Source organism: Nocardiopsis metallicus (assembly GCF_014201115.1).
Taxonomy (GTDB): domain Bacteria; phylum Actinomycetota; class Actinomycetes; order Streptosporangiales; family Streptosporangiaceae; genus Nocardiopsis; species Nocardiopsis metallicus.
The window spans coordinates 3,900,117-3,955,418 of sequence record NZ_JACHDO010000001.1 but is presented as its reverse complement, the minus strand read 5'-3'; the positions used below and the strand labels follow the sequence as shown (position 1 = coordinate 3,955,418).

Annotated in this window: 55 protein-coding genes and 3 pseudogenes (1 of these 58 cut by a window edge); 27 read left to right on the top strand and 31 right to left on the bottom strand. The window is 71.1% G+C overall.

Features of this window, described 5'->3' with window-relative positions:
- The 4 genes from HNR07_RS17240 to HNR07_RS17225 form a co-directional block, all read left to right on the top strand.
- Positions 1-87: the final stretch of a BCCT family transporter gene (locus HNR07_RS17240; protein ID WP_184365867.1), read on the top strand. The gene continues 1,557 nt to the left of window position 1, outside the view; only the last 87 of its 1,644 coding nucleotides appear in the window; the start codon falls outside the window, past its left edge; the stop codon is at positions 85-87.
- 183 nt (positions 88-270) lie between these two features.
- Positions 271-1,041, top strand: coding sequence for a nucleotidyltransferase domain-containing protein (locus HNR07_RS17235; protein ID WP_184365866.1), 771 nt, complete (start codon positions 271-273; stop codon positions 1,039-1,041).
- A 191-nt stretch (positions 1,042-1,232) separates the two neighbouring features.
- Positions 1,233-1,829: a hypothetical protein gene (locus HNR07_RS17230; RefSeq protein ID WP_184365865.1), complete on the top strand. Its 597-nt coding sequence runs from the start codon at positions 1,233-1,235 to the stop codon at positions 1,827-1,829.
- A gap of 7 nt (positions 1,830-1,836) precedes the next feature.
- The gene (locus tag HNR07_RS17225; RefSeq protein ID WP_184365864.1) at positions 1,837-2,508 is read left to right on the top strand and encodes a TetR/AcrR family transcriptional regulator; all 672 of its coding nucleotides are present in this window, start codon (positions 1,837-1,839) and stop codon (positions 2,506-2,508) included.
- A gap of 95 nt (positions 2,509-2,603) precedes the next feature.
- Here the strand turns inward: HNR07_RS17225 and HNR07_RS17220 are convergent, their stop codons facing one another.
- Both HNR07_RS17220 and HNR07_RS17215 read right to left on the bottom strand, forming a co-directional pair.
- Positions 2,604-3,575, bottom strand: coding sequence for a GNAT family N-acetyltransferase (locus tag HNR07_RS17220; protein ID WP_184365863.1), 972 nt, complete (start codon positions 3,573-3,575; stop codon positions 2,604-2,606).
- A 196-nt stretch (positions 3,576-3,771) separates the two neighbouring features.
- Positions 3,772-4,974, bottom strand: coding sequence for a benzoate/H(+) symporter BenE family transporter (locus HNR07_RS17215; protein ID WP_184365862.1), 1,203 nt, complete (start codon positions 4,972-4,974; stop codon positions 3,772-3,774).
- Positions 4,975-5,147: 173 nt separating this feature from the next.
- Between HNR07_RS17215 and HNR07_RS17210 the strand changes: the two genes are divergently transcribed.
- Entirely contained in the window at positions 5,148-5,909 is a 762-nt protein-coding gene (locus HNR07_RS17210) for a class I SAM-dependent methyltransferase (RefSeq protein WP_184365861.1), read from the top strand.
- Positions 5,910-6,015: 106 nt separating this feature from the next.
- Here HNR07_RS17210 and HNR07_RS17205 read toward each other — a convergent pair whose 3' ends face one another.
- The 4 genes from HNR07_RS17205 to HNR07_RS17190 form a co-directional block, all read right to left on the bottom strand.
- On the bottom strand, positions 6,016-6,369 hold the full coding sequence (locus HNR07_RS17205; RefSeq protein WP_184365860.1) for an antibiotic biosynthesis monooxygenase family protein: 354 nt from the start codon (positions 6,367-6,369) through the stop codon (positions 6,016-6,018).
- A 155-nt stretch (positions 6,370-6,524) separates the two neighbouring features.
- Entirely contained in the window at positions 6,525-7,373 is an 849-nt protein-coding gene (locus tag HNR07_RS17200; protein WP_184365859.1) for an alpha/beta hydrolase, read from the bottom strand.
- Between the two features lie 165 nt (positions 7,374-7,538).
- Positions 7,539-8,354, bottom strand: a complete 816-nt coding sequence (locus HNR07_RS17195) for an SDR family oxidoreductase (RefSeq protein ID WP_184365858.1) — start codon at positions 8,352-8,354, stop codon at positions 7,539-7,541.
- A 233-nt stretch (positions 8,355-8,587) separates the two neighbouring features.
- Positions 8,588-9,007, bottom strand: a complete 420-nt coding sequence (locus HNR07_RS17190; protein ID WP_184365857.1) for a hypothetical protein — start codon at positions 9,005-9,007, stop codon at positions 8,588-8,590.
- Between the two features lie 218 nt (positions 9,008-9,225).
- Here HNR07_RS17190 and HNR07_RS17185 point away from each other — a divergent pair, with 218 nt between their 5' ends.
- The 5 genes from HNR07_RS17185 to HNR07_RS17165 all read left to right on the top strand — a co-directional run bounded on the left by HNR07_RS17185 (position 9,226) and on the right by HNR07_RS17165 (position 13,495).
- Positions 9,226-9,951 (top strand): SDR family NAD(P)-dependent oxidoreductase, encoded by a 726-nt coding sequence (locus tag HNR07_RS17185; protein WP_184365856.1) that lies wholly within the window; start codon positions 9,226-9,228, stop codon positions 9,949-9,951.
- A gap of 161 nt (positions 9,952-10,112) precedes the next feature.
- A complete protein-coding gene (locus HNR07_RS17180) occupies positions 10,113-10,547 on the top strand; it encodes a GNAT family N-acetyltransferase (protein WP_184372179.1) in 435 nt (144 codons plus the stop codon).
- A gap of 121 nt (positions 10,548-10,668) precedes the next feature.
- Positions 10,669-11,751, top strand: coding sequence for an ArsO family NAD(P)H-dependent flavin-containing monooxygenase (locus HNR07_RS17175; protein WP_184365855.1), 1,083 nt, complete (start codon positions 10,669-10,671; stop codon positions 11,749-11,751).
- A gap of 169 nt (positions 11,752-11,920) precedes the next feature.
- Positions 11,921-12,508 carry an NADPH-dependent FMN reductase gene (locus HNR07_RS17170; protein WP_184365854.1) on the top strand — a complete coding sequence of 196 codons (588 nt, stop codon included), beginning with the start codon at positions 11,921-11,923 and terminating at the stop codon, positions 12,506-12,508.
- Between the two features lie 153 nt (positions 12,509-12,661).
- A complete protein-coding gene (locus HNR07_RS17165) occupies positions 12,662-13,495 on the top strand; it encodes a MetQ/NlpA family ABC transporter substrate-binding protein (protein ID WP_184365853.1) in 834 nt (277 codons plus the stop codon).
- 128 nt (positions 13,496-13,623) lie between these two features.
- On the opposite strand, the gene HNR07_RS17160 is transcribed toward HNR07_RS17165, so the two are convergent.
- From HNR07_RS17160 to HNR07_RS17145, 4 genes are all read right to left on the bottom strand, one after another.
- On the bottom strand, positions 13,624-14,472 hold the full coding sequence (locus HNR07_RS17160; protein ID WP_184365852.1) for an alpha/beta fold hydrolase: 849 nt from the start codon (positions 14,470-14,472) through the stop codon (positions 13,624-13,626).
- A gap of 80 nt (positions 14,473-14,552) precedes the next feature.
- Positions 14,553-15,458 carry a F510_1955 family glycosylhydrolase gene (locus HNR07_RS17155; protein ID WP_221318853.1) on the bottom strand — a complete coding sequence of 302 codons (906 nt, stop codon included), beginning with the start codon at positions 15,456-15,458 and terminating at the stop codon, positions 14,553-14,555.
- A 90-nt stretch (positions 15,459-15,548) separates the two neighbouring features.
- Entirely contained in the window at positions 15,549-16,220 is a 672-nt protein-coding gene (locus HNR07_RS17150; protein WP_184365851.1) for a DUF305 domain-containing protein, read from the bottom strand.
- A gap of 109 nt (positions 16,221-16,329) precedes the next feature.
- A complete protein-coding gene (locus tag HNR07_RS17145) occupies positions 16,330-16,764 on the bottom strand; it encodes a DUF6153 family protein (protein WP_184365850.1) in 435 nt (144 codons plus the stop codon).
- 203 nt (positions 16,765-16,967) lie between these two features.
- On the opposite strand from HNR07_RS17145, the gene HNR07_RS17140 reads away from it, so the two are divergent.
- Positions 16,968-18,521: a long-chain-fatty-acid--CoA ligase gene (locus HNR07_RS17140; RefSeq protein WP_184365849.1), complete on the top strand. Its 1,554-nt coding sequence runs from the start codon at positions 16,968-16,970 to the stop codon at positions 18,519-18,521.
- 888 nt (positions 18,522-19,409) lie between these two features.
- Positions 19,410-19,865, top strand: coding sequence for a hypothetical protein (locus HNR07_RS17135; RefSeq protein WP_246420364.1), 456 nt, complete (start codon positions 19,410-19,412; stop codon positions 19,863-19,865).
- A 33-nt stretch (positions 19,866-19,898) separates the two neighbouring features.
- On the opposite strand, the gene HNR07_RS17130 is transcribed toward HNR07_RS17135, so the two are convergent.
- The 6 genes and pseudogenes from HNR07_RS17130 to HNR07_RS17105 form a co-directional block, all read right to left on the bottom strand.
- Complete coding sequence (locus HNR07_RS17130; RefSeq protein WP_184365848.1) at positions 19,899-21,551, bottom strand: glycoside hydrolase family 10 protein; 1,653 nt, start codon at positions 21,549-21,551, stop codon at positions 19,899-19,901.
- Between the two features lie 252 nt (positions 21,552-21,803).
- Positions 21,804-22,370: a type I-E CRISPR-associated protein Cas6/Cse3/CasE gene (locus HNR07_RS17125; protein ID WP_184365847.1), complete on the bottom strand. Its 567-nt coding sequence runs from the start codon at positions 22,368-22,370 to the stop codon at positions 21,804-21,806.
- Positions 22,371-22,587: 217 nt separating this feature from the next.
- Positions 22,588-23,577 (bottom strand): GNAT family N-acetyltransferase, encoded by a 990-nt coding sequence (locus HNR07_RS17120; protein ID WP_221318852.1) that lies wholly within the window; start codon positions 23,575-23,577, stop codon positions 22,588-22,590.
- Between the two features lie 254 nt (positions 23,578-23,831).
- Positions 23,832-24,200 (bottom strand): hypothetical protein, encoded by a 369-nt coding sequence (locus tag HNR07_RS17115; protein WP_246420361.1) that lies wholly within the window; start codon positions 24,198-24,200, stop codon positions 23,832-23,834.
- 101 nt (positions 24,201-24,301) lie between these two features.
- Positions 24,302-25,259 (bottom strand): annotated as a pseudogene (locus HNR07_RS17110) (IS481 family transposase).
- Between the two features lie 72 nt (positions 25,260-25,331).
- Entirely contained in the window at positions 25,332-25,904 is a 573-nt protein-coding gene (locus tag HNR07_RS17105) for an ABC transporter substrate-binding protein (protein ID WP_246420358.1), read from the bottom strand.
- Between the two features lie 119 nt (positions 25,905-26,023).
- Between HNR07_RS17105 and HNR07_RS17100 the strand changes: the two genes are divergently transcribed.
- The 3 genes from HNR07_RS17100 to HNR07_RS17090 all read left to right on the top strand — a co-directional run bounded on the left by HNR07_RS17100 (position 26,024) and on the right by HNR07_RS17090 (position 28,796).
- Positions 26,024-26,824, top strand: coding sequence for a PP2C family protein-serine/threonine phosphatase (locus HNR07_RS17100; protein ID WP_184365846.1), 801 nt, complete (start codon positions 26,024-26,026; stop codon positions 26,822-26,824).
- A gap of 486 nt (positions 26,825-27,310) precedes the next feature.
- Positions 27,311-28,282: a TauD/TfdA dioxygenase family protein gene (locus HNR07_RS17095; RefSeq protein ID WP_221318851.1), complete on the top strand. Its 972-nt coding sequence runs from the start codon at positions 27,311-27,313 to the stop codon at positions 28,280-28,282.
- A 121-nt stretch (positions 28,283-28,403) separates the two neighbouring features.
- Positions 28,404-28,796 (top strand): RidA family protein, encoded by a 393-nt coding sequence (locus HNR07_RS17090; protein WP_184365845.1) that lies wholly within the window; start codon positions 28,404-28,406, stop codon positions 28,794-28,796.
- A 405-nt stretch (positions 28,797-29,201) separates the two neighbouring features.
- Here HNR07_RS17090 and HNR07_RS17085 read toward each other — a convergent pair whose 3' ends face one another.
- Together HNR07_RS17085 and HNR07_RS17080 are read right to left on the bottom strand one after the other, a co-directional pair.
- Positions 29,202-30,146, bottom strand: a complete 945-nt coding sequence (locus HNR07_RS17085; RefSeq protein ID WP_184372167.1) for an NADP-dependent oxidoreductase — start codon at positions 30,144-30,146, stop codon at positions 29,202-29,204.
- Positions 30,147-30,193: 47 nt separating this feature from the next.
- Positions 30,194-30,868, bottom strand: a complete 675-nt coding sequence (locus HNR07_RS17080) for a DsbA family oxidoreductase (RefSeq protein WP_246420356.1) — start codon at positions 30,866-30,868, stop codon at positions 30,194-30,196.
- A gap of 61 nt (positions 30,869-30,929) precedes the next feature.
- Between HNR07_RS17080 and soxR the strand changes: the two genes are divergently transcribed.
- Together soxR and HNR07_RS17070 are read left to right on the top strand one after the other, a co-directional pair.
- Positions 30,930-31,379 carry a redox-sensitive transcriptional activator SoxR gene (gene soxR / locus HNR07_RS17075; RefSeq protein WP_184372161.1) on the top strand — a complete coding sequence of 150 codons (450 nt, stop codon included), beginning with the start codon at positions 30,930-30,932 and terminating at the stop codon, positions 31,377-31,379.
- 160 nt (positions 31,380-31,539) lie between these two features.
- Positions 31,540-32,091, top strand: a pseudogene (locus HNR07_RS17070) (RNA ligase family protein); the annotation flags it as partial.
- 96 nt (positions 32,092-32,187) lie between these two features.
- On the opposite strand, the gene HNR07_RS17065 reads toward HNR07_RS17070, so the two are convergent.
- From HNR07_RS17065 to HNR07_RS17040, 6 genes are all read right to left on the bottom strand, one after another.
- Positions 32,188-33,768, bottom strand: a complete 1,581-nt coding sequence (locus HNR07_RS17065) for a PH domain-containing protein (RefSeq protein ID WP_221318850.1) — start codon at positions 33,766-33,768, stop codon at positions 32,188-32,190.
- 5 nt (positions 33,769-33,773) lie between these two features.
- Complete coding sequence (locus HNR07_RS17060) at positions 33,774-34,370, bottom strand: PH domain-containing protein (protein WP_184365843.1); 597 nt, start codon at positions 34,368-34,370, stop codon at positions 33,774-33,776.
- Positions 34,367-34,993, bottom strand: a complete 627-nt coding sequence (locus HNR07_RS17055) for a TetR/AcrR family transcriptional regulator (protein ID WP_184365842.1) — start codon at positions 34,991-34,993, stop codon at positions 34,367-34,369. Before HNR07_RS17055 ends, HNR07_RS17060 begins: the two co-directional genes overlap by 4 nt.
- 108 nt (positions 34,994-35,101) lie before the next feature.
- Positions 35,102-36,628 carry a sodium:solute symporter gene (locus HNR07_RS17050; RefSeq protein WP_184365841.1) on the bottom strand — a complete coding sequence of 509 codons (1,527 nt, stop codon included), beginning with the start codon at positions 36,626-36,628 and terminating at the stop codon, positions 35,102-35,104.
- 17 nt (positions 36,629-36,645) lie between these two features.
- Positions 36,646-37,845 (bottom strand): anhydro-N-acetylmuramic acid kinase, encoded by a 1,200-nt coding sequence (locus HNR07_RS17045; protein WP_184365840.1) that lies wholly within the window; start codon positions 37,843-37,845, stop codon positions 36,646-36,648.
- A gap of 73 nt (positions 37,846-37,918) precedes the next feature.
- Positions 37,919-38,089 (bottom strand): hypothetical protein, encoded by a 171-nt coding sequence (locus HNR07_RS17040; protein WP_184365839.1) that lies wholly within the window; start codon positions 38,087-38,089, stop codon positions 37,919-37,921.
- A 156-nt stretch (positions 38,090-38,245) separates the two neighbouring features.
- On the opposite strand from HNR07_RS17040, the gene argG reads away from it, so the two are divergent.
- The gene (gene argG / locus HNR07_RS17035; RefSeq protein ID WP_184365838.1) at positions 38,246-39,694 is read left to right on the top strand and encodes an argininosuccinate synthase; all 1,449 of its coding nucleotides are present in this window, start codon (positions 38,246-38,248) and stop codon (positions 39,692-39,694) included.
- Between the two features lie 97 nt (positions 39,695-39,791).
- Here the strand turns inward: argG and HNR07_RS17030 are convergent, their stop codons facing one another.
- Positions 39,792-40,550: a class I SAM-dependent methyltransferase gene (locus HNR07_RS17030; RefSeq protein ID WP_221319551.1), complete on the bottom strand. Its 759-nt coding sequence runs from the start codon at positions 40,548-40,550 to the stop codon at positions 39,792-39,794.
- Between the two features lie 149 nt (positions 40,551-40,699).
- Here HNR07_RS17030 and HNR07_RS17025 point away from each other — a divergent pair, with 149 nt between their 5' ends.
- The 3 genes from HNR07_RS17025 (at position 40,700) to katG (ending at position 44,204) form a co-directional block, all read left to right on the top strand.
- Positions 40,700-41,236, top strand: a complete 537-nt coding sequence (locus HNR07_RS17025; RefSeq protein WP_246420352.1) for an HIT family protein — start codon at positions 40,700-40,702, stop codon at positions 41,234-41,236.
- A 282-nt stretch (positions 41,237-41,518) separates the two neighbouring features.
- Complete coding sequence (locus HNR07_RS17020) at positions 41,519-41,950, top strand: Fur family transcriptional regulator (protein ID WP_184365836.1); 432 nt, start codon at positions 41,519-41,521, stop codon at positions 41,948-41,950.
- 34 nt (positions 41,951-41,984) lie between these two features.
- The gene (gene katG / locus HNR07_RS17015; protein ID WP_184365835.1) at positions 41,985-44,204 is read left to right on the top strand and encodes a catalase/peroxidase HPI; all 2,220 of its coding nucleotides are present in this window, start codon (positions 41,985-41,987) and stop codon (positions 44,202-44,204) included.
- A gap of 154 nt (positions 44,205-44,358) precedes the next feature.
- On the opposite strand, the gene HNR07_RS17010 is transcribed toward katG, so the two are convergent.
- The 4 genes from HNR07_RS17010 to HNR07_RS16995 form a co-directional block, all read right to left on the bottom strand.
- Complete coding sequence (locus tag HNR07_RS17010) at positions 44,359-44,574, bottom strand: hypothetical protein (RefSeq protein ID WP_184365834.1); 216 nt, start codon at positions 44,572-44,574, stop codon at positions 44,359-44,361.
- Positions 44,575-44,591: 17 nt separating this feature from the next.
- On the bottom strand, positions 44,592-47,138 hold the full coding sequence (locus HNR07_RS17005; protein WP_184365833.1) for a protein kinase domain-containing protein: 2,547 nt from the start codon (positions 47,136-47,138) through the stop codon (positions 44,592-44,594).
- A 132-nt stretch (positions 47,139-47,270) separates the two neighbouring features.
- Positions 47,271-47,873, bottom strand: a complete 603-nt coding sequence (locus HNR07_RS17000) for a response regulator (RefSeq protein ID WP_184365832.1) — start codon at positions 47,871-47,873, stop codon at positions 47,271-47,273.
- The gene (locus tag HNR07_RS16995; protein WP_184365831.1) at positions 47,870-49,051 is read right to left on the bottom strand and encodes a sensor histidine kinase; all 1,182 of its coding nucleotides are present in this window, start codon (positions 49,049-49,051) and stop codon (positions 47,870-47,872) included. Before HNR07_RS16995 ends, HNR07_RS17000 begins: the two co-directional genes overlap by 4 nt.
- A 164-nt stretch (positions 49,052-49,215) precedes the next feature.
- Between HNR07_RS16995 and HNR07_RS16990 the strand changes: the two genes are divergently transcribed.
- From HNR07_RS16990 to HNR07_RS16975, 4 genes are all read left to right on the top strand, one after another.
- The gene (locus tag HNR07_RS16990) at positions 49,216-50,100 is read left to right on the top strand and encodes an ABC transporter ATP-binding protein (RefSeq protein WP_184365830.1); all 885 of its coding nucleotides are present in this window, start codon (positions 49,216-49,218) and stop codon (positions 50,098-50,100) included.
- An 81-nt stretch (positions 50,101-50,181) separates the two neighbouring features.
- Positions 50,182-50,901 carry an ABC transporter permease gene (locus HNR07_RS16985; protein ID WP_184365829.1) on the top strand — a complete coding sequence of 240 codons (720 nt, stop codon included), beginning with the start codon at positions 50,182-50,184 and terminating at the stop codon, positions 50,899-50,901.
- Between the two features lie 129 nt (positions 50,902-51,030).
- Positions 51,031-51,675 (top strand): GOLPH3/VPS74 family protein, encoded by a 645-nt coding sequence (locus tag HNR07_RS16980; protein ID WP_184365828.1) that lies wholly within the window; start codon positions 51,031-51,033, stop codon positions 51,673-51,675.
- 79 nt (positions 51,676-51,754) lie between these two features.
- Positions 51,755-52,513, top strand: coding sequence for a CPBP family intramembrane glutamic endopeptidase (locus tag HNR07_RS16975; RefSeq protein ID WP_184365827.1), 759 nt, complete (start codon positions 51,755-51,757; stop codon positions 52,511-52,513).
- A gap of 258 nt (positions 52,514-52,771) precedes the next feature.
- Here HNR07_RS16975 and HNR07_RS16970 read toward each other — a convergent pair whose 3' ends face one another.
- Positions 52,772-53,299 (bottom strand): GNAT family N-acetyltransferase, encoded by a 528-nt coding sequence (locus HNR07_RS16970; protein WP_184365826.1) that lies wholly within the window; start codon positions 53,297-53,299, stop codon positions 52,772-52,774.
- A 200-nt stretch (positions 53,300-53,499) separates the two neighbouring features.
- On the opposite strand from HNR07_RS16970, the gene HNR07_RS16965 reads away from it, so the two are divergent.
- Positions 53,500-54,459 carry a TIGR03557 family F420-dependent LLM class oxidoreductase gene (locus HNR07_RS16965; protein WP_184365825.1) on the top strand — a complete coding sequence of 320 codons (960 nt, stop codon included), beginning with the start codon at positions 53,500-53,502 and terminating at the stop codon, positions 54,457-54,459.
- An 82-nt stretch (positions 54,460-54,541) separates the two neighbouring features.
- On the opposite strand, the gene HNR07_RS16960 is transcribed toward HNR07_RS16965, so the two are convergent.
- The gene (locus HNR07_RS16960; RefSeq protein ID WP_184373098.1) at positions 54,542-54,808 is read right to left on the bottom strand and encodes a hypothetical protein; all 267 of its coding nucleotides are present in this window, start codon (positions 54,806-54,808) and stop codon (positions 54,542-54,544) included.
- Here HNR07_RS16960 and HNR07_RS16955 point away from each other — a divergent pair.
- Positions 54,771-55,289: pseudogene (locus tag HNR07_RS16955) on the top strand (response regulator); the annotation flags it as partial. The gene HNR07_RS16960 and the pseudogene HNR07_RS16955 sit on opposite strands and share 38 nt — an antisense overlap.
- Positions 55,290-55,302 lie beyond the last annotated feature (13 nt).

Below are 55,302 nucleotides of genomic sequence, written 5' to 3'. Positions count from 1 at the left end.
TTGGAGGCCAGGGCCCGCAGGATGCGCGGTGAACAGCGTGACAGCAGTGGCGGGAGCGCGCGGGGCAGGGAGGAGGACGAGGGCTGACCTGACAGCGCCCCGCCACCCGTGCCGCCGCCGCGCCGGGTGACGGGGCGGGTTCGGCCCCTTCTCCGGGGATGACGCTTCCTGCTGCCCGGGGCGGCGCTGGTTTCGCCTCTGGCGGCAAGACCAAGGGGGACGCGCGCTCGGAGGTAACGGAACACCCTCGTCGGAGTTCATCATGGGGGCATGACCTTCTCCGACTCCGACGAACGCTTCCTCGCGGCCACCACTGACCGTCTCGCCGCCCTGCCCGGGGTCGAGGCGGTCAGTCTCGGCGGTTCGCGCGCACAGGGTACGCACCGGCCGGACAGCGACTGGGATCTCGCCGTCTACTACCGGGGATCCAAGGGCGAGTTCACCCCGCGGGCCCTCCGGGACGTCGGTTGGGAGGGTGAGGTCTCGGAGTTCGGCGGCTGGAGCGAGGGCGTGTTCAACGGCGGGGCCTGGCTGCGGATCGACGGTCGCCCGGTGGACGTCCACTACCGCGACCTCGACTCGGTGGAACACGAACTGGCCGAGGCCGAACAGGGCCGCTTCCGGGTCGAGCCGCTCATGTTCCACCTGGCGGGCGTCCCCACCTACCTGGTGGTGGCCGAGCTCGCCCTGGGCCGGGTGCTGGTCGGTGACCTGCCCCGGCCCGGGTACCCGGGCCGGTTGCGCCGCAGCGCCCCTCCCCGTTGGCGCGGGTTCGCCTCCGCCAACCTCGCCTACGCCGAGCGCAACCACGCCCCGTACGGCCGGGTGGCCCAGTGCGCGGGGCTGGTCGCCCAGGCCGCGTCCCAGGCGGCGCACGCCCTCCTGGCCGCACGCGGCGAGTGGGTGACCAACGACAAGACCCTGCTGGCCCGAGCCGGGATGGAGGAGGTGGACTTCGTGGTCGCCGGGATGACCGCTGATCCGCGGGACCTTCTCGCGGCGGTCGCCGAGACGGGGCGGATCATCGCGGGAGCCCGCTGAACCAGCCAGGTCAGCGGCGCCGACCGGCAAGCCGGAGCAGGAAGAGCTTGCCAGGAGCCTTGTCCGTCTCCTCGGGGGCGTTCGCACCCTGCTGGCCGGAACCCGGCTCCTCGGCGGGTTCCGGGGCTTGTCCTGACAGAGGGGTTGAATCTAGAGTTAGTGAGTGCCCACTCACTTTTAGGAGAGCCCTCGTGAACCCCACCGCGACCAACAGCGCGCCCTCGCCCCCCTTCGGCCGTCGCCCCAGAACGACCGTCGCCGTCGTCGCCACCCTCGTCCTGGCCCTCGAACTCGCGGCCACCCTCGCCACCCTCGACGGTGACCCTTTCGCCCCGGTTTCCGGCTGGGGCGCCACCAGGCCAGCGGACGCCCTCACCCTCGCGCTGGTGGTCGTCGGCTGCTCAGCCCTGTACTGGTGCCGTACCCGGCCGCTCACCGCCCTGGGCGCCGCCACCGCCGCCTACGCAGCCTTCATGCTGCTGGGCCACGAACTCGGCCTCTTCCTCGCGCCGATGACCGCCCTCTACGCGGCCGCCGTCCTGGGCGCCGCCAGGATCGGAGCCCTGGCCGCGGGCCTGACCGCCTACGCCGCCTCCCTGTACTGGGTGTTCGAGCGCACCACGGCCGTCCACGACTCCGGTGCGGCACTTCTCGCCTGGGTCGCCTTCTCCGCCGTGATAGGTGTGTTCCTCGCCGGTCCCTACGTCGCCGGTGAGCTGGTCCGACTGCGCCGCCTGCTCGCCGTCGGCCCCGGCCCGGCCCCCGCACAGCACGCAGCCACCGCATAGGAGCCCCATGGACGACGGCCAGACCAGGAAACGCCGCCCCCGGTCGACGGCGGCCCGGACCCGCCAGCACCTCCTGGACACCGCCGCCGAGGTCATGGAGCGCCTGGGCCTGGCCAACGCCACCACCAAGGAGATCGCCCGCGCCTCCGGCTACTCCGAGGCGACCCTGTACAAGCACTTCGCCGACAAGTCGGAGCTGTTCCTGGAGGTCCTGCGGCACCGCTTCCCGACGTTCGCCGCCGACCTCGCCGCACTGCCCGAACGCGTGGGCCGCGACGGAGTGCGCGACACCCTGGTCGGCATCGTGCTCGGTGCCGTCCCCTTCTTCCGGCACGGATCGCCCATGCTCGGCTCCCTCTTCGCCGAACCGGACCTGCTCCGCCGCCATCGCGAGGGGCTGAGCGCCCACGGGGCCGGGCCGCTCAACGTCAACCGGGCGGTCGCCGCCTACCTGGCGGCCGAGCGGGACCTGGGCCGGGTCGACTCTCGCACCGACCCGGACGCGGCGGCGGCGCTACTGGTCGGTGCCTGTTTCCAGCGCGGCTTCTTCGAGGCCTTCTCCCAGGGCACCGGGGACCTGCCACCGCTGGACCGCTTCGCCGCCGACCTCGTGGAGGCACTGGCGGTCGTCGCCTCCGATGAACCCGGTGGTCGGGCCGGCTCCGGCGGGCACAGCTGAGGGGAGGGGCGCCCGGGCACCCCTCCCCTGGGGTCACGCGTTCCCGGCCGGGGCGCAGCGGATCAAGGAGCTGACGGCCGGGAGCGCCGCCGCACCTACTTCTCCCAGGTCAGGTTCACCACAGCGCTGATGGTGTCGTAACCGGCCCGCTCGAACGCCTTGGCCATGGGGACGTTCCCGACGTCCGTGGCGGCCCGGATGTTCGGCACGCCCTCCTCGGCCAGGACACGGGTGCCCTCGGCGAGCAGGTCGTCGATGTAGCCGTGGCCGCGGTGCTCGGGAAGCACCGCGATGTAGGCGATGATCGGGTGGTAGGCGTTACGCGCCGGGATCACGAAGCCCACCGGTTCGCCGTCCGGGAGCGTCGCCACCCGCCACCAGGTCCGGGGGGTGTCGTAGTTGGCGAACTCGTCGGCGAAGTTGGCCGCGGCGACCTCCTCGGCGGACCTCTCCTGGAGGTCGAGCCGGTCGTGGGCGTCCAGGGTGCCGTCCAGGGCCCGGGCCATGAGACCGAGGATGTCCTCGGTGCTCTCGATCCCGCGGAACCGCAGGCGGTCACTGGGCCGGGGGACCGGGTACCCGGCGAACCACTCGTAGCGCAGGCGCTCGACAAGCGGGACGGCTCCCGAGCGCTCGACCGCGCGCACACGGTCCTCCACCATGCGGCGGGTGCTCTCGTCCGCACGCCAGTCGGCGGGTACGAAGCGCAGGAACTCGGGCGGGGGAGTGCCCTGGGCGACGGGGACACCGTCGGGGAACAAGGCCGCGTTGGCGGTGCGCAGCAGCTGTTCGGCCACGGCGCAACGGTCGACGTCGTGGGCGCTGTCGTCCACGTCGATCAGGTCCAGCAGGAAGGGTGCGTCGTCCTGGGGACGGCACCACCAGGACAGTCGGGCCAGGAGGCGATCGCCGTCCAGGGCCATCCACATCCAGGAGGGGCGGCGGCGCCCCCGGGCGAGGTCGTCGGCCAGCTCGTCGTTCTGCACATAGGGCAGCCGGTTGAAGAGCTCCAGCTCCTCGGGGCCGGTGATGGAGCGAAAGACCAGGTTGTTCGGAAGAACGGTCAAGGCAGCACTTTCGGTGTGTGCGCCCGCCAACCGGGGGCAGCGGTGGTCGCGGACCCGGGAGGACACGGGCGCGGTGATCACGGGGAACATCGGATGTGCCTCCTCTCTCGTCGTCGCCGTACCGGGGGCGGTGACGGCCCCGGTATTTATAGCGGCGGGCGCTGCGGCCCCGCAAGCCCTTTTCCGCGGCGCTCCCTCACCCCCGGGAGTTCTCCGAACCCGTACGGAACGAACGGGTCACCAGCAGGGTGAGCACCCCGGCGAGCAGTCCCCAGAAGGCCGAGCCCACCCCGAACAGCGTGAAGCCCGAGGCCGTCGCCAGGAAGGTCACCACGGCGGCCTCCCGGGAGCCCTCGTCCGAGACCGCGGCGGCCAGCGAACCACCGATCGTGCCCAGCAGCCCCAACCCGGCGATGGCCAGCACCAGGGTCGAGGGCAGGGTGGCCAGCAGGGAGGCCACGGTCGCACCGAACACCCCGACACACAGGTAGAAGACCCCGGCCCACACCCCGGCCAGATACCGGCGCTCCCGGTCCGGGTGGGCCTGCGGGCCCGTACAGATCGCCGCGGTGATCGCGGCCAGGTTCATCCCGTAGCACCCGAACGGCGCCAGGACCAGGTTGGCCGCCCCGGTCCACCCGATCACCGGAGAGATCGGCACCCGGTAGCCGTCGCCGCGCAGCACCGCCACCCCGGGCAGGTTCTGCGAGGCCATGGTCACCACGAACAGCGGCAGGCCGACGCTGACCAGCACCTGCCAGGAGAACTCGGGCGCGACGAACTCCGGGGAGGCCAGCGCCAGTTCCACCGACCCCAACCGCAGCGACCCCTGGGCGGCGGCCACCGCGCCGCCGGTGAGCAGGGACAGCAGGACCGCGTACCGGGGCAGCCACCTGCGGCACAGCAGGTAGGCCGCGAACATCGCGAACACCACCGCGAAGTCGCCCTCCATGCTGGTGAACAGCCCGATCCCGAACTGCAGCAAAACGCCCGCCAGCAGCCCGGCGGCCAACGGCACCGGGATCCGGTCCATCACCCGCTCGAACCAGCCGGTCACCCCGCTCAGCGTGATCAGGACGGCCGAGAACAGGAAGGCACCCACGGCCTGGGCCATGCCCACCCCGTCCAGGCCGACCGCCAGCAGGGCCGCACCCGGAGTCGACCAGGCGGTCACCACGGGGGCCCTGTAACGCAGGGACAGGCCCACACAGGTCACGGCCATGCCCACGCCCAGTGCGAGCATCCACGAGGCGATCTGCCCGGGCGAGGCCCCGGCGGCCTCGGCGGCGGTGAACACGATCGCCGCCGAGCTGGTCACCCCGACCAGGACCGCGATGAGGCCCGCGGTCACGGCGGAGAGGGGGGCAGCGTGCTGGACGCTCCGGACGAGGGTTCTCATGGCGAACCATCCTGTCGTCCCATCACTGGGCCCCGATCACCGGGGCCGGGTCTGCCGGCACTGCCCGGGCCGCGTAGCGGGTGTGGCGGGGATCGCGGGGGCGGACGCGGAGTCGTCCACAGGCCGGGAACAAACCATTCGACCCCTGCCGTGGACCGGGTGATGATGTCCCCATGGACCGAACCTTCGACCAACTCCTCGACGAGGCCGTCAACGAACCGACCGAAGGCTGGGACTTCTCCTGGTTCGAGGGCCGGGCCACCGAGCAGCGGCCCTCCTGGGGCTACCAGCGCCTCATGGGTGAACGGATGGCCCGGGCCACCGCCGCCCTCGACATCCAGACCGGCGGTGGCGAGGTCCTGGCGGGGATCCCCGCACACCCGCCGCTGACCGTCGCCACCGAGGCGTATCCGCCCAACGTCACCAAGGCCACCCGCCTGCTGCACCCCCGAGGGGTGGCCGTCGTCGCCGACCCCGACGAACCCCCGCTGCCCTTCGCCGACGCCTCGTTCGACCTGGTCGTGTGCCGCCACCCGGTCACCGTCTGGTGGAACGAGATCGCCCGCGTCCTCGCCCCCGGCGGTACCTACCTGGCACAGCACGTCGGGCCGTCGAGCGCGGCCGAGCTGTACGAGTACTTCCTCGGGCCGCAGTCCGACGAGGACAACAACGTCCGCCACCCGGACCACGACCGGGCCGGGGCCGAGGCCGCGGGGCTGGAGGTCGTCGACCTCAGGGCGGAACGGCTCCGACTGGAGTTCCACGACGTCGGCACGGTCGTGTACTTCCTGCGCAAGGTCGTGTGGATGGTCCCCGGTTTCACCGTGGACGAGTACCTGGACCGGCTACGGGAACTGCACGAACAGATCGAGGAGCGGGGCCCGTTCGTCGCACACTCCGCGCGCCACCTGATCGAGGCCCGCAGGCCTGAGTGAGGACGCGAAGGGCGGGCCGCAAACGAGTCCGGGACGAGGCCCGCCGATGACGCCCGCGCCGCCGACGGGTCCCCGTGACCCGCCGACCGCGCGGAGGAAACAGGGGTCAGCCCTTGGCGGTGACGTGCTGGACGACCTCGAAGCCCCAGATCTCACTGTTGGTCGCCGCCGGACCGCCGTGCCCGCCGTGGGCGTGGCCGTCCTTCCTGGCGTCGGCCGCTGCCTGGGCGTGACCCTTCTTGAAGGCCTGCCCGCTCACCCAGTTCTGGAAGTCCTCCTCGGACCGCCAGCGGGTGTACACCAGGTACTTGTCGGTACCCTCGACCGGGCGCAGAAGCTGGAACTCCTCGAACCCCTCCTGGTTCTCCACGAGCCCCGCGCGCTTGGCGAAACGCTCCTCCAGAGTGGAACCCTCCCCTTCCGGGACGGTCAGGACGTTGAACTTGACGACACTGGTCACGCGTGTACCTCCGGTCGGATCCACATCTGCCAAGGCCAACCTAAGGGACCCGTTCGGCCCGGCCGCACCAGGCTCCCCGCCGATGCGCCCGCCGTCGGCGGCCTCCCTCGCGGGCCCCGGCCGTCGGGGACGAGCCGCCCCGGGGCCGCCAGCGGTCAGCTCCCGGACACCCGGTCCACCCACTCCGCCAAGTCGCCGATGACCTGCGCCCGGTTGGTCTCGTTGAGCACCTCGTGCCGGGCGCCCGGGTAGGTGCGGTAGACGAGGTCCGCGACACCCGCCTTGCGGTAGCGCTCGACCAGGGCGTCGCTGAACTCCAACCGGTGGTTGAGCGGGTCGTGCTCCCCGACCAGTACGTACAGGGGCAGGTCCGTGCGCGCCCCCGACGGGTCCGTGAGCGGTCCGAAGGCCGCTGTGGCCAGCCCCACCAGCGCCTCCTCGTCGAGCGCGAACCCGCACAGGGGGTCCGCGACGTACAGGTCCACCTGCTCCTCGTCCCGGCTGAGCCAGTCCGCGGTGGTCCGGACCGGCTGGAAGGGAGCGTTGAACACCTCGTTGAGGTCACTGGTACCGGGCGGGACCGAACCCAGGAACAGGTCCACGGCGGTGGTACCGCTGAGCGCCGCACCGGTGAGCAGGTCGGCGTGTTCGAGCAGGTACTGCTGGGTGGCGAAGGAACCCAGGCTGTGCCCGATGAGCACCAGCGGCAGACCGGGATGGCGCTCGCGCAGGATCCGGGAGAGCGCGGCCATGTCGGCGACCAGCAGGTTCCAGCCGTCCGCGCCCAACTGGCCGGGTTCGGCGTGGATGGTGGCCCCGTGGCCCCGGTGGTCGTTGGCGTAGACCGCGTACCCGCGCTCGTTGAGCGCCCGTGCCAGGGGAGCGTAGCGCTGGGCGTGCTCGCCCATGCCGTGGGCCAACTGGACCACACCGCGCGGCGGGCCGTCCGGCTGCCACTCGTGGACGTGCACGGTGAGGCCGTCGCTGCTGTCGAAGGTGAACATCGTTCTCCCGGAGTGGATGACGGAGCTATGGGCCCGGGGGCGCGGGAGGCCCGTGTGCACCGATTGTGCCCCGCTTCGCCTCTTCTGCCCAGTAGAGCGGTGCGTCCGGCCGGGCGGCGCGCTCAGCCGGGCTCGCGTGGCAGGCGCCGCCGCATCCGCCCCGCGTCACCTGAGGCCGTGTTTGCGCGCCACGATCCGCAGCATCGCGGCTCGGGGCAGCAGACGGCGCAGCGCGAACACGAGCGGTGCGTTGCTGCCCACCGCGTACAGCGGATGCGGCCGCTTCGCCTCGATGGCGCCGACCACGGTCCGCGCCACCCGCTCCGCCGAGATCCCCTTGGCCTCGTTGGCGTTGAGCGAGTCCACCATGGTCTGGTACTCCTCCCGGAACGCAGAGCGCTCTCCCACGTACTGGGTGCGGCGCTCACTGATCCCGGTGTTGATCGAACCCGGTTCCACCGTGGTCACACCCACCCCGAACGGCGACACCTCGCGTCGAACCGCGTCGGAGAACCCCTTCATCGCCGCCTTGGACGCCACGTACGAGGACCGGTAGGCCAGCGGGAAACTCGCCAGCATCGAACCCACCATGACCACGCGCCCGTACCCGCGCGCCCGCATCCCCGGCAGAAGCAGCTGGGTGAGCCGGACCGCGCCGAACACGTTCAGCCGGAACACCCGTTCCACGGCGTCCATGGGCAGTTCCTCGACCGGCCCGTTCTGGCTCTCACCCGCGTTGTTGACCAGTACGTCCACCTCGCCAGCGGCCTCGGCGCAGGCCGCCACGGAGTCGTAGTCGGTCAGGTCCAGGGCCAGGTACTCGACCCCGGGCACCCGTGCGCTGACGGTCTCGGGGTTCCGGCTGGTGCCGAAGACGCGGTAACCGCGCTCGACCAGGGCGGCGGCGACGGCCGCCCCGATCCCGGAGGAGGCTCCGGTGACCAGGGCGGTGCGACCGGGCGCGGGGGCGGAGGGGGCCATGGGGCGTCCTTCGAGTCAGGGGCGGGTGGGACCGAAGCGCACACCACAGTAGTTGAACCCCGCTCAACGACTTCGTGCCGGGAAGCTCGTCCGGACAAGGCCCCTACGACGCCCTGAAGGCATCCTGGCCGCCCTGGACGGTGGGGTCCGGTCCGGGCGGCCAGGGCGGGGTTCGAGCCGGTCGGGTTCTCCCGCCTGAGGTGAGCGGGCACTTCGAGAGCTTCCGTCGGACGTCAGTCCTGGTCGTGCTTCTCCAGGACCAGCGAGAGTCCGGCACCCAGCAGCCACAGGTCCTTGGACAGGGGCGTGCCCTCCTCGGTGGGGGCCAGGCTGCCGGGTTTGCGCATCCCGGGGGTGCGGAGGTAGAGGCCGAGCAGCCCGGCGGCGAAGGCGCTCAGCCCGGCCCCCGCGAGCTTGCTCGGCACCAGCGGCACCAGCAGTGCGGTGCCCAGGGTGATCTCCCCGGCGGACAGGAGCCGGGTGAAGGTGACCGGGTCGAGCTTGTCCAGGAACGGGTACGTGCCGACCGCCATCTGGTGGAGTCCCATCGCGGTGTCCTCGTCAGCGCCGCGTTTGCTCAGCCCTGAGTTGAGGACGAAGGCGCCGGTGGCGGCGCGCAGGACCATTTGGTGCGGTCTGACGGGCGGCTTCATGTGAGCTCCAGGTCGAGTCGACAACGTTGATCACTGCAAGTAGTTGAAATGCTACGCCTCGGAGTGGTCGGGTTCTGGTCGCGTCCACCGGGTGTCGACCGTTCGTTCCCATGGAAGGAGGGAGCCCCCTCCCGGAGCCGCGCGGGGCGCGAAACCGATTGTGCTCCTCGCCGGGGCGTGGTTTCTTTCGCGAGACCACCCCAGCGGGAAGGAACCACATGCGCAGAATCATCGTGACCGGCGGCGGTACGGGCATGGGCAGGGCGATCGCCGAACGCCTCGCCAGGGCGGGGGACGAGGTCCACGTCCTCGGACGCCGGAAGGAGGTCCTCGACCGGGTCGCGGCGGAGAACCCCCAGGCGCGGATCATCCCCCTGCCGGTCGACCTCACCGACGAGGACGCCGTCCTGGCCGCGGCCGAACAGCTCTCGGCCGAACCCGTGGACGTCCTGGTCAACAACGCGGGCGGGATCATCAAGGAGACGCCGGTCGACACCAAGGGCACCTTCGACATCTACCGGCGCACCATCGACGCCAACCTGCTGTCCGCGATGATGCTGACCCAGGCGCTCTGGCCCGCCTTCCGGCGCCCGGGCGGCAGGGTCGTCAACATCAGCTCCATCGCCGCGCACCGGGGCGGCGGCGACGCCTACGCGGCGGCCAAGGCGGGACTGTGCGGTTGGGGGATCGACCTCGCCAAACGGGGCGGCCCCGACGGCATCACCGTCAACACCCTCACCCCCGGCTACGTGCAGGACACCGAGTTCTTCACCAAGGAGGGCCGCTCGGGCAGGCACGACACGCTCGCCGCCGAGACCATGGTCGGCCGGGCGGGTACCCCCGACGACGTGGCCGCGGTGGTGGAGTTCCTCGCCTCGCCCGAGGCCTCCTGGACCACCGGTCAGGTGCTGGGCGTCAACGGCGGGGCGCTTCCCGGTCACTGACCCGCGAGGCGGGGCGCCGTCCGTCTCCGCGACGGGTCCCGGCCTGCCGCCGTCGCGGCGCGCGCCGCGACGGCGTTCGTTCCGCGGCGGCTTCTCCGTGCGCCGAGCCGTCCTAGGGTCGTGCCCATGACCAACACACCCCCGGTCCCCGCCTCGCGAGGATCACCCCCGACAACGTCCACGCCGCCTGCGGACTGCGCGTCCACCCGAACCAGGAACGCTTCGTCGCCCCGGTCGAGAGATCCCTGGCGGAGGCCTACGCGGCCGGTCCGGACATCGCCTGGCCCCGGCTGTTCACGAACGGTCATGAGGTGGTCGGCTTCGTCATGGGAGGCTTCGACCCCGCCGCTGAGACGGAGGCCTTCCGTTGTGGAATCTGGCGGCTGAACGTGTCCGCGCGGCACCAGGGTCGGGGCTACGGCAGGTTCGCCGTGGCAGCGGTGGCCGCGGAGGCCCGCCGCCGCGGACAGGACCGGCTCACCGTTCTGTGGGTCCCTGGAGAAGACGGCCCCGAGGGCTTCTACACGGGCCTCGGCTTCCGGCCGACCGGCCAGGTGCTGGGAGACCAGGTGGTCGGGGAGATGTTCCTGAGCTGATCGCCCGAGAGCACGGGGGCGCGGACGAGGCGACCACCCGTGTCACCGACACTGGGAACCCGGCTCCGACGCGACTCCGGTCGCGTGGCCGTCGGTCGACTCACACCATCCGGGAGGACACGTGGCCGCACCCGCCGACGCCGAGTCCGACGTCGTCGTGATCGGAGGCGGTCCCGCGGGACTGGCCACCGGGTACCACCTCAGCCGCGCGCGGGCCGACTACGTCATCCTCGACGGGCAGCGGGCGCCGGGCGGCTTCTGGGACCGGAGCTGGAGCGGCTACTGGGACTCCCTGCGGCTGATCTCCCCGGCCGAGCACAGCTCCCTGCCGGGCTCGTGGATGCCGACCGAAGCGGGACAGGAACTCCCTTCGGCGGTGCACGTCGCCGAGTATCTGGCCGCGTACGAGCGACGCTACGAACTGCCCGTACGCCGCCCGGTGACCGTTACCGGGGTGCGCCGTGCGGAGGGGGCGCTGGAGGTGGTCGGTTCCACGGGCACCTGGCGTGCCCGGCACGTGGTCAGTGCGACCGGGACCTGGCGCCGGCCGCACACGCCCGACCACCCCGGCCGGGACCTCTTCGAGGGCCGGCAGCTGCACACCGCCGACTACCGGGGCCCGGAGGAGTTCGCCGGGCGCCGGGTGGTGGTCGTGGGCGGCGGTAACTCCGCGGCGCAGCTCCTCGCCGACCTCGCAGAGGTCGCGCACACCACGTGGGTCGCCCGGCGTCCGGTCAGGTTCCTGCCCGACCAGGTGGACGGCCGCGTGCTGTTCGACGAGGCCGCCCGGTACGCCGGGGGCGCGGGACCCGGCCGGGGCGCGGCTCGCCTGGGCGACATCGTCATGGTGCCCAGTGTGCGCCGGGCGCGGGACCGGGGCGTCCTCGTGGCGCGGCCGATGTTCGAGCGGCTCACCCGGACCGGCGCGGTCTGGGCCGACGGCAGCGAACTGGAGGCCGACGCGGTCCTGTGGTGTACCGGGTTCCGGCCTGCCCTGGACCACCTGGCCCCGCTGGAGCTGTTCGACGCGGACGGCCGGATCCCGGTCGAGGGGAACCGCAGCGTCCGGGAACCCCGGCTGCACCTGGTCGGCTACGGAGACTGGACCGGGTTCGGGTCCGACACCCTGGCCGGTGTGGGCCGCTCCGCCGAGGCCGTGGTCGCCCGAGTCATCGAGGACCTTCGAGCGGGGCGGCCGCGTTGACCTGGGAGCGCGTCGCCGATGGCGCCGCCCATCAGGGGGTGGGAGAACTCTCTGTGAAGGATGGGGGAGTGCTCTTCACTCCTCTCCTCCATGCCATCGGCGTCCACGAGCTGCCACGCTGGACGGGGCGCCGGGGTGGCGCGCGGTCGAGGGCCGGGTGAGGGGCAGAGTGGCTGAGCGAGTGGTTCTGGGGATCTGCGGAAGCCTGCGGCAGGGTTCTTACAACGCCGCGCTGTTGCGCCTGGCGGAGCGGGTACGGCCTGAGCTCCGCGTGGTGGGCGCGGACCTGGCGGGGCGGCTGCCCCTGTTCAACCCGGACCTGGAGAACGACGAACAGGCCTGGCCCGAGGCGGTGCGTGAGTTCCGTGCGCGGGTGTCCGAGGCCGACGGAGCGCTGATCGCCACCCCCGAGTACGCGCACGGACCCGCCGGAGTCACGAAGAACGCGATCGACTGGCTAGTGGGTTCGGGCGGCCTGGTCGGCAAACCCACCGTCCTGATGAGCGCTTCGCCGGGGCAGGCGGGTGGGATGCGCGCCCACACCCCGCTGATGCCGACCCTCACCCTGCTCGGGGCGGTGCTCGTGGACTGCGTGGTCGTCTCCCGGGCCGGGGCCCGCACCAACGCTTCGGGGGAGTACGACGAACCGGCGGTGGTGGAGCGTATGGCACTGGCCATGGGTAAGTTCGCGGACGCGCTGTCCTATGCGGACCGCAAGAACACCGGGTTGCCGGATGTGCGATCCTTCAAGGGTTGACCAGTTCCTTTCAGGCTGGTCAGGGTGTGTGCCTTTGGTCACTGGCGCTGGGCGCCCAGGGTAAACCTGATTTAAGGTCGGATAAATAGGAAACTCGGGATGTTCGGCCCGTGTTTCCTGGAACCGCCTGTCCGCAGTACGCAAAGGACCCTCATGCGCCGCGCCACCCTCGCCGTCCCCGCCGCCCTGGCCCTGTTCGCGGCGACCGCCTGCGGCGCCCCCTCCGAGAACGCCTCGGCCGAGGCCAACGGCGAGGACACCCTCGTCGTCGGCGCCACCGCGGTCCCCGCCGGCGACATCCTCGAATTCATCGAAGCCGAGCTGGCCGCCGACGCCGGCCTCGACCTGGAGATCCACGAGTACTCCGACTACATCGCGCCCAACGCCGCACTCGCCGAGGGACAGCTGGACGTCAACCTCTACCAGCACGAACCGTTCCTGCTGGAGTACAACGAGGGCAACGGCACCGACCTCGTCGCCGTCGAGCAGATCTACCTTCCTCCGCTCGGCCTGTACTCCAACGTCGTCGACGACACCGACGACCTAGAGGAGGGGGCCGAGGTGGCCCTGCCCAACGACCCCACCAACGAGTTCCGCGCGCTGCTCCTGCTGGAGGAGGGCGGCCTGATCACCCTCGCCGAGGGGATCGACGAGTCCGCCTTCAGCCTTGACGACATCGAGGAGAACCCGCTCGACCTCCGGTTCCGCCAGGTGGAGGCGGCACAGCTGCCCCGCTCCCTGGACGACGTCGACGCCGCGATCGTCAACAACAACTACGCCCAGGAAGCGGGCCTGGACTTCGAGGAGGACTCGATCCTGCTCGAGGGGTTCGAGGGCAACCCCTACGTGAACGTCCTCGCCGCCCGCGCCGACAACACCGACGACCCGCGTATCGCCACCCTCGTCGAACTGCTGACCTCCCCGGAAACGGTCCAGTTCATCGAGGAGGAGTACCAGGGCAGCGTCATCCCCGCCACCGCCGGCTAACGGCGGGCGCGGTGGGCGCTCACCGGTGCGCAGAGCGCTCTCGGCCTATCCCCCGGCAGAAGGTCCGGCCCCGGCGGAATCCGCCGGGGCCGGACCTTCGCGCGTACGCAGCGGGGGGAGGCCGGGGGTCAGGGGCGGGAGAGGAAGGCGTCCAGCGCGCCGAGCCAGGCCTCCGCCCGGTCCAGGTGCGCCATGTGCCCGGCACCCTCCAACACCACCGCCTCGGCGGTCGGCAGGAACTCGGCCGCTCGCTCGGCGAAGGAGGCGGGGAAGGTCATGTCCTCCCTGCCGTGCAGGAACAGCAGGGGAGCGCCGAGCGCCCGCAACCGTTCGGGGCCCTCCGGCGGCCTGGGCGAGTCCAGTGTTCCGGCGAGGAATCCGGGCACCCACTCGGCGGACCAGGAGACACGGTCGAGCAGGGCGAGGTAGGCGGGCAGCCGCTCCGGGACACGGACACTGGCCGGAGCCCCCGCGACGGCGGCCTCCCGGACCAGGTCGGGGCCGGTCAGAGCGGACTCGGCCCACACACGGGCCTCGGTCGTGCGCAGGACGTCCCGTTCGGGCCAGGGCCCGAAGTCGGCGTCGGTGACCGGCCACAGGGTGCTGGACGCGATCGCCGTCCGCCGCACCCGGTCCGGGGCGGAGAGCAGGACGCGCTGGGCGATCTGCCCGCCGGTGGAGAACCCGAGCAGGTCGAACCGGTCCAGGCCGAGCCGGTCGGCCAGGATGACCAGGTCGTCGGCGGCGGCCCGGAAGGAGTAACCGCCGGCCCCCAGGCCCCTGGTCGACCGCCCGCACCCCCGCAGGTCCGGCAGGATCACGCGGCGGCCCAACCGGTCCAGGGGTTGGCGCAGGTAGCTGTGGTCCCAGTCGGGCCCGCCGTGGACCACCAACAACGGTATGCCGTCGGGGGGTCCCAGGAACGAGCAGAACAGACTGACCTCGGGGTGCTCCCGGACGGTGATGAATTCTCCCATGCCCCGAGTCTTGCAGCGGGAGACCTGCCCGGAGCCGAAAGGCGGAGCGCCCTCCGCGGGACGGGAGGGCGCTCCGTCGGTTACCAGGCGTCGAAGGTGGCTCCCCCGTCCGTGGAGCGGGCCGCGTGGAGGTCGGCCACCACGATCAGCTGGTCCTCGTCGGCGTGCAGCGCCTCCGGGTTGCCCGGCAGCTCACCGGTGCGCTCCCAGGTACCACCGGCGTCGGTGCTCCGGTACACGCCGCCGTCCACCGCCACCCCGAACACCGTCTCGCCTCCGGGCACCCAGTCGACCAGGGCCAGCGGGGGAGCGCCCTCCACGACTGCGAAGTCGGCACCGCCGTCCGTTGAGCGAACCGGTCCCCGACCGGTGGTGGCGACGACGGTGCTCCCGTCGTCGGACACGGCCAGGTCGAAGGCCTCCACGTCCGGTGCCAGGTCGGTCCAGGTCGCCCCGTCCTCGGTGGAGCGGAGCACACCGTCGAACCCGACCACCAGGTCACCGGCGGAGGCCAGCGCGTGGAAGTCGGACTCGCCCGCCAGGGACAGAGCCTCCCAGCTTCCGCCGCCGTCGCGGGTCTCGATCAACCCGACCGGGTCGGGCATCTCGGTGTCCCCTTCGGGGTGCCCACTGGCCAGGTAGTGGTCCGGGCCCCGGACGGTGAAGCCCATCAGGTCGATCGCCGGTCCGACGTGCGCGGGTACCGTCGCCTCACGGGTCAGCCGGTCGGGGGCGGGCACCGTGAACAGGCCCGCGTGCGAGGCCACCAGGACCTTGCCGGACCCGGGGTCGACCCCGACCCCGTGCACGTGCTGGGCCTCCTCGGGCAGGGGCACACCGACGGTGTTCGCCACCCCCTCCGCGTCCGCCCCGGCCTGTGCGTGCACGCTCTCCTCCGGTTCCGCGCACGCCGCGGCGACGGCGAGCAGACCCGTCGCGGCCAGCACGCTGAGTGTTCGGGTGCGTGTTCGTGTTCGGCTTCGCATGGTTCTCTTCCGGCCTCTCGGATGACGCCTTGATCTCATACGGGGGCGGGGGCCGGTACCCCCGCACCGGCCCCCTGGCGATCCCGGGACCTAGTGACCCGAGTGGTCGCCGTCGTCGGTGGCGTCCTCGCCCGGCCCCTCGGCGCCGGACTCCTCGGTACCGGAATCCTCGACACCCAGCATCTCGTTCATCTGCTCGATCTCGTCCTCCTGAGCGGCGATGATCTCCTCGGCCAGCTCACGGGCCTCGGGGTTGACCCCCTCGGCGAGCTCGGTGCGGGCCATGTCCACGGCGCCCTCGTGGTGCAGGACCATGAACTCCAGGAACAGGGTGTCGAACTCCTCCCCCTCGGCGGCCTCCAGCTGGGACATCTGCTCCTCGGAGAGCATCCCGTCCATCTGGGAGTGGTCCATTCCGTGCTCCACCTCGGCACCCCAGGCGTCGAGCAGCGTCTCCATCTGTTCGATCTCCGGCCCCTGGGCGGCACGGATCTCCTCGGCCAGGGCCCGTACCTCCGAACCCGCGCGGGTGTCGGCGAGGTCGGCCATGTCGACGGCCTGCTCGTGGTGGGGGATCATCATCTGCGCGAAGTGCACGTCAGCGTCGTTGAACTCGGCGGTCTGCTCCGCGCTCTCCGGGGTTGTGGTCACGGAGTCCTCGTCGCCGCCGTTCCCGCAGGCCGCGGCGAACAGGGCGGTGGCGAAGGCGGCCGTGGCCGCGGTCAGGACTCGCTTCTTCAGGGCACGCTCGAACGAGGTCATGGTGACCTTTCCTCTCTTGGGATCTGCGCCGCGTCGACTCCGGGTCCGACGCGGCCGTCTGTGCTGCGAAGCGCGCTGCCGACACGCGGGTGCCGGGGCGCGCGGGCATCTAGACGCGCAGCACCTGTAAACGGGAGAGGGAGGGTTCGTCCGGGGCGGGGAAGGGCGGCCGAACCGGGAACAGGGCCGGACCGGCTGTGTCCGCGGGGGTTCCGGGCCAGCGCAGGAAGGCGCCGGGGGCCACGCCCAGCAGAACGGCGACGAAGGCACCCAGGGTCGGGCAGACCGAGGTCGGGTCCAGCTCGGGGAGCGATAGGGCGCTCTCCGGCGCCGCCGAGTACGCGCCGGTGGAGTAGGTACTACCAGCCGAGTGGGCCCCGGCCGAGTGCGCACCGGATGAATGGGCGCCGGACGAGGCGTGTGCCCCGTGCTGGACGTGGCCCAGGGTGTGCATGGATCCGAACCCGAGCAGCAGCACGGTGATCAGCAGGATCCGCGTCAGGGCGGATCCCGTGCGGCTGCGGCGCGGCTCGGACTGCGACATGTGCGCCAGCGTACCCCTACCCCGAGGGGGTAATCGACCAGGGTGTCCGGTCGGGGTGCGGGTCTTCGCTGCCGGAGCCGCCGCACCTTTCCGGAGCCCTTCGCGCAGGCGGGTTTCGAGAAGACCACCATTGACACCGCGGCGCCGGAATATATACGTTCCGGAAACATACCGTCTGGTCGGTTAAATCATAGGTGGGTGCCATGAGTTTCAACCTCGCGACGATCCTTCAGGAATCACGGCGGGAGAACCCGGACAAACCCCTCTGCCACATCAACGACCTGGAGTTCAGTTACGCCCAGGTCGACGAGATCTCCGGGCGGGTGGCCTCCGCGCTGCGCGGCCTCGGACTGGAACCCGGGGACCGGGTCGCCGTCCAACTCCCCAACCTGCCCCAGTTCCTGTTCACCTACTTCGGCATTCTCAAGGCGGGCCTGGTTATGGTCCCCCTGAACCCGCTCCTCAAGGCGCCCGAGACCGCCTACCACCTGACCGACTCGGGGGCACGGGTCTTCGTGACCTTCGAGATGTTCGCCGAGGAGGCGGTGCGGGCGGTCGAGCTGGCCGAAACCGGGGAGAGCGTGCGCACGTACGTGGTGAACCTGCCCGGCAACGACGAACGCCCCGAGGGCACACTCCACTACGACGAGCTCTACTTCGCCGAGGACTTCGGCGAACCCGAGCCCACCGGGTCCGACGACACCGCCGTCCTGCTCTACACCAGCGGCACGACCGGCAGGCCCAAGGGCGCCGAGCTCACCCATTTCCAGATGTACATGAACTGCACCGTGGGCGGTGACCTCTTCGGTTTCCGCGACGACGACATCGGCCTCGCGGTCCTGCCGCTCTTCCACATCTTCGGCCTGTCCAGCGTGCTCAACGTGGCGGTGCGCAACGGTGGCACCGTCGTGCTGGTGCCCCGGTTCGAGACCGCCGCGGCGCTGGAAGCCATGGAGAGGCACCGGTGCACGATCCTCGCCGGGGTGCCGACCATGTACCAGGAAATCCTGCACAGTGACACCGGGGGCCGGGACCTGTCCACTCTGCGTGTGGGCGTTTCCGGAGGCGCGTCGATGCCCGGCGAGGTCATGCGCGCCTTCGAGGAGAAGTTCCCCGGGATGGTGATCCTGGAGGGGTACGGGCTCTCGGAGACCTGCGCCGGGGCCACCTTCAACATCAACGCCGAGCAGCGCAGGGTCGGCTCGATCGGTAAGCCGCTCTGGGGAGTGAGCGTGCGCGTGGTCGACTCCGACGACCAGCCGCTCCCGCCCGGCCCCGACCAGGTGGGGGAGATCGTGGTCCGGGGCCACAACGTGATGAAGGGTTACTGGAACCGTCCGGAGGCGACCGCCGAGGCCTTCCGCGGCGGCTGGTTCCACACCGGCGACCTGGGCTACACCGACGAGGAGGGCTACTTGTACGTCGTCGACCGCAAGAAGGACCTCGTCATCCGCGGCGGGTACAACGTCTACCCGCGTGAGGTCGAGGAGGTCCTGTACGAGCACCCCGAGGTGACCGCCGCGGCGGTGATCGGGCGCCCCGACGCCCGCCTGGGTGAGGAAGTCGTGGCCTGTGTGTCCCTGGGCCCCGGCGCCGGTGCCACCGAGGAGGACCTCATCGCGTTCTGCAAGGAGCGGCTGGCCGCCTACAAGTACCCGCGCGAGGTGCGCCTGTTGAGCGAGCTCCCCGTCGGACCGACCGGCAAGATCCTCAAGAAGGAGCTCCGCCCCCTGGCCACGGGCGGGAGCGGGGCCTAGGCCGGGAGCCGCGGACCGGTTGCCCGTACCGGCGAACACCACCAGCGCCCCTCCAGGCCCCCGGGCCCGGTTTCGGCCCCCTCCTCGAAGATGATCTTGCTACCAGGGGCAAGTTCGGCGCCGAACTTGCCCCTGGTAGCAAGATCATCGGGGGTGAGGGGGTTTCGGAAGCAGCGGACGACCCCCAGGTGCGGGTTACGGACACCCGGCTCGCCCGGAGCCGACACCGCAGCGCTGGACCCCGCCCTCACCACCGGCTGGTCCGGTGGCACGGGTGACCGGCCGCGACACGCGACCCGATCCGCGCAGGGCTGGGGAGACCGCTTCCCTCGCTGCCGTTTGTCCGTTCGGGCGAATGACCGGCCGCGACACGGCCAGGCGTTGCGCTCCGGGGTGGGGGAGGCGCCGGCCGAAGGCCGCGCAGTTGCTGTTGGGCCCCTCTGGGGCCCGTCTGCCGCCCCGACCACTCCTGCCCCGTTTCCCGATAGCCGCCCACCGCCGTCGTAGCGAAGCGGGTCAAGGTGGAGCGCCCGGAGCGAAGCGAGGACGTACGACCTTGAGGCGCGCAGCGTAGACGGCCACCATCACGCGGCGGGAAACGGGGGAACCGCAACCAGAACTGCAGGCCCCCGCCCCCGCAGAGGACCCACCCCGCCCCCGCACAGGCCCCACCCCGGATGCCCTACCCGAGCCTGAGCCTGGCCCGGAGAGCCGCTCCGTGCCAGCCTCTCCGCTTCTCCGGGCCCCAGCGCTTTCTCCGGTCCCTTCGCTCCGGATTCGCCAACAGCATCCCACCCAGGTGGTGCCGGGCCCAGGTGGTGCCGGGCCCCTCGAACGCTCTTCGTGACGGCTCCGGGCCGCGCTCGCCCAGGGGTGGTGGGGGTGGACATGAACGCCGACCACCTGGCCGCCTGGCGCCTTGAGATGCACGGTAACCCCATCGGGGATCCGCGCCGCTTCGACGACGACCTGTCCGGTACCGCTGAGCATCGTGGCGCCCAGGTCCGGCACGCCCTCACCCGCCTTCTGCGCTGGGCCCAGGCGTGCGGTGTGAAGGCGATCCCGGTGGAGGACCTGGACCTCACCGACGCCAAGGGACGGGAGAGGCGCGGCCGCAGGAAGCGGTTCCGTCAGCTGATCTCCGGGATTCCCACCGGCAGGCTCAGGGCCCGCCTGGGTTCCATGGCTGATGCGGCCGGGATCGTGATCGGGGTTCAGGGAGCTCGCCACCCCGGCCCGGAGCGCGCACACGATGCGCGTGCCCGGGCCAAGGGAGGACGAACGCCGGCAACCAGCGCACCCAACACCGTTCGGGGCGCGCGCAGAGCTCGGGAGCGGCAGTAGCCGCCACTCCTGGGCACTGCTGAGGAGCGGTTCCTAGGGCAGGTACCGCGGGGCGCTGGCGCGGCTCTCGTGGTGCAGTCGGTGCAGGGCGGTCACGTAGTACGTGGTGTCGGAACCAGCGGGTGCGGTGAAGGTCGCGGAGCCGTCCTCGTCCGCCCGCACGGTGCCGAGCATGGCGCGCGGGTCCTCGATACCGCAGCGGGCCTGGTTCGGTGCGGGCCTGCCGTCGAAGGCGTACACCGCGTAGTAGGCGGGTGCCTCGCCGGGGCCGGGCCTGATGTCCAGGACGGTGCCGCCGTCCCCCTCACCCGCGCTCACCCTCGGGGGAGCGGGGACGGTTCCGCCGAGGTCCCGCTTGACCGGCACCAGGGCGGGGTGCGAGTAGTGGTCCTCGACCAGGATCTCCATGGCCTCCTGGGCGTTGGTGCGCAGCGACGTCGCGCTGAAGTAGACGTCCCCGTGGACCCCGGGGTAGTCCTTGTTGAAGTCCAGGTGGCTGGAGAGCTCGTTCGGGTCCTGCCACGCGCCCGCGTTGCCGACCTTGTAGGCGGCCTGCCCGATGTACAGGTGCGTGTCGGTGCCCGAGGCGACCTCCTCCCACCAGGGGACGAGGACCGAGTAGTCCGCGACGGGCAGCCCGATCTCCCAGTAGACCTGCGGGTTGATGTAGTCCAGCCAGCCCTCCAGGACCCACTTGCGGCTGTCGGCGTACTGGTTGTCGTAGGACTGGGTGCCGTTGGTGTCCGACCCCTCGGGGTCGGTGTTGGAGTTGCGCCAGATCCCGAACGGGCTGATCCCGAACTTCACGTGCGGCTTGGCGTCGTTGACCGCGTCGCTCATCCCCTTGACCATGAGGTCGACGTTGTCGCGCCGCCAGTCCCCGATGTCGTCGAACCCGGAGCCGTACTCGGCGTAGGTGTCCTCGTCCGGGATCTCCAGGTCGGCGACCGGGTAGGGGTAGAAGTAGTCGTCGAAGTGCACCCCGTCCAGGTCGTAGTTCTCGACCGAGTGCATCATCGCCTCGATCACGAACTCGCGGGCCTCGGGGATGCCGGGGTTGTAGTACAGCAGCCCGCCGTACTCGAAGATCCAGTCGGGGTTCTGCCGGGCCGGATGGTCCTCGACGAGGGCGTCGAGATCGTTGTGCATGGCCACCCGGTAGGGGTTGTACCAGGCGTGGAACTCCAGGTTCCGGGCGTGCGCCTCCTCGACCGCGAACTCCAGCGGGTCGTACCCGGGGTCGACGCCCTGCTCACCGGTGAGCCATTCCGACCATGGCTCGTACGGTGACGGCCAGAAGGCGTCAGCGGTCGGTCTGATCTGTACGAACACCGCGTTGAGGCCGTTGTCGACGGCCTCGTCGTACAGGTCGACGAGGTCGGCCTGCTGTTTCTCGGGGCTCTGGCCCTGCGCGGTGGGCCAGTCGATGTTGTACACCCCGGCGATCCACTCGGCCCGCATCTGGTGCTTGGGCGGGGCCTCGGGGTCGCTGACGCAGGGCGCCTGGCTTTCCGGTTCGGGTTCAGCGGCGGCCTGCGGTGCGTGGAGCAGCGCCGCGGTCAGCGCCGCCGCGAGGGCTCCGCTGAAGAGCGTGGTCCGGGAGGCGGCACGTGGTGAGGTGGTGCGGGGGAACGGAGCCGAGGGATCGGGCCGTGCGGCGGTTCGGTTCCGGTGCGGGTACGCCAAGGTTGCTCCTTCAGGCTTGCGTCGTACGGACGGGGACCTGGGAGAGCCACCTCTTTGCCGGTGTTCCTCCGGTGGGTCCGCGTGCGACGGTCAGCTCGGGCTTAGGAGAAAACCTTCATGATTTACCCGCTGATTGCAACACTCCTACGCGAGGTTGGGGCAGATAGGTGAAATGCGAGGTTTCTTAGCTTTAATTCCTTTTTGGTGGAATTGTGGCGCTGATCTTTCGCTGTTCCCCGCGTTCAAGTGTGCCTACTGGTCTTCGAGCGGCGAGGTCAGGAGCAATCCGGCTCCGGTGGCCGTGCCCGCGCCGATGCCCTTCAGCGACAGCTCCTGGAGCGCCTCGCTGTCCTGGACGATGGCTTCCCCGATGAAGTGGAAGCGGGCCGGACGGCCGCCCAGGCGCTTCCACTTCGCCGCCGTGACGCGTAGGGCCTCGCCCAGCTTCAGGTCCAGCCACGCGTCGAACTCCGACTCCGGCAGGGCGACCTTCTTCGCCCTCGGCCTGGGGTTCTCCTCCGTGGGCTCCGCCTCGCGCTGCGCGGTGGGCGCGGTGATGAGCTCCCAGCGGACGGCCTCGCCCTCCGGGTGCCGGGTCATCGGCAGGATCGAGGCCGACTTCGCCCCGGAGACCTTTCCCCAGGCGGGAGCGGTGTCGGAACTGATCACCAGAGTGGTGGGGGAAAGGCGCGCCCACAGCACCCGGGCGTCGGATTCGGGGTCGGGGTCGACGGCCTTGCGCACGGCCCGGCCCATCACCGCCCACTGGTCCATGCCGATGCTGCGCTGGGGGTCGAGGCTGATGCGGGACAGGTACAAGGAGATCCGATCTGGGTCGTCCCGCCGAAGCGGGGAACGGGTACGGGCACCGGGCACCGGAGGAGTCCGGGCCCGTGGTGGGGTTTTCCAGCCTACGAGGGGTGGGCCCCTGGTCAGCCCACCCCTCACCGCCCTGGGCGTCCGACGGGCCTCGGGGGCCCGACGCCTTCGGGTCCGTGCGCTCCGACAGCACGCCCCCGGCGCCGAGGCCCCGGTGTCAGCCCCAGGTCATGTGGATGGCGTGCTCGAAGTCGACCCACCCGGCCCGGCGGAAGGCGTTGGCCATCGGGACGTTGCCCAGGTCCGTCGCCGCCCGGATCCGGGGGACGTCCAGATCGGCCATGACACGGGTGCCCTCGGCGAGGATGTCGTCGATGTACCCGTTGCCCCGGTGCTCGGGCAGGACCGCGAGGTAGCCGATCACCGGGTTGTAGTGGTTGTGGCCGGGGGTGACGAACCCGACCGGCGTGCCGTCGGGCAGGGTCGCGATCCGCCACCAGGACCGAGGGCTGGTGTAGCGGGCGAGCTCACCCTCGAAGTGCTCCTCCGCCTCCTGCCGCGGGCTCATCCGGGCGAGGTTGGCCCTGCTGTGCGCGTCCAGGGTGCCGTCCAGGACCCGGGTCATCAGGCCAAGGAGCTCCTCGGCGTCCCGGACCGGACGGAAGCGCAGGCGGTCGCTCGGCGGCCGGACCGGTGAGCCGGGGAGCCATTCCAGGCGTAGCCGCTCCACGAGCGGGCGTGCCCCGGCCAGTTCCAGAGCCGCCAGCCGGTTCAGGACCGGGCGCGCGGTCGCCGGATCCGAGCGCCAGTCCGCCGGGGTGAAGCGGACGTGGTCGGGCGGGGTCCCGCAGCGGGGCAGAACCCGCGCCATGGCGGTTCGCAGGAGCCGCTCGAGGAGCTTCACCCGGTCGGATTCCTCCAGGTCCGGGCCTTCGTCGTCGACGTCGAGGATGTCCAGCAGGTAAGGGGAGGGGCTTGCCTCCTGGCTCCACCAGGCGGCCCGGGCGAGGATCCGGTCACCGTCCAGGGCGACCCACATCCACTCGGGTCGGCGCCGTCCGGCGGCGAGGTCCTCGGCCAGTTCGTGGTTGAGGGTGTAGGGGAGCCGGTTGAAGAGGTCGATCTCCGCGGGCCCGGTGATCGGGCGCAGAATGAGGCGGCCGTGCGGGGTGTCCGGGTGGTTCTTCCGTACGCGTTCAGTGGTCAAGGCACACTCCGGTGAGAGAGCGCCCGAAGGATCATCAGGTCAGCGGTGGTCCGCTGGCTGGTGTGGCTCGGACGCGGCGATGGTGGCGAGGATGCTCATCGTTATCCCTCTTTCCTTGGCGTGCCCCGGCGCGGCGCCGGGGCGGGAAGCCCTTGTTCTACCCGATCCGGCGCCGCACCGCACGTCCTTTTTCGGTGCCGGACGTCCCCTGTCAGGCCGTTCGACCCGGCCCGCCGCCCCGGTGCCACGAGCCCTCAGGAGAGCGCTTCGCCGATGCGCGGCACCAGGTTGTCGAGCGCGTACGGGATCGACAGCACGGAGTTGTAGGTGACCGCGCCGCGCTCGTCCAGGGCGGTGGCGACGACGGCGTCCCCGCGTACGACGTCGAGGTTGTCGAACACGCCGGCGTCCTCGGTGATGTCGAAGTCCTCGTCGTCGCTCATCACGAGCAGCAGGTCCCCGTCGAGCAGGTCCACGCGTTCCGTGGACAGCTCCACGAAGAAGTCGTCCCCGCTGTCCCGCTCGCTGATCGCCTCGGGGATGTCGAAGCCGAGTGACATGAGGAACCTGCCGCGGGCGTCCCCGGGCAGGTAGGCACCGTACTTTCCGTCGTAGGGCAGCACGGCGGTCCCGGTGAGCCCCTCGAACTGCGGGTACTCGGCGCGTGCCTGTGCGAGGAGTTCGTCGGTCGCCTCGTTGAGCGCGACGCCCTCCTCCGGACGGCCTAGATGTACTGACCTGAGAGGTTAGGAACACGAGAAGCGGGAGGGCCGCCAACGGCGGTGTGGAACCGGTGGTGATTGTACTCGTGCAACCACCCACCGAACGCCTCCCGCTTCTCGGTCTCTGATCGATAGGGGCGGGCGTAGGCCCATTCGTCGACCAGGGTGCGGTTGAACCGCTCGACCTTGCCGTTGGTCTGAGGCCGGTAAGGGCGGGTGCGTTTGTGCTTGATCCCGGCCTTGACCAGGGCGTCGCGCCACAGGTGGGACTTGTAGCAGGACCCGTTATCGGTCAGTACCCGCTCCACGGTGATCCCGACCGAGGCGAAGTAGGAGTTGGCTCGTTCCCAGAACCCGACAGCGGTCTCCTTTTTCTCGTCGGCCAGGATCTCGGTGTAGGCCAGCCGCGAGTGATCGTCCACGGCGTTGTGGAGGAAGGCATAGCCAACGTTGGCGCGGTTCTTGCGGCCTTGGGGCCGCCCCAGCGTCTTGTGGCCGCCGCCGTCGGGGATGTTGCCGAGCTTCTTGATGTCCACGTGCACGAGTTCACCGGGCCGCTCGCGTTCGTAGCGGCGCACGGTGCGGCCGGTGGCGCGGTCCAGGTGGGACAGGCGGGCGCACTTGTAGCGGGTCAGGACGCGGTGCACGGTCGAGGCGCACATGCCCAGGTGCCCGGCGATGCGGGCTGGTCCCCAGCGTTTGAGGCAGCGCAGTTTGATGACGCGGCGCTCACGGTGGGTGGGGGTACGCCGGGGTGAGTGGTGCGGGCGGCTGGAGGCATCGACCATGCCCGCCTCGCCATGGGCGCGGTAGCGGTCGGCCCAGCGTTTGGTGGTGCTCACGCTGGCCTGGAAGCGTTCCGCGGCCCTACGCAGTGTCCAGGTCTTCGACCACGCAGCGGGCCAACTCCAGGCGTCCGGCGGGTGTGAGACGGGCGTTGGCATGGGTAGTGTGGGCCACGGAGGGCCTCCTGACCTACTTCAGGTGTTGATCTAGACAATCCACACCTATGTCGGAGGCCCTCTCTTGCTGTCAAATCACTGCCGGGCCGTACTCAACCTCTGTGGTCAGTACACCTAGAGCGGTGGCGATGACCTCCGTCACCTCGTCCCGGGGCACGGTGTACGCGGCGGTTCCGGCGGGCCGCGCCACCACGGGGGCGATCTGGGAGAGGTCCTCGTAGACGGCGTCGTCGAACCCGGCGGAGACACCGATGATGAGGTCGGGGGCGAGGTTGGCGATCTGCTCGATGTTGGGTTCTGAGTCGGAGGCGATCCGGGTCAGCTCGGAGTCCCCGACCAGGTCGTCGGTCCACGGGCCGAGCCCGGACTCGTAGAACGTGTAGCCGGTGTTGCCGACCGGGACGAGGTCCAGGGCCAGGACCGCGTCGGCGTCCGTGACCCCGAGGGTGACCACGCGCTTGGGTTCCTCCTCGATGGTGGTGCTGCCGAACTCGTGCTCGACGGTCACGGGGAAGGCGCCCTCGGCGGCCTGCGGTGGGGGAGAGCTCTCCGACGCGTCCTCGCCCGCGTTCCCGCAGGCGGTGAGGGGGAGAAGGACAATGAGGGCGCACGCGACCGGGCGCGGGACGAGGCCGGTGGACATGGGGCTCCGTTCACTAAGGTTAGGCACGCCTACCTTAGTCTTGCGTCGGTGGGACACCGACAGTGCCCCGGCCCGCCGCGCCTTCCCGCTCCGGGGACCCCTCTGCCAGAATCCCGGGTATGACCCGGACCCCGGTATGCGTCGCCTGCGAGGGGACGGTCGCCCCCGACGGCCACTGCTGGGACTGCGGCGCGGACCAACCGGACCACAGGGTGCGGATGGAGGCCATCGGGGCCAGGGGCGCGGCGGGTGTCAGCGACCGGGGGTCGCGGCTCGGGATCAACGCGGACGCCCTGGCGCTCGCGGCCGCGGGAGAGTGGACCGCCGGGGTGGTCTGCGACGGGGTGTCGATGTCGCCGAGGGCCGAGCGTGCCGCTCAACTCGCGGCGGAGACCGGCTGCGCCGCCCTGGCTGAACGGCTGGTCGGCGGAGATCTCCCCGAGACCGCGCTGAGCCGTTCCGCCGCGCGCGCCGGGCGGGCGGTCGAGGCCCTGTCCGGCGCCGGATCCCCAGCCCCCGCCTGCACCTACGTGGCGGGCGCGGTGGGTCCCGAGGGCCTGTGGGTCGCCTGGATCGGAGACAGCCGCGCCTACTGGCTGCCCGAACGGGGACCGGCAGTGCTGCTGACGGAGGACGACACAGGGGAGTTCGGCGCGATCTCGGCGTGGTTGGGAGCCGACGCGGAACCAGCCGAGCCTGGTTCGCGCAGCCTGCGCCCGACGGGCCCCGGCGTGCTGTTGCTGTGCACCGACGGGCTGACCCGCTACCTGGCCAATCCGGACGAACTGAGAGCCGCCGTACCGCCCCCGCGGCCCGGGGACTCGTGGCTGCCCGCCGCGCGCGCCCTGGTCGGACACGCGCTCGACCGGGGCGGGCACGACAACGTCACCGCCCTCCTCCTTCCGGTCGGCGACCGGTGACCGCGGGCTTCACCGGGGCGGCAACCCCGCGACCGGTCGGGCCCGGACCCCGGGGAGGTTGACAGGCAACCTTCCCGTGCTCCACTCTCACAGCTATGAGAACCCCCCTGTCGAGCCGCCCGACCGTTCGCCGGTCCTTCCGGGCAGCTGACAGGGCGCGTCGTGGAACGCCGGGCATCATCCTGCGCCGCGGACGCCTGGGTTCCCCTCCGCACTGTTGATCCGCCGCCTCCGTTGCGAGGCCCGCGGCGTCCGGTGCGTCGACTCCCTTCCCCGGGGACGGGCGCTGACCGGTGGTTTCCATGCCCGAGCCCGGCTCCGGCACGACCGTCGGCGAATCAGTCCACGCTGCCCCGTGTCCCCGTGTCCCCGTGTCCCCGTGCCCCCGTGTCCGGTCTCCGGGCCGGGCGGCCCCCGAACCCGTGACGCCGTCCCGCGCCTCGGCGGCCCCTTCCGCCCTCGTCAGCGATCAGAGAGACAGAGAACATGAGCCCCAGCCTGACCCCGAGAGCCAACACCGAGGCCGTCGAGGCCACCCGGCCCGCGAAGCCCGCCCTTCGGGGGAGCACCGCCGTGGACACCGCCCTGGTCGAGGGGCCGCGCACGCTGCGGCGCCTCCCCGAGGGGGAGTCGCCCCGCCCCTACGAACTGTTCGAGGTCCGGCCGCTCGGTGCCCTGATCGGCGCGGAGATCCACGGGATCGACCTGCGGGAGGAGATCGGCGAGGAGCTGCGCGCCGAGCTCAACCGCGCGCTGCTGGAGTTCAAGGTGGTCTTCTTCCGCGACCAGCCCATCGACTCCGCCCGCCAGCAGGAGATCGCACGGCTGTGGGGTGAGCTGGAGACCAACCCGTTCATCGAGCAGGGCGACGACGTCCACGTGGCGCGGTTCGCCAAGAGCGAGGCCCCGCCCAGCTACGAGAACGTCTGGCACACCGACGTCACCTGGCGGGAGGCGCCCGCGCTCGGCGCCATCCTGCGCCTGGTCGAGGTCCCGCCGGTCGGCGGCGACACCATGTGGGCGGACATGGCCGCCGCCTACGACAACCTTCCCGAAGAGATCAAGGAGCGCATCGAGGGGCGCACCGCGGTGCACGACGTGATCCCCGGGTTCTCCCGGTTCCTGGACGAGGACCGGCTGCTGGAGTGGCAGGACCGGTTCCCGCCGGTCGAGCACCCCGTCGTGCGCACCCACCCCGAGACCGGACGCAGGACGCTGTTCGTCAACGTCTCCTTCACCACCAGGATCGTCGGCATGGACGACGCGGAGAGCGACGAGCTGCTGCGGTTCCTCTTCCAGCAGGCGCACACCCCCGAGTTCCAGGTGCGCTTCCGGTGGGAGCCCAACTCGATCGCGTTCTGGGACAACCGCGCCACCCAGCACTACGCGGTGAACGACTACCACCCCCACCCCCGGGTCGCCGAGCGCGTCGCCATCGTCGGCGACCGGCCCTTCTGATCCCGTCTCCCGGCCGCCGTCCCGGTTCCCGCGGAACCGGGACGGCGGCCGACCTTGACCTCACGTCGGGTTGAGGTTCTAGCGTTGGGCTCCGCCAGGTTCCCCGACGGAAGGCCGTCTCATGCTTCGCACCACCGTGAATCCCTGGACCTACCCGGAGGGCATGGACCAAGGGGTCCTCATCGAAGGCCACCAGCGCCTGCTCTTCGTCAGCGGGCAGTGCTCCGTCTCCGCCACGGGCGATTCGCTGCACCCCGGTGACATGCGGGCCCAGACCGCGGTCGCCCTGGACAACGTCGAGGCGGTGCTGCGCGGGGCGGGCATGGGGTTGGGGAACATCGTCCGCATGAACACCTACGTCACCGACGTCGAGGCCTTCTTCGCCGAGGCGGGGGAGATGATGGCCGAGCGCCTGGCCGCCTTCGACGTACGGCCGCCCGGGGTCTGCGCCGAGATCAGCCGTCTGGGCCGCCCCGAACTGCTCGTGGAGCTGGAGGCCTTCGCCGCCGACTGACCGAGCCTGTCCGGCCCGGCCCCGCACCACCCCCACCAGGAACAGCAGCGACACCACTGACCCGGCCAACACGAGAGCGAACACCACGCGCCCGTGCACCAGCTGAACCAGGAGCCCGGAGACCAGTGGCCCGACCACCGACGGCAGCAGCCACGCGGCGGTCAGTGGAGCGGAACATACGAGGGCAGGCGTCCTCGTGCACGAACCGTGCGATGACCGCGTACAGGAACCGAGTCGATGCCGCCGCCGACGCCCCGGAGCAGTCAGCCGAGTACGAACACCTCCATGGCGGGTGCGACTACGCACAGAGCGGTCCCCAGCGGGAACGTGGAAGCACCGAACAGCAGGGGCCGCGACCCCCGGTCCCAGAGCCGGACGGCCGGGGCGGGGGTCACAGCCCGGCGGTCATGGCGTCCCGTCGCTGTCCGCGTGCTCCCCGGCCCCGACCACCAGGGCGATCTTGCCCCTGCCGTGGCCGGTCTCCACGTCCAGATGGGCCTTCCACACCTCGTCCAGCGGGAAGGTCTCGCGGATCGTGATGGTGAGCCGCCCCTTCGCGCACAGGTCGAGCAGCTCGCGGAGCCGGGCCGCCGACCGGTCGCTGCTGATCCACTGGCAGCCCAGCTCCTTGACCAGGGCGATGTCGACGATCGTCCCGATCCGGCTCCGGTCCCCGACCAGTTCGACCGCGGTCCGCAGGTTCTCGTGCCCGGCCGCGTCCAGGGCCGCGTCCACCCCCTGCGGCGCCGCGGCCCGGATCCGCTGGAGCTGCCCCTCGCCGTACTCGACCGGCACCGCGCTCAGGGATCGCACGTACTCGTGGTTGGCCGGGCTCGCCGTGCCCACCACCCTGGCTCCGCGTGCCACGGCCAGTTGCACGGCCACCGTGCCGACCCCGCCCGCCGCGCCGTGCACCAGCAGGGTTTCGCCCTCGCCCACGCGCAGCCGTTCAAGTGCGGTGTGCGCGGTCTGCCCGGAGGCCGACAGGGCGCCCGCGGCCAGCCACGGCACCTCCGCGGGTTTGTGGACGACCTGTTCGGCGGGCACGGTGACGTACTCGGCGTAGCAGCCGAGGACCCGGTACCCGGCGACCTCGTCGCCCACGGAGAACCCGGTGACCCCGGCACCGGCCCCGGCCACGGTTCCGGCGAACTCGTTGCCCAGGACCTGCGGGAACTCGATGGTCGCACCCGGTGGGGTCCAGCCGTCCCGGATCGCCGCGTCCGTCAGCTGGACGCCCGCCGTCCGAACCCGGACCAGGAGCTCTCCCGGGGCGGGCACGGGACGCGGCAGGTCCCGTACCGTCAGGTTCTCGGCCGGCCCGAACGCGTCGATCGCGGCGGCCCGCATCGTGGCCCCGGGAGTAGTGCCTTCCGTCATGCCCTCCGCTCCGTTGTTCATCGCCGGGCCTCCGCACCGCTCAGGAACTCCACCAGCTCGTCGACACTCCGTGCCCCGCTCAACGCCTGCCCGGCGTGCGCGTAGGTGGGGATGGAGCCGACCCCCTGCGCCACGGCCTCCCGGTGGTCGGCCTCGACCTCGGCGGCGAAGTCGTCGGAGTCCAGCAGGGCGTCCACATCCCCCTCGGCGAGCCCGAACCCCTTCCCGGCCCGGCGCAGCGCCTCCGGGGCCGTCAGGTCCTCGCGCCGTTCCAGGTGCGCCGTGTAGAGCTGGTCCCACACCTGTCCGGGGTCGAACCCCCGGGACACAGCGAGTTTGATCAGCCGGTGGGCGGGCCGGGAGCCGACGTTCAGCACCTCGTTCATCTCGATCCCGAGGCCTTCGCGGCGACTCGCCTCCGCCACCCGGCTCCTGGTGGCCTCCCACTGGGCCTGGCTCGTCCCCCACGAGTTCAGCGCGGCGCCGCGCACGGTCCGGTCCGGGGAATCCGGGCCTGCGGGCTCCAGCAGAAAGCTCCGGCGCACCACGGTCACCTCCCGGCCCGCCGCCCCCAGCCGCTCCAGCGCGGCTTTCAGCCGCCGGTGGCCCATCCAGCACCAGGGGCACCTGATGTCGGCCCACACCGTGATCTCGTCCATCGAGTTCTCCGAACCCTCGCCTGCCATGTCCATCGCGTAGAGTCCACCTCGTCAAGTGAACTTGATGTCAAGCCGGCTGGTGGAGGAGAGCCTGATGCCGCAGTTGGACCCGGACATCCTCTGGCTGAAACCGGGGCAGGTGGCCCACAGGGCCGGGGTGGCGGTGTCGGCCCTGCACTACTACGAGAGCCTCGGGCTGATCAGGAGTCGCCGCACGGCGGGCAACCGGCGCGAGTACCGCCGGGACACGCTGCGGATCATCGCGTTCATCCGCACGGCCCAACGCCTTGGCCTGTCCCTGGACCGGATCAAGGGCGCCATCGACCAACTGCCCGAGGAGGGTCTGCCGACCAAACGCGACTGGGCCCGCATCTCACGCCAGTGGTACGACGAGCTGACCGCACGCATCGAGGAGCTGACCGCGCTGCGGGACCGTTTCTCCAACTGCATCGGCTGCGGGTGCCTGTCCCTGGTCTCGTGTCCCTACTCCAACCCGGAGGACATCCTGGGCCGGGACGGCAGCGGAGCCCGACGCTTCCCCTGAGGGCCGTCCCCGGGTTGCCGCAGCGGGCCCCGCCCGCTGCGGCAAGCCCGGCGGAAAAGGTGTTGTGACGTCTTCCGGGTCTCGGACACACTGGCTCGGACGTCGGGCGAGAACGCTCGTGACACCGTCCGAAGAGGACACCACGAACAGGGAGAGCCATTTCACGCTAGTCACCGAGACCGGCGAGGAGTTCGTCTCCTCCAAGGGCCAGGGCGCCAAGGGGCTGGGGCTGGTGCGCTCCGAGGACAACCTGTACTGGAGGGCGGTCACCGCGCACGGGGTCGCCAAGGCCGCGCGCGCCGTCGCGGAGCGCTTCGGCGCGTCCCGGGTGGGTGTGTTCGGCGCGGGGGTCCAGGACCTGAAGTACGGCGAGACCGGCCGCGGTGACCGACCCGGTTACGCGGTGTTCGACATCCGGATCGAGGCGGGCGGTGAGAGCCGGTGGATCGACGCCGCCGAACTGCCCGCCCTGCTCGCGGAGGTGGACCTGCCCGCGGTCCCGGTGCTCTACGACGGCCCCTACGACGAGGCCGCGCTGTTCGCCGCGGCGGAGGGCCAGGAGAGCTGGAGCGGGGCCGCCCTGCACCTGCGGGAGGGCCTGGTCGTCCGGCCCGCCCGGGAACGCTTCTCCGAGGTACTGGTCGGCCGCACGATCACCAAGTTCGTCTCCGACGCCTACCTGATCCGTAAGGGCGGCACCGAGTTCGAATAGGCGTTGTGCATGAGTGCGGTGACCAGGTGCTGTGAGTGACTGTCGACGCCGGGGCGGCCATGGGCGGGGGATCCGCTCTGGGCCGCCCCGGCGAACTCATCGGGCAGGGGCCGCCTCGCGTTCCTCGGCGACCAGGAAGGGATCGAGGACCCCGGGGGCGGCGTCACTCGCGAACAGCGTGCATTCGGCAGCGGCGATGTCGGGGGCCTCGTACCCTCCTGCTCCGGCCGCCGTCATCGTCGCCACGCTCCGCAGCCCCAACAACCGCTGGGGCACCGACTCGCGGATGACGACGGTGCTCACCGCGGAGCGCCGCAGCGCCGTCGTCGCCCGGAAGAACAGCCCGGACCGCACAACCACGTACTCGTCGGCGATCCCGTGGCCCAGGGCCCGGTAGGCGATGACCGCGCCCAGGAGGGCGAGCGGCCCGAGTGCGGCGGCGGTGATCCACACGGCGGCCAACGGAAGGAGGCCGGTGGCGGCCAGTGCCCCCACAGCGCCGGTGAACAGTGCCGTTGTCACCGCGGCCCACCAGAGCCTGCGCCCGAGCGCGGCACGGGGGTGGTGCCGCAGGGGCGTGTCCATGGGGTTGGCGGAGGTCCCCAGCACGGCCCCGGCGATCGGACGGGCCACCCGCACCGGCCCCCGGGGGAGTACGGCGGCGGGTGAGGACATCGACCACTCGTCCAGGCCGGTCGTGACCACCGTGGTGTCGGCGATCCCCAGCCAGCGCCACAGCACCGGCTCGCAGATCTGGACGCCGCGGATCCGGTCGTCGTCCCGGTTGACCTCGCGGGTCCGGAACAGTCCGTGCCGGGTGCGCAGCAGGGTGCCCTTCGCACCGGGAACGCGGGCCAGTTCGAAGTTCCAGTACTCCGTCAGGAAGGCGACCGCGAGTCCGAGCGAGCCGACCACCCCCAGCACGAGTACCCCTGCCAGGGCGGCCCACGTCCAGTGGAGCCCCCAGGTGTCGAGGAGCCCCACGACCCATGATGTGGGGTCCAGGCCCACTGCCGGAGCCAGCATGAAGGCGCCCCAACACAGGCCTGCCGCCATGACGAAGGCCCAGGCGTTGAACATGTTGTACACGAACCAACCTGGGCGGAAACCGGCCAGCACCCGCGTTCGACCGACGTTCTCGTCCGGGGCCGGGCCCGGATCGAGCTCCGTGCCCTCCGGTGAGCGCCGGCGGATCGGTGCGGGTGAACTGAGGGCCAGGAGCCGGCGCAGCTCCTCGGCCTCCGTCTTGGACACCGCGTCCAGCTCGAACGCGGACTCACCGGCGGCCGCCTGCTGGCCCGCGCCGATGGTCAGCACACGCAGTCCCACGATCCGGTGCCAGAACTTGGCGTCCAGGTCCACGCTGCGGATCCGCTCCCTGCGCACCGAACGGTGGTTGCGCACCAGCACGCCGGTCCGTAGCTCCATGTACTCCCCGGTCACGCGGTAGCGGGTGAACATCCAGCGCAGCGCGTCCGCAGCCGCCCTGACAACCCCGATCACGGCGATGATCACCCACGGCATGAGGTTCCCGGTCTGGACGTCCGTGCCGAAGACCCAGGTCGCGATGGTCAGCGGGGCCAGGGACAGCAGGCTCCACACTCCGTCGGCCCAGAGCATCCGGTTGCTCAGCCGCGACCAGGGGACCTCAGCCGCTCGCTCGTGTTCCTCACCCATGGGGCTCACGTGGCGTCACCGGGGGTCCGCTGGGTGACGGCGCGCAGGTTCTCCGCGGTCTCGGCCGCCACCTCGTGGTCGAGCCCGACGATGTCGATCGCTCCCTGTGAGGATGCCGTGGGCACCCGGAGTGTGGCCAGCCCCATGACCTGCTCTAACGGGCCGCGTACCGCGTCCACGGTCTGGATGCGCGAGATCGGTGCCACCCGCCACTCCCGGACCCACCAGCCGCTGAGGCCGTAGACCGCTTCGTCGGTGACCTCCCAGCGGTGGACGGCGTACCGCCACCAGGGCTCCACGACGGCGCCCACCAGCAGGAGCACCGCCGCGACGGCCGCCGCCACGAGGGTCCACGGGCGGGCCGCCTCCCAGAACACGTGGGCCGCGACCGCGACCGCGATGATCGGCGCGAAGATGGCCAGGGACTGGAGCGCCCACAACCGGACGGCTCGGCGTTGGACACGATGGCGCGGTGGCCGCAACCGGGGCACCGGGTCGGCGGTGGGTGGTCCCGGGGTCTGTGCCCCGGAGCGCGGAGCTCCGGGCCCGGAGCCCACGGGGGCGGTGCTCGGTATCGGTGGGTCCTGCGGGGCGGTGGTCATCGGTTCTCCCGGCGGATCGCGTGGTGGACGAAGTCGAGGAGGGTGCCCATCTGGTCGGTGAGGTCGAGGCTCTCGTCCATGACCCATGCGCTGATCAGCGCCTCGGTGCTGCGCAGGATGATGACGGCGGTGGAACGGGGGTCGAACGCCCGGAACTCCCCGTCCCGCTGCCCGCGCTGGAGGAGCCGCGCGAACTCGTCGACCTCCTCGTCCAGCTGGCCGGTGAACGGGTTCGAACCGTCGGCTGAACGGTGGTTCGTGATGATGCTGATCATGGCGAGGAACCCGGTCCGGTGTGCTGCGTAGTACTCCACCTGACCGCTGATCCACGCGCTGACCTGCCCGGTCGCGGTTGGTTCGGCCTCCACCCGGGCGAACATGAACTCCGCGGACGCGTCGATGAACTGCTGCGCGACCAGGACCATGAGCTCGTCCTTGCCCGCGAAGTGGTAGGAGATCACGCTCTTGCTGATCCCCGCCTGCTCGGCGATCCGGGACAGCGAGGCGTTCGCGTAGCCGACCTGGGCCACTGTCTCGGCGGCGGCCCTGATCACCTGTTCGCGCCGTGCCTGCTCGATGAACGAGGCACGCTTCCGACCGGTCGTGTTGTTTCCAGTCTGCATGGTCCTATTCTAGGCCGATCGGTCTGGAAAAGGGCAAGGGCTAATCGAGGACAGTCGTCGAGAAGTCCAGCGGGCCGGCTCCCGGAAACCAGGACCAGCTGCCTGACCTCAGGAAACGGAGCCGCGGTCCTCTTCTCGCCCAGCGGACTCACACGGCTCGTCAGGGGTGCTGGCGTCCGCCATGGGGGAGTCGTCGGGGTGGCGGCGCGACAGCAGGTAGCCCAGGCCGAGCACGAGGCCCGTACCGATCGCCGTGTACCAGGTGAACCCGATCAGCCCCGGCTGGAAGAGGAACAGCCACGACATCGTCGCCACCGCCGCGCAGAAGGCGATGGCCGCGTCCAGCTGGCGGGCCCTGCGCACCCACAGCCCCAGGAAGAACGCGCCGAGCAGACCGCCGTAGGTCAGGCTGGCCACGGACAGGCCCAGTTCCACGACGGGGTTGTCGGTACCGGTGAACAGCGCGGCCGCCGCGATGAAAACCAGACCCCAGCCGAGGGTGAACAGCCGGCTCAGCCGCAGCGCCTGACCGTCGGTGAGCCTGCGGCGGGAGAACTGCTCGTACAGGTCGGTCATGGTCGAGGACGACAGCGCCGACAGCGACGAGGACAGGGTGCTCATCGCCGCGGCGATCACTCCGGCGAGCAGGAGCCCCGCCAGGCCCGGGGGCACCGCCTCCACCACGAACGCCGGGAAGAGTTCGTCGGAGTTGTTCAGGCCGAGCTGCTCGACGGTGGCGGCCTGGAAGTACGAGTACAGCGCCAGCCCCACGGTCAGGAACAGCGCGAACTGGGCGAACACCACCACCCCGCTGACGATCACCGCCTTCTGGGCGTCCCGCAGGCTCCGGCAGCTCAACAGCCGCTGCACGACGATCTGGTCGGCGCCGTGCGAGGCCGTGGACAGCAGGGCGCCGCCCAGGACCGCCGTGACCGTGGCGTACGGAGCGGAGACGGGGTTCGAGGTGAAGTCCAGGAACTGCGTCTTCCCGGCGTCCGCGGCCACGGCCAGGAAGTTCACGTCCAGGCTGGTGGTGATGACGGCCAGGGCCACCACGCCGCCCACGCAGTACAGGCCCATCTGCACGACGTCGACCCAGACCACGGCCCGGATCCCGCCGACCAGGGTGTAGAGGATCGTGACCACACCCATGACAGCGACGATGGCGAAGTAGGAGACCCCGGCCCCGAGCGAGTCGAGGATGATCTTCATCGGGATGGCCGCCGCGAACAGTCGCACCCCGTCGGCCAGCACACGGGTGAACAGGAACGTGACCGAGGCCGTGCTCTGCATGCCCCGACCGAACCGCAGCCCCAGGTAGGTGTAGGCGGTGGTCATCTCGCCCCGGTAGTAGCGGGGCAGCAGCAGGAAGGCCACGACGACCCGCCCGATCAGATAGCCGATCGCCACCTGGAGGAACGTGACGTTGCCCAGGTAGGCCACCCCGGGCACGCTGATCACGGTCAGGGCGCTGGTCTCGGTGGCCACCACCGAAAGGCACACCGCCCACCAGGGCAGTCGCCGACCGCCGATGAAGTAGTCCTTGACGTCGCGTTGCCGACCGGACAGCCGCAGTCCCAACCAGGCCGAGGCCAGTAGGTACACGGCGATGACGACGAGATCGATGGTCTGCACGGTGCCGCTCCCGGGGGTCAGCGGGTCGGTGACCCGGAGTCGGGGGTGCTGACGTACAGGCGGCGGGGCGCCGTCTGGGCCGGGCGGGGCATACGGAGCGGTTCCGCACCCGGGGTGATGCGCCCGGCGACCGGAGCGCGGCGGGCCCCGGTGCACTCGGGCAGTGAACCGGGGAGCCCGTGCCAGCTCAGGAAGCCGATCAGCGCGAACAGGTACGCCTCCTTGGCGTCGCCGTCCAGGCCGATCCGATCGGTGGAGTCCAGTCGTGCCGGGGCGAGGCGGGCGGCCAGCCGCTCCATGAGCACGGGGTTTCGGGTGCCGCCGCCGGAGGCGAGCACCTCCCTGACACCGGAGGGACGCAGGGCGTCGGCGACGGTGACGGCGGTGAGCTCCACCAGGGTGGCGATCAGGTCCGGGTCGGAGAGGGGCCCGACCCGCTTGAGGGCGGAGTCCAGGTAGTCCGGGCCGAACAGTTCCAGCCCGGTGGTCTTGGGCGCCGACAGCCGGTAGTACGGCTCGGTGAGCAGGTGGTCCAGGAGCACCGGGTCGGCGCGGCCGGTCCGGGCCAGGGCCCCGTCCGCGTCGAAGTCGGCCCGTCCGCCGGTCACCAGGCGCATCGCGGCGTCGATGAGGGCGTTGGCGGGGCCGGTGTCGAACGCGCGCGGGGGGTGCCCGTCGCGCACCACGGTGACGTTGGCGATACCGCCGAGGTTCAGCGCGGCGGTCGGCTCGGTACGGCCGCCGAGCAGCAGCAGGTCCAGGGTGCTCGCCAGCGGGGCGCCCTGGCCCCCGGCGGCCACGTCGGCCACCCTCAGGTCCGAGACCACGGGAAGGCCGGTGGCCTCGGCGATCCAGGCGGGTTGTCCGAGCTGGAGGGTGCCGTGCACGGTGGCACCGTCGGCCCAGTGGAAGAGGGTCTGGCCGTGTGAGGCGACCAGGTCGGCCCGTCCGTCGGCGAACTCGGCGATACCGCTCGATACCGCCGCCGCGAACTCCTGGCCGATCCGGGTGTCCAGCCGACAGACGGCCTCCATCGTGGTCGCGGCGGGCGGAAGGGCGCCTCGGATCGCCTCGCGGAGGGGGTCCGAGTAGGGCGTGGTGGCGAACCCCAGCGGGACCAGCCGCAGGAGTGCACCGCCCTCTTCGTACTCGAACCGGGCGGCGGCCACGTCGATACCGTCCGCCGAGGTCCCGGAGGACGCTCCGATGACGATCATGGGGCTCCTGAGTCAGGGGCGGGTGCGGGCGTGCCCGCACCCGCCCGGTCCGTTCGGCCCGGCTCGGCGCCGCTCAGCGCCGTCGGCGCGGGGAGCGCCCTCCGTATCCGGCCAGGTGCAGGGCGGCCAAGAGCAGCCCGGTGAGCATGAGAGTGGTGGTGGTCACGATGCCCTCGATGTTCAGGCCGAGGATCTCGAAGAGGAGAGCGATACCGAACAGGACCGCTGCGATGGTCGCGAACACGGTGCCTCCAGGGGGTTCGGGTGCACTGGTCGTGCGGTGGGGGTGTACCCGGGGGCGGCCCCGGTAATCGGACCAGAGCCGTTCTGGGGCAGGGGGCCGCGTTCGTGGCCACGAGTCCAGTTTGCATGTTCATACATTTAGGTGCATACTTTTTTCATGTCCAAGGTGCTCACTTCCCTGCCTGTCGGTGAACGTGTCGGAATCGCCTTCTCCGGAGGCCTCGACACGTCCGTAGCGGTCGCGTGGATGCGCGAGAAGGGCGCTGTCCCCTGCGCCTACACCGCCGACATCGGCCAGTACGACGAACCCGACATCGCCTCGGTGCCGGGTCGTGCCACCGACTACGGCGCGGAGATCGGCCGCCTGGTCGACTGTCGTGAGGCCCTGGTGGAGGAGGGGCTCGCCGCGCTCGCCTGCGGGGCCTTCCACATCCGCTCCGCCGGTCGCGTCTACTTCAACACCACCCCGATCGGCCGTGCCGTCACCGGCACCCTGCTGGTCCGGGCCATGCTGGAGGACGGCGTCCAGATCTGGGGCGACGGCTCCACCTACAAGGGCAACGACATCGAGCGGTTCTACCGCTACGGTCTGCTCGCCAACCCCTCCCTGCGCATCTACAAGCCGTGGCTCGACGCCGACTTCGTCACCGAGCTCGGCGGCCGCAAGGAGATGTCCGAGTGGCTGCAGGAGCGGGACCTGCCCTACCGGGACAGCACCGAGAAGGCCTACTCCACCGACGCCAACATCTGGGGCGCCACGCACGAGGCCAAGGCCCTCGAGCACCTCGACACCGGCATCGAGATCGTCGACCCGATCATGGGCGTGCGGTTCTGGGACCCCGAGGTCGAGGTCGCCACCGAGGACGTGACGATCGGCTTCGAGAAGGGCCGCCCCGTCAACATCAACGGCAAGACGTTCGCCAACTCGGTCGAGCTGGTCCTGGAGGCCAACGCCATCGGCGGCCGCCACGGCATGGGCATGTCCGACCAGATCGAGAACCGGGTGATCGAGGCCAAGAGCCGGGGCATCTACGAGGCCCCCGGCATGGCGCTGCTGTTCGCCGCCTACGAGCGGCTGGTCAACGCCATCCACAACGAGGACACCCTCGCCACCTACCACAACGAGGGCCGCCGCCTCGGCCGCCTGATGTACGAGGGCCGCTGGCTGGAGCCCCAGGCCCTCATGCAGCGCGAGGCCCTCCAGCGCTGGGTGGGCACCGCCGTCACCGGCGAGGTGACCCTGCGTCTGCGTCGCGGCGACGACTACTCGATCATGGACACCACCGGCGCGGCGTTCAGCTACCACCCGGACAAGCTGTCCATGGAGCGCACCGAGGACTCGGCGTTCGGTCCCAGCGACCGCATCGGCCAGCTGACCATGCGCAACCTGGACATCGCCGACTCCCGCGCCAAGCTGGAGGAGTACGCCGCTCTGGGCATGGTCGGCGAGAGCACGCATCCGACGTCGATCGGTGCCGCCCAGGCGGCCTCGACCGGTCTGATCGGTGCTATGCCCGAGGGCGGCGCCGAGACCATCGCCTCCCGCGGCCAGGGTTCCGAGGACGACCTGCTCGACTACGCGGCCATGGAGGCCGGTACCGACTAGTCCGGGCAGCCCGAGCACTGACGGCGACCGCCCTGCCCGTTCCCTCGGGCGGGGCGGTCGTGCGCGTCGCGCCGACCGCTCGGGTGGTGGGGTCCGGTCAGCCGGGCGCGACGGCCTCGACCGCGCCCCAGGAGAGCTGTTCCAGGTACGGCTCGACCATCGCCGCCTCGGCCAACAGGGTGTCGACGGCCGTGCCGCCCATCTGTGCGCGCAGCTTCCGCTGGTGCTCCCGCACGGACGCGTAGAGCAGACCCCAGGCCTGGCTCTCCCCGGGGAGTTCGTGACGCGGACCGGGCACGAGCCCGGCCTCGAGCAGCGGCTCCGCCCAGGCCGACCCGCCGTCCGCCCCCAGATCCCCGGTCGGCTCGGCCGCCGTGAACAGCAGACGGCCGCCGGGGCGCAGCACGCGCCGCACCTCGCTCAGCGCCGCGTGCGGATCCGGGGCAAGCGCCAGAGCGTCGACGCTGATCACCGTGTCGGCCGAAGCCGTCGTGAGCCCGGTGGCCTCGAAGGTCCCGGTGCGGAACCGGGCGCGCCCGGGAGGCAACCAGTCAGCAGAGCGCTCTCCCGCGATCCGGACCGCCGCCGGGGACCAGTCGATCCCGACCAGTCGCGTGCCGGTCGCACGGGCCAGCCACAGGCCCGGCCCGCCCAGCCCGCAGCCGAGGTCAACCAGTGTGGAACCGGGGGCGGGGCGCAGGGCCGCGACCATCAGGCCGAGCAACCGCCACGGACAGCCGCTGGAGGGCGCCACCTGCGCGGGGTACTGGTCGCCCCAGGCGCCCGCCCACAGTTTCTGGAGGAGAGCGCTCTCATGCTGGGCTCGGAACTGGGCGTCGAAGCCTTGCGGGGTCATGATCTCCACGAGTGGTCTCCTCGGTCGGTTGCGGGCCTGCGGGGCGGGGTTTGCGATTCTGCTGCTGGCCGTGGGCCGGGGCCAGCGACCTTGGTAGGGGCGGGGCCCTACCGAATACCCTGTCGCTCCCCTACGTAAGGAGCGCCCGCATGGCACGGCGTCCGATGGACATCGAGGCCTACACCGAGCGGACCCGCAACGGGCCGTGCTTCATCTGCGCGCTGGTGGCCGGTGAGCCGGGCTTCGAGCACGAGGTGCTGTTCGAGGACGAGGACCACATCGCCTTCCTCGACCGGTACCCCACCCTTCCCGGGCGCACCCTGGTGGCCCCCAAGGCCCATCTGGAGCACGTCGTCCGGGACCTGGACGAGGCGGCCTACACCCGAACCATGCTGGTCGTGCGGGAGGTGGCGCTCGCCGTGGAGGACGTGTTCGAGTCCGAGCGCACCTACCTGCTCTCCCTCGGTAGCCGGCAGGGCAACTCCCACCTGCACTGGCACATCGCGGCGCTGCCGTCAGGGGTCCCGTACGAGGAACAGCAGTTTCACGCGCTGATGACGGAGAACGGCATCCTCGACACCGGCCCGGCCGAGTTCGCCGCCGCGGCCAGGCGCGTTCGCGAAGCCATCCGGACCCGGGGCCGCCTCCGGGGCGGGCGCGGCGGTTGTCCGCCGGACACGCGGTGAGTTCCCGCTGAGCAGGCCCACCCCGGCGATGAGGACCGGACGGGTCGGGCGCCGAACGCGGCAGCCGTGATTTCTTCGGTGATTCGGTTGATGGTCATCCGCGGCTTCACCGGAGGCCTGTCCCCGCGGGGGAGGCTGCCAAGAGGTCGGCCTGGAGCCCGTATGCCGGTCCACGTTCCACCCGTGTGCTGCTCTGCGTGCTGAGTGGTGCACACCCCTGGTCGTACAGCGGAGTGGATCCAAGATTTGACTAATTCCAGAAAAGGCGGCAGACTCCTGAGCATGCCAACCCCTTCGGATTTCGAGCAGATGCTGCGCGAGTCCGCTCTGAGGGTGACGAGCCCGCGGTTAGCTGTGCTCTCCGCCGTGCACGAGAACCCCCACGCGGACACGGAGTCGGTCATCGACATCGTGCGCGGGGAACTCGGAGCGGTCTCCGCCCAGGCCGTCTACGACGTGCTCAAGGCACTGACCACCGCGGGCCTGGTGCGACGCATCCAACCGCAGGGCTCCGTGGCCCGCTACGAAACGCGGGTGGGAGACAACCACCACCACGTCGTATGCAGGTCGTGCGGCGCGATAGCGGACGTCGACTGCGCCGTTGGCCACGCACCGTGCCTGACCGCGTCCGCTGACCACGGTTTCTCGATCGACGAGGCCGAGGTCGTCTACTGGGGCCGGTGCGCTGAGTGCTCCAGCGCCCAGAGCTCCTGAACCACTCCGTTCAACTCTTCCCGTAAGGAAGTCGATGTCTGAGAACAACGAGGTCGTTGCCCCCACCCCGCAGTCCGGGGGCTGCCCCGTCGCTCACGGTGACCAGATCCCGCACCCCACCCAGGGTGACGGCAACCGCGAGTGGTGGCCCAACCAGCTCAACCTGAAGATCCTCGCCAAGAACACCCCCGTGTCGAACCCGCTCGGTGAGGGCTTCGACTACGCGAAGGCCTTCGAGGCCCTCGACCTGGACGCCGTGAAGGCGGACATCGCCGCTCTGCTGACCGACTCCCAGGACTGGTGGCCGGCGGACTTCGGGCACTACGGCCCGCTCATGATCCGCATGGCCTGGCACAGCGCCGGCACCTACCGTTCGCACGACGGCCGCGGCGGCGGCAGCGCCGGTCAGCAGCGCTTCGCCCCGTTGAACAGCTGGCCCGACAACGGCAACCTGGACAAGGCCCGCCGTCTGCTGTGGCCCGTGAAGAAGAAGTACGGCCAGAACATCTCCTGGGCCGACCTGTTCATCCTCACCGGCAACGTCGCCCTGGAGTCCATGGGCTTCGAGACCTTCGGTTTCGGCGGCGGCCGCGAGGACGTGTGGGAGCCCGAGGCCGACGTCTACTGGGGCCCCGAGACCACCTGGCTGGACGACCAGCGCTACAGCGGCGACCGCGAGCTGGAGAAGCCGCTGGCCGCCGTCCAGATGGGCCTCATCTACGTCAACCCGGAGGGCCCCAACGGCAACCCGGACCCGCTGGCCGCCGCCCGCGACATCCGTGAGACCTTCGGCCGCATGGGCATGAACGACGAGGAAACCGTCGCGCTCATCGCCGGCGGCCACACCTTCGGCAAGACCCACGGCGCCGCCCCGGACAGCAACGTCGAGGCCGAGCCCGAGCGCGCCGGCCTGGAGATGCAGGGCCTGGGCTGGAAGAACAACCACGGCACCGGCAAGGGCGCCGACACCATCACCTCCGGCCTGGAGGTCACCTGGACCACCACCCCGGCCGAGTGGAGCGCGGGCTTCTTCAAGAACCTCTTCGAGTTCGAGTACGAGCTCACCAAGAGCCCGGCCGGCGCCAACCAGTGGGTCGCCAAGGACGCCGAGGAGATCATCCCCGACGCCCACGTCCCCGGCAAGAAGCACAAGCCGACCATGCTCACCACCGACCTGTCGCTGCGCGTCGACCCGGTCTACGAGCAGATCTCGCGCCGCTTCTACGAGGACCACCAGGCCTTCAAGGACGCCTTCGCCCGCGCCTGGTTCAAGCTGACCCACCGCGACATGGGCCCCAAGCGCCGCTACCTGGGCCCCGAGGTCCCCGCTGAGGACCTCATCTGGCAGGACCCGCTCCCCGCCCAGCAGGGCGAGGTCATCGGGGACGCGGAGATCACCGCCCTCAAGGCGAAGATCGCCGAGTCCGGCCTGTCCGTCGCCCAGCTGGTCTCCACCGCCTGGGCCTCCGCCTCCACCTACCGCGACAGCGACAAGCGCGGCGGCGCCAACGGCGCCCGCATCCGCCTCGAGCCGCAGATCGACTGGGAGGTCAACAACCCGGCCGAGCTGCGCGGCGTCATCGCCAAGCTCGAGGGCATCGCCGAGGAGTTCAACGCCTCCTCGGCCAAGAAGGTCTCCCTCGCCGACCTGATCGTCCTCGCCGGTGGCGTGGGTGTCGAGCAGGCCGCCAAGGCCGCCGGTCAGGACGTCTCCGTCCCCTTCACCCCGGGCCGCGTGGACGCGACCGACGAGCACACCGACGTCGAGTCGTTCTCCTACCTGGAGCCGACCGCCGACGGTTTCCGCAACTACTACGGCAAGGGCAACCGCCTCCCCGCCGAGTACCTGCTGCTGGACCGCGCCAACCTGCTCGGCCTCAGCGCCCCGGAGACCACCGTCCTGGTGGGCGGCCTGCGTGTCCTGGGCGCCAACTTCGACAACTCCGACCTGGGCGTGTTCACCGACAAGCCGGGCTCGCTGACGAACGACTTCTTCGTCAACCTGCTCGACCTGGGCACCAACTGGTACGCCACCGGTGACAACTCCGAGACCTCGGAGACCTTCGTCGCCAAGGACGACTCCGGTGCGGTCAAGTGGACCGGTAGCCGTGTCGACCTGGTGTTCGGCTCCAACTCCGAGCTGCGCGCCGTGGCCGAGGTGTACGCCTCCGACGACGCCAAGGAGAAGTTCGTCCAGGACTTCGTCGCCGCGTGGAACAAGGTCATGAACGCCGACCGGTTCGACCTGGTCTAGTTCCGGCCGGGGTCCCTGACCCCGGGCTCCCGGAGCTCCCGGGAACGCGACCCTTCCCTGTGCCACCCGGACCGGCCCGACCTGCGAAGGTCGGGCCGGTTCCGTCATGTCCTGGGCGCCGCGGCTGTACCCGTGGCGGGTGTGTCCGGGCCGGTCATGACCGTGGCTGCCCGGTTCGCGGACGTCTGGTGCGCGGCAGGGGCGGCCAGTCCACGCGCCCCACCCGGTCCGGCCCGGTGAGCTGGACGCGGATCCGCTCCGCGGCCGCCTCCGACCGCACCGGGTCGCGCGGTGGCAGGTGCGCCGTGAACCGTGCGAACCCTTCGTGGTCGATCATGGTCTCGCCGAGGCCGAACAGCGACCGGGCCACGACTGGCCTCTCCCCGCTCAGGGGTGGACGAGCGGGAGCTCGAACTCCGTGGCGGGCTCCAGGTCGTCGTCCAGGAGGGTGAGGGTGCCCGGGGCCTCCCCGAACAGCGGATACGGTGCGACCAGGACCCCCTCGCCGGAGGGCGGCGCCTGGGCCGCACGGTACTGGGCCGCGTCGGTCCACTGTTCGTCCAGAACCTCCCCGTTCCGGTCCCACCTGATCAGGAAACCGTGGAACCGGCTGAGGTGGCCCGTCGCGACGATCGTGTTCCCGTCGTCGGAGACGGACAGGTCCGTGATCCAGGGGGTGACCTCCGGGTCCAGATCGGGGTGGCCCTGGGAGCTGTCGAACGTCACCTCGTAGCTTTCCGGTTCCTCGTGGGACCAGGGGTTCCAGAGCAGGACGCGGTCGTAGACGGCGGTGGCGACGAGGTCGTCGGCGGTCGCGATCGGACCGGGGATGTTCCTCGTCCACTCCCGGATCGCGGGGAATCCGGCCACGGGCTCTCCCGTGGCCGCGTCCCACGCTCCGAGCCCGCCGGTGACCGCCGCGAACAGCAGTCGGCCGTCCGGGGAGGTCGCCAGCTCATCCGTGCCCATCCGGTAACCCTCCTGGAACTCGGGGAGGTCGATGGCGTAGAGCTCCTCTCCGCTGCGCACGTCGTATGCGGCCACCACGTTGCCCCCTCCGGAGCTTCCCGTGTAGAGGGTCTGTCCGCCCGGGGACAGGGCCAGGGGCGCGTTGCCCTTGAACTCCTCGGAAAGCGGGATCTCGTGACTCTCATCGGCGTCGAGGTCCCAGATGAGGGCTGTGGGCGTGTCCTTGCTGCGGAGGCCGCCGTCCAGGACGGCCAACGCGGTTCCATCCGGGTCCGTCACCAGCTTCGACTGGTTCAGGGAGAGCGGACCGGAGTCGACGAGTCGCTCGACCGGTTCGGCCTGGTCCGTCTCGTACAGGTGCACACCGGCACTGGAAAGCACGGCGAAGCGGTCCTCGCTCAACCAGGTGAGCTCCCGGACGTCGGCGGGTTCCGGTTCCTCGGCAGCGGTTGGGGTCCGCGGGTTGCGAGAGGAGCCCGGCGAACCCTCCTGCGAGGCGGACGCGTCATCCTCGCCGCCGACCCGCGCGGCGTTCGGTTCGAGGATGATCACGAGCCCAACTACCAGCACCAACGCGGAGAGTACGGCCCCCCAGATCGCCTTCGTGGAGAAACCGTGCGGTTCCGGATCCGGGTACACGGGGTCGTTGCGCTCACGGGGAGTGGAGAGGCCACCCCTGACAGAAGCTGACCTCGCCGGTTCCGTGGCCTCCTCAGCCTTCTCGGACCCGTCGGTCGGCGAGGCCTGGTTCGCCGCCCCGGACTCCTCGGCCCCGGACTCCTCGGGGATCCCGGCGCTTGCGGAATCTCCGCTGAGAGGGCTCTCCCGGGATCCGGGCCGTGACAGGGCCCAACTCGGCAGCGTGTCACACCCCTCGGTCTTCCGGCTGGCCCCGGGCAGCTCCGTACTCCCCGGTACTACACGGTGCCCCTCCGGTACTACGCGGTGCCCTGTCCCCGCGCCTTCCTCAGGCGTCCCATCGGCACCCGACTTCCCCTGGGCTCCTGAATCTTCACCGCCTTCGGATTCCTCTCCGGCCGCCGGGGCTTCGTGGGCCGCCAGCTCCCTACGGGTGACCGCCACCGTGCCCATGACCTTGGTGGCGACGGCGGTGGGCAGCCACGCGGTGGGGTCGTCGGCGCCCGCCTCGGGCAGCGCGGTACCGGTCAGCTCTGCCAGCAGCGATCCCAGGCCGGGGCGGTCCGCGGGGGTCTTGGCCAGGCAAGCGGTGACGAGGGGGAGGAGCTCCTCCGGCAGACCGCTCAGATCGGGTTCCTCGTTGACCACCCGGTACAGCAGGGCGGCCGGGTCACCGGTGCCGAAGGGCTGCCGACCGGTGCCCGCGAACAGCAGTACCCCGCCGAAGGCGAAGAGATCGCTCTCCGGCCCCAGGCGGGCGCCGGTCGCCTGCTCGGGTGACATGAACGCCGGGGTGCCCAGGGTCTGCCCGGTCCTGGTCAGGGCGGTGGCATCGGTGGCCCGTGCGATACCGAAGTCGATGACCTGCGGGCCGCGCGGAGACAGCAGGACGTTGGAGGGCTTCAGGTCCCGGTGGATCAACCCGACCGAGTGGATCGCGGTCAGGGCCCGGGCCAGCCCTGCGGCCAGGGCGCGCAGCGGGCCCTCGGGGAAGGGGCCCGCCTCACGCACCGCGTGGTGGAGGGCGGGACCGGACACGTACTCGGTGGCCAACCACGGGCGCGAGCCCTCGGTGTCGGCGTCGAGCACCCGCGCGGTGTAGGGGCCGTGCACCCGTCGGGCCAGGTCGACCTCTCCGGCGAAGCGGGCACGGAACTCCGCGTCCTCGGCGTACTCGGTGTGGACCGCCTTCACCGCGGCCAGGTCGTCCCCGGCTCCGTCGGCGGCGACCGCGAGGAAGACGACACCCATGCCGCCCGCGCCGACCCTGCGCAGCAGCCGGTAGGGGCCGAGCTGGTGGGGGTCATCGGGGCGCAGGGGTTCCATGAAACCGTTTTCGTCAAGGGTGAGAGGATCCGTGGCGGATCCTAACGAACTTCCCTTCCGGGAGGATCCAGGGGCGGGATCGGGCCAGGGGCAAGGGCCGGGGCAGCGGCCGGAGGGCAGACCCCGGCTCGTTCAGAGCCAGTCGTGCTCGCGGGCGTAGCGGGCCGCCTCGTGCCGGGTCCGGGTCTGGGTCTTGTGCATCGCGTTCGACAGGTAGTTGCGCACCGTGCCCTCCGCGAGGTGGAGCCTGGACGCGATGTCCGCGGCCGAGTACCCCTCACCGGTCGCCCTCAGCACGTCGACCTCCCGGTCGGTGAGCGGGTTGTCGTCGAGCACCGCGAGCGCGGAGACGTCCGGGTCCACCCACCGCTTGCCCGCGCGCAGGGTCTCGATGACCGTGGTGATGTGCGCCGGTTCCGCCGACTTGCTGACGAACCCCTGCACCCCGAGCTTGAGCGCCCTGCGCAGGACCCCGGGCCGGGCGTGCCGGGTCAGCATCAGGATCACCTGGTCCGGCAGTTCGCGGCGGATCTGCGCCACCGCGCCGAGACCGTCCACTCCGGGCATCTCCAGGTCGATGACGAGCACGTCGGGCCGGTGCCGCAGCGTGGCGGCCACGGCCGACTCGCCGTCCTCGGCCTCGGCGAGCACGGTGACCTCGCCTTCCAACGGGAGCAGGGCGGCCAGCGCCTTGCGCAGCAGGGCCTCGTCGTCGGCGAGCACCACGGTGGTCATCGGTCGTCCTTTCGCCGGGGGAACGTCGCGGCGGTCAGGAACCGCCCGTCCTCGCGCTCGACTCTCAGTGTGCCGCCGTCGCGCTCCACCCGTTCCCGCAGGGCGGAGAGCCCGCTGAGCTCGGGTGCCCCGTCCCCGTGCGCGCCGTCGTTGACGATGGTGATTCCTGTTTCCGAGAGGGTGATCCGCACCTGCCCGGCCTGCGCGTGCCGCAGGATGTTGGTGGTCGTCTCCCGGAGTACCTGCCCGAGCAGCTCCGCCGCGGCGGTACCGGCCCGGTCCCCGTCCCCGGTTCCGACAGCGGTTCCGCCTCCGGTCGGGCCTGCGCCGCCCGAGTCCGGGGGCTCGCGGTCGACGCTCACGCTGATACCCGCCGCCTCGAACAGGTTCTTGGCGTTCTCCAGCTCAGCGGACAGGTTGAGCCGCCGCTGCGCGTAGGCGAGCTCCTTGGTTTCGGCGATGGTGTCCCCGACCAGCTCGTACACCTCGTCGAGTTCCCGCTCCACCTGTTCGGCGTCGCTGTGCACCAGCTTGCGGGCCAGCGCGACCTTCAGCTTCACCACGTGGAGCGTGTGGCCCTGGATGTCGTGCAGGTCCCCGGCGAAGCGCACGCGCTCCCGGGCCACGGCCAGCTCCGCGTCGCGTTCACGCGCCCGCTCCAGCTCCCCGATGAGCCCGGCGACCAGGTGGTCGAGACCAGCGAAGACGACCCCCACCACCGCGACGCTGAGGGAGCCCACCGCGTACTCGCGCAGTGCCCGGAGGAGGTCCTCCGGGGACAGGGCCACCTTCACCGCGACCACCCCCACGACGAGGGCGGCCAGCCCCAGCCCGGCCGCCCGCCGGTGCGGGGGCGGCAGCCGGAGAACGACGACGGTACCCACGACGGAGAGCCCGAAGGACGCCGACGCGCTGTCCAGCCCCAGCATCCCGTAGAGCCACACCGCCGAGGCCACGAGCAGGCAGGGGAGCAGGACGTGGGCGAGGCGGTCCGAGTCCCGCATACGGAGCGCCACCAGGCCCGCCGCCAGACCCACCCCCAGGACCACGGCCTGGTTCAGGTTCTGGGCGTTGATGGAGATCAGCAGCGCACCGACGGCGGAGAGCGACGCGGCCACGATGTTGAGGTTGAGCGTGCGCAGGTGCCCTTGCGCCACCTCGGTGCGCTCGAACGTCATATGGGCCCTTCCGGGAGCCGACAGCGGGGTCCGTCCCAGTATTCTTTCGGGCCCCTCGCGCCACCAGTGACGCCACGTCATGTCTTCACCCCGCCGGAAGTCATGGCCGAGAAGTGACGCGGCCGCACTGCCGCGCGGGCGCTCCGACGGCTGGAATGGGGCGCATGAACACCACACCAGTCATCGACGTCGAACACCTGAACGTCAGGTACGGCGACTTCCACGCCGTCCGGGACCTGTCCTTCCAGGTCGGCAGCGGCGAGCTCTACGCCCTGCTCGGTACCAACGGCGCGGGCAAGACCTCGACCCTGGAGACGGTCGAGGGCCACCGCGCCGCCACGTCAGGCACCGTGCGGGTCTTCGGGCAGGACCCGCGGGACCGCCGGGCCGTGCGTCCCCGGACCGGGATCATGCTGCAGGAGAGCGGTTTCTCCCCGGACCTGACGGTCAGGGAGTCCGTCCGGCTGATCGGAAGGCTCACCCGGCGCACCGACCGGGTCGAGCGCCTGCTCGGTGTCGTCGGCCTCACGGAAAAGGCCGGGACCCGGGTGTCCCAGCTCTCGGGCGGCGAGAAGCGGCGCCTGGACTTCGCCACCGCCGTCTACGGAACCCCGGAACTGGTCTTCCTGGACGAGCCCACCACCGGCCTGGACATCCAGTCCCGGGACGACCTGTGGGACGCGGTGGACCGGCTGCGCGAGGACGGTTCCACCGTCGTCCTCACCACGCACTACCTGGAAGAGGCCCAACAGCGGGCCGACCGGATCGGGCTCATGCACAAGGGGGTCTTCCAGCGGGAGGGGACCGTCTCGGAGCTGACCCGGGCCCTGCCCGCCACGATCCGCTTCGCGCTGCCGTCCACCGCGCCCGAGCCGCCGCTGACCGCCGAACGGCAGGGCGACGGGTCTTTCCTGATCGAGACCCTCGGGCTGCAGAAGGACCTGCACCTGCTCCTGGGCTGGGCTCAGGACCACGCGGTTGAACTGCGGGACCTGGCGGCCGGACCGACCCGGCTCGACGACGTCTTCCGCTCCATCGGCAGTGACTAGGCCGCCCACCCCCACGGCTCCGGTACTCGCGGCCGGTTGCCCGCCCACGACCCCGCCACCATCCAGCAAAGGACCTTCGCCATGCTCGCGATCGCTCGGAGTGAGCTGATCCAGATCTTCCGGAACCGGCTGGTTCTGGCCACCATGATCATCGTGCCCCTCGCGGGCAGCGCCCTCTACATGTACCTGAACGACCGTGCGCCCGGCCTGTTCGACCTGGGGGCCATCGCCTCCGTCCTGATGTTCCTCGTGGTGGTGATGGCCCTCTACACGACCGCCGTGACCACGCTCGCCTCCCGCCGTCAGAACCTGTTCCTCAAGCGGCTGCGTTCCACGGCGGTGGACGACGTCAGCATCCTCACCGGACTGCTCCTGCCGGTCACCGCGGTCACGGTCGTCCAGGTGGCAGTGGTCCTGGCGGTGCTGTCCGTGGTCGCGGACGCACCAGCCGACCCCCTGCTCCTGGTGGCGGCCGTCCTCACGACCATGGTCATGATGCTCGGCTTCGCACTGGCCACGGCCGGGGTGACCACATCTCCCGAGCACGCCCAGGTGACCACCCTGCCGATCATGATCGGTGTGCTCGCCGTGTCCGGCTGGGTGGGGTTCACCGGCACCGAGGAACTCACCCTGGTCAAACGGCTGCTCCCCGGCGGTTCGGCCTCCGAACTGGTCGTCAACGCCTGGAACGGCGGGGTTCCGCTGGCGGACTCCCTGTTCCTGCTGGCGCCCACTCTGGCCTGGGTCGTGGTCGCCGTCGCCCTGGCCTCCCGCGTCTTCCGCTGGGAGCCGCGCCATTGAATCCCCACCACCGGGGCGGTTTCGTCGGGCCGTGCGCGCGGCGGACGGCCGAGGTGGTTCCGCCACGGGCACCGGTACGGAGGGCGCCCCGAGGTACCCGGCGCGATCGAGAGACCCGAGGAGAACGACATGGAACCCACGCTGCCGCAGCGCCTCCACCTGATCAGCCACGACCTCGACCGGGGCCGGTCCGACCCGGTCAGCACCTCCTACCGGGGCCACCTGCTGCGTGCCGCCGCCCTGGCCGAGCTGGTCACCGGCGGGTGGATCCGCGACGACGACGGCAGGGCGGCACGCGCCGCCGACGCCCCTCCGCCCCGGGACGCGTTCCTGGCCGAGGTGTGGGGCGGGCTGTCGCGGGACAGCCCCGAACCCTGGGCCAACGCCGTCCCGGACCGCACCTGGAGGGCGGAGGGCACCGTGCGCGACCAACTCGTCGAGAACGGGACGGTCACCGTGGAGCGCGGCCGGGTGCTGGGTCTCCTTCCCATCCGCAAGACCGTCCCCGTCCGCCCCGGGGACGTACGCCTGCTGCGTGAGCGGACCCGCGAAGCACTCCTGTCCGCCGGTGGTCCGGCCTCGGCTCCGGCCGAGGACGTGGCCCTGGCCGCGATCGCCGTGGACGGCGACATCGGGACGGTGTTCACCCCGAAGGAGCGCCATCGGCACCGGGCGGCGGTCAAGGAGCTCCACGAACGCTTCGGCGCCGAGTTCCCCGGGATGCGCAACGCGATCCTCGCCGCCGTCGTGAACCGCAGGGCCGGTAACTCCTGACCGGCCCTGACCGACCCCGCCGGCGATCGAACAACGAGCCCGCCAGAACCACGATCCCCGAGAGAACAGGTAGTCCGTCATGCCGACAGAGCACCCCGCCCACTCCCCGAACCACCCGCAGGTCGCCGGTGCCCCGGCCATATCCACCACCCCAACCGCCCCGGATCGCCCGGGTTGGCCCGAGGTCGTCCTCGGCCTGCTCGCGGCGGCGATCTCCGTGTTCGCACTCGTGTTCCTCGGGCCGATCGGCCCTCTGGAACTGGGCCCGGTGACGCTCGGACTCGTCGTGGCCGCGTGGTCGGGCATCGGGGGCCTCGTCGGCTTCGGCGTGGCCTACGCGGTGCGCATCCGCTCCCTCGCCGCCTTCAGCGTCCGCCGGACCAGCTGGCGCTGGATGCTCGCCGGTGCGGCCTGGGGCGTGGCCGCCCTGCTCCTCAAGGGTGCGCTGATCCTCGCCATCACCACCCTGACCGGCTTCGACGAGAACCCGCAGGGCGCGTACTACGACGCGGCGGGCGGGGGCGCGCTCGCCCTGGTCCTGACCTTCCTGTTCCTCGCGGTGCTGACCCCCGTCGGGGAGGAGTTCCTCTTCCGCGGAGTCATCGCCAACGCCCTGCTGCGCTACGGCCCCGTCATCGGCACCCTTGGCAGTTCGGCGGTCTTCGCCCTCTTCCACGGGGTCAACATCGTCCTTCCCGCGGCCTTCGTGGTGGGCGTCGTCGCCGCCGAGGTGATGCGTCGCAGCGGTTCGATCTGGCCCGCGGTGGCGGTCCACTCGGTCAACAACCTCGCCCTGCCCCTGCTGGTGCTCCTCACCGGGGCCACCGCCCCGGTCTGATCCGAGACCGGGGCCGTCCCGCCCCTTGTGCCTTCCCTGCCGCACCCGCATCACTTCCCCTCGGCGGCCCGGATCCCCTCCACAGGGCGGAAGGAAGCCGTCCCCGTGTTCCCGCTGCTCCCTCGGAGCCGTACCGGGCCCCGCGGAGTAGAGCTCGCGCAGCGCGCTCTCCCCGTCCGGGTGGCGGATCCGCGCGGTGCCGTCGGGCTTCCAGCACAGGCGCAGGGCGGGGCCGCGTGCCCGACGGGGGCCGGCGCCCTATCCGGACCACTCCGGATTCAGGAGCTGGTAGAGGATGTGGTCCTGCCACCGACCGGCGATCCGCAGGTACTGGGGCGCGATCCCGTAGGGCGTGAAGCCGTTGCGCTCCAGGACCCGCTGCGACCCGGTGTTGCGGATCAGCGTCTCGGCCTGGAGCCGGTGCAGGCCCAGCTGCCCGAAGGCGATCCTCCGGGCGTCGGCGACCGCTTCGGTGGCCAGCCCCCTGCCGTTGTGCGAACAACTCACCCAGTAGCCGATGCTCGCGGACTGCAGGGCGCCCCGCACGATGTTGTTGATGCTGACCTTGCCGACGATCCGCCCCTTAGGGTCGAGGACGGCCAACGGCACCGAAGTCCCGGACCCGTGGTCGCGCAGCGCCTGTTCGAGGAGGGCCGACTGCCGTTCGACGGTGAAGTATCCGTCATCACGCAGCGGCTCCCAGGGGGCGAGGAACGCGCGATTGTCCGTCAGGACCCCGGCGAGCTCCGCCGCGTCGTCGAGGGTGAGTAGCCGTGTGGTGGTCAACCGATGTCCTTGTCCGGGGCCGAATGCGTAACTGCGGGAGGGCAACGCTCCGCACACGCGATCATGGCGCATCCGCATCCGTCCGCGCCCCGGGCGGGGGCCGTCCCGGGGCGCTTTTCCCGGCGGTGGAGTTTCCGTGGAGGCGGACCCGGTCAGGGCAGTACGTGTCACCAGCGACACACGACACGTGGGGAGAGACGATGCGGATCGGCTACAAACTCTTCGCAGAGGGCTACGGGCCCAGGGAGATCGTCGAGCAGGCGGTGCGCGCCGAGCGGGCCGGATTCGACTTCGTGGAGGTCAGTGACCACTTCCACCCCTGGCTGTTCAGCCACGGCCACTCCGGATTCGTGTGGTCCATGCTGGCCGCCATCGCCGAGCGGACCGAACGCGTCGAGATCGCCACCGGGGTGACCTGTCCGTTCCTGCGGATCCACCCCGCGATCATCGCGCAGGCGGCCGCCACCACGGCACTGCTCTCACAAGACCGATTCACCCTGGGTGTGGGGGCGGGGGAACGCCTCAACGAACACGTGGTGGGTCAGGGCTGGCCCAACGCGACGACCCGGCACGAGATGCTCCGTGAGGCCATCGACATCATGCGGCTGCTGTGGTCCGGCGGATACCACTCCTACAAGGGCGAACACCTCGTCCTGGAGGACGCCCGCGTGTTCGACCTCCCGGACCAGCCGCCGCGAGTGGTGGTCGCCGCCGGAGGAGAGGAGGCAGCCGTGCTCGCCGCGGAGGCCGGTGACGGACTCTTCGCCACCGAACCCAGCAGCGCGCTCGTCGACACCTACCGGGACCGGGGCGGCGGCGGCCCCCGCTACGGCGAGGTTCCCCTGGCCTGGGCGGCCGATGACGACGCCGCGCTGGAGTCCGCGCACGAGATCTTCCGATTCGGCCTCACCGGCTGGAAGGTCCAGGCCGAACTGCCCAACCCGGTGAACTTCGAGGCGGCGACCGCCCTGGTCAGCCGTGAGGCGATGGCGGACGTGTTCGGGTACGGACCCGACCCGGAACGCCACCTGAAGGTGGTCCGCCAGTTCGCCGACGCCGGATTCGACCACCTGGCCCTGATCAACGCCGGCCCCGACCCGGAGGGATTCTTCAGGTTCTTCGAGACCGAACTCGCCGAACCGATCCGGGACCTCGCCTAGGCCCCGCACACGGTTCCACGCCGAGGCCGCGGGCGGCCGCCGAAGCCGAGTGGAGGCACGGACCGTTTCCCGGCTCTCCGTGTCACCCGGGGGCGGGGTTGCGCCGCCTCGGCCTCGTGGTCGCCGCGGCGACGGCGGCGTACACGACGCCTTCGCGGCCATGGAGACCGAGGGCTCCGAAGCCCTGGCCGCGATGCGCCGCGCCGTCGGCCCGCTGCGCGACACCGACGGGGAGGCCCCCACCGCCCCCGGCCCCGAACCGCTCACCCGCCTCGTCGAGCGGGTCGAGGAGCGCGGCGGACCAGCAGTCGGCCAGACGCCTGCGCCCGGACGTGTGCCTGGTGGACATCCGCATGCCGCGCCTGGACGGCCTGGAGGTCACCCGCGCCCTGGCTGGCCCAGGTGTGGCCGACCCCCTGCCGGTGGTCGTGGTGACCACGTTCGACCTGGACGAGTACGTCTACGGAGCGCTGCGCGGCGGAGCCGTCGGATTCGTCCTCAAGGACGCGGGCCCCGCCCTGCTCATCGAGGCCATCCGGTCCGCGCACGCCGGAGACGCCCTGATCTCACCGTCGATCACCCTGCGCCTGCTCCGCCACCTGACGGCCTCGGCGCCCGCCGGCCTTCCGAACCCGCTGTCCGAACGCGAGACCGAGGTGGCCCGTGCCATCGCCAGGGGCCGCATCAATCAGGAGACCGCAGACGAGCTGTTCATCTCGGTGAGCACGGCCAAGGGCCACCTGTCCGCCATCCAGACCAAACTCGACCTGCGCAACCGCGTGGAGGTCTCCGCCTGGGCCTGGGAGAACCACCTGGTGGACAGCGGTTAGGCACGACCCGACC

Excerpts from the sequence above, each read along its gene's own strand:
- HNR07_RS17235 (WP_184365866.1), top strand. The coding sequence starts at position 271 with ATGACCTTCTCCGACTCCGACGAACGCTTCCTCGCGGCCACCACTGAC.
- HNR07_RS17225 (WP_184365864.1), top strand. The coding sequence starts at position 1,837 with ATGGACGACGGCCAGACCAGGAAACGCCGCCCCCGGTCGACGGCGGCC.
- HNR07_RS17215 (WP_184365862.1), bottom strand. The coding sequence starts at position 4,974 with ATGAGAACCCTCGTCCGGAGCGTCCAGCACGCTGCCCCCCTCTCCGCC.
- HNR07_RS17210 (WP_184365861.1), top strand. The coding sequence starts at position 5,148 with ATGGACCGAACCTTCGACCAACTCCTCGACGAGGCCGTCAACGAACCG.
- HNR07_RS17200 (WP_184365859.1), bottom strand. The coding sequence starts at position 7,373 with ATGTTCACCTTCGACAGCAGCGACGGCCTCACCGTGCACGTCCACGAG.
- HNR07_RS17195 (WP_184365858.1), bottom strand. The coding sequence starts at position 8,354 with ATGGCCCCCTCCGCCCCCGCGCCCGGTCGCACCGCCCTGGTCACCGGA.
- HNR07_RS17190 (WP_184365857.1), bottom strand. The coding sequence starts at position 9,007 with ATGAAGCCGCCCGTCAGACCGCACCAAATGGTCCTGCGCGCCGCCACC.
- HNR07_RS17185 (WP_184365856.1), top strand. The coding sequence starts at position 9,226 with ATGCGCAGAATCATCGTGACCGGCGGCGGTACGGGCATGGGCAGGGCG.
- HNR07_RS17165 (WP_184365853.1), top strand. The coding sequence starts at position 12,662 with ATGCGCCGCGCCACCCTCGCCGTCCCCGCCGCCCTGGCCCTGTTCGCG.
- HNR07_RS17160 (WP_184365852.1), bottom strand. The coding sequence starts at position 14,472 with ATGGGAGAATTCATCACCGTCCGGGAGCACCCCGAGGTCAGTCTGTTC.
- HNR07_RS17155 (WP_221318853.1), bottom strand. The coding sequence starts at position 15,458 with ATGCGAAGCCGAACACGAACACGCACCCGAACACTCAGCGTGCTGGCC.
- HNR07_RS17150 (WP_184365851.1), bottom strand. The coding sequence starts at position 16,220 with ATGACCTCGTTCGAGCGTGCCCTGAAGAAGCGAGTCCTGACCGCGGCC.
- HNR07_RS17145 (WP_184365850.1), bottom strand. The coding sequence starts at position 16,764 with ATGTCGCAGTCCGAGCCGCGCCGCAGCCGCACGGGATCCGCCCTGACG.
- HNR07_RS17140 (WP_184365849.1), top strand. The coding sequence starts at position 16,968 with ATGAGTTTCAACCTCGCGACGATCCTTCAGGAATCACGGCGGGAGAAC.
- HNR07_RS17135 (WP_246420364.1), top strand. The coding sequence starts at position 19,410 with ATGAACGCCGACCACCTGGCCGCCTGGCGCCTTGAGATGCACGGTAAC.
- HNR07_RS17105 (WP_246420358.1), bottom strand. The coding sequence starts at position 25,904 with ATGTCCACCGGCCTCGTCCCGCGCCCGGTCGCGTGCGCCCTCATTGTC.
- HNR07_RS17100 (WP_184365846.1), top strand. The coding sequence starts at position 26,024 with ATGACCCGGACCCCGGTATGCGTCGCCTGCGAGGGGACGGTCGCCCCC.
- HNR07_RS17095 (WP_221318851.1), top strand. The coding sequence starts at position 27,311 with ATGAGCCCCAGCCTGACCCCGAGAGCCAACACCGAGGCCGTCGAGGCC.
- HNR07_RS17090 (WP_184365845.1), top strand. The coding sequence starts at position 28,404 with ATGCTTCGCACCACCGTGAATCCCTGGACCTACCCGGAGGGCATGGAC.
- HNR07_RS17085 (WP_184372167.1), bottom strand. The coding sequence starts at position 30,146 with ATGCGGGCCGCCGCGATCGACGCGTTCGGGCCGGCCGAGAACCTGACG.
- HNR07_RS17080 (WP_246420356.1), bottom strand. The coding sequence starts at position 30,868 with ATGGACATGGCAGGCGAGGGTTCGGAGAACTCGATGGACGAGATCACG.
- soxR (WP_184372161.1), top strand. The coding sequence starts at position 30,930 with ATGCCGCAGTTGGACCCGGACATCCTCTGGCTGAAACCGGGGCAGGTG.
- HNR07_RS17065 (WP_221318850.1), bottom strand. The coding sequence starts at position 33,768 with ATGGGTGAGGAACACGAGCGAGCGGCTGAGGTCCCCTGGTCGCGGCTG.
- HNR07_RS17060 (WP_184365843.1), bottom strand. The coding sequence starts at position 34,370 with ATGACCACCGCCCCGCAGGACCCACCGATACCGAGCACCGCCCCCGTG.
- HNR07_RS17055 (WP_184365842.1), bottom strand. The coding sequence starts at position 34,993 with ATGCAGACTGGAAACAACACGACCGGTCGGAAGCGTGCCTCGTTCATC.
- HNR07_RS17045 (WP_184365840.1), bottom strand. The coding sequence starts at position 37,845 with ATGATCGTCATCGGAGCGTCCTCCGGGACCTCGGCGGACGGTATCGAC.
- argG (WP_184365838.1), top strand. The coding sequence starts at position 38,246 with ATGTCCAAGGTGCTCACTTCCCTGCCTGTCGGTGAACGTGTCGGAATC.
- HNR07_RS17030 (WP_221319551.1), bottom strand. The coding sequence starts at position 40,550 with ATGACCCCGCAAGGCTTCGACGCCCAGTTCCGAGCCCAGCATGAGAGC.
- HNR07_RS17025 (WP_246420352.1), top strand. The coding sequence starts at position 40,700 with ATGGCACGGCGTCCGATGGACATCGAGGCCTACACCGAGCGGACCCGC.
- HNR07_RS17020 (WP_184365836.1), top strand. The coding sequence starts at position 41,519 with ATGCCAACCCCTTCGGATTTCGAGCAGATGCTGCGCGAGTCCGCTCTG.
- katG (WP_184365835.1), top strand. The coding sequence starts at position 41,985 with ATGTCTGAGAACAACGAGGTCGTTGCCCCCACCCCGCAGTCCGGGGGC.
- HNR07_RS17005 (WP_184365833.1), bottom strand. The coding sequence starts at position 47,138 with ATGGAACCCCTGCGCCCCGATGACCCCCACCAGCTCGGCCCCTACCGG.
- HNR07_RS17000 (WP_184365832.1), bottom strand. The coding sequence starts at position 47,873 with ATGACCACCGTGGTGCTCGCCGACGACGAGGCCCTGCTGCGCAAGGCG.
- HNR07_RS16995 (WP_184365831.1), bottom strand. The coding sequence starts at position 49,051 with ATGACGTTCGAGCGCACCGAGGTGGCGCAAGGGCACCTGCGCACGCTC.
- HNR07_RS16990 (WP_184365830.1), top strand. The coding sequence starts at position 49,216 with ATGAACACCACACCAGTCATCGACGTCGAACACCTGAACGTCAGGTAC.
- HNR07_RS16985 (WP_184365829.1), top strand. The coding sequence starts at position 50,182 with ATGCTCGCGATCGCTCGGAGTGAGCTGATCCAGATCTTCCGGAACCGG.
- HNR07_RS16980 (WP_184365828.1), top strand. The coding sequence starts at position 51,031 with ATGGAACCCACGCTGCCGCAGCGCCTCCACCTGATCAGCCACGACCTC.
- HNR07_RS16975 (WP_184365827.1), top strand. The coding sequence starts at position 51,755 with ATGCCGACAGAGCACCCCGCCCACTCCCCGAACCACCCGCAGGTCGCC.
- HNR07_RS16965 (WP_184365825.1), top strand. The coding sequence starts at position 53,500 with ATGCGGATCGGCTACAAACTCTTCGCAGAGGGCTACGGGCCCAGGGAG.
- HNR07_RS16960 (WP_184373098.1), bottom strand. The coding sequence starts at position 54,808 with ATGTCCACCAGGCACACGTCCGGGCGCAGGCGTCTGGCCGACTGCTGG.